We start from the raw sequence: 56,819 nt of genomic DNA, 5'->3' as shown, positions 1-56,819 counted from the left end.
GCGCCCTTTAGGGCTTTCCGCTGAGCAATCATAAAAAATATATTCGCCCGTCGCATTATCATAATCAACAACATCGGGCTCACCGCCAGTACTTTCCATTTCATGGAGAGACCACAGTTTTTCATGGCTAGCTTCCAGCTTTTCTTGTACTTTCGCCCATTCCATCCCTTCATGACGGATCATGTTTTTCTCAAAACGGGCCTTCAATGCTTTGAGCAATACTTCACGCTGTTCTGGTGATATCTCCTTGTTAGTTGTCATCAAGGACACCCCTCTTAAATTATTCGAGCAGCTGACTGTCAGGATTAGTTGAATATCAATCTTCAATCAACCCTCGAGTCACTCTACTCTTTGACATAATGATATTTTAACTTTATTCCGTTATCTTTTCAAAGACTGGTGTTACAAGATAAAACCCATCCTCACTCAATTGCATGATGAAGTCAGTATCTCCTGCAAAAATCAAAATATTATTCCCGTTATCCCTTATTTCTTTAAAATAGACGTGTCCATTTTCGTAATATAAAATTTCACTTTTATCATCATAAACAAATTTTTCAGCAAGTACTTCTTTGTTGAATAAAGAATGCCGATTCAATGTACGACCATCTAGCTCAATACTAAAAATCTGGATGCCTGTAATATTGGAAACTCTGTAATCAGTTGCATACACGTAGTAAAGATGCTCGTCTCTTTTTATTATTTCTTCAATTCGCATGCTTCCCTTACTGCCGAGCATTTTAGTTTGATTGTTATGTACCACAAGATGATAGCTCTCACGTCCACTGGAACCGTAAAATTCCGGATTTTCGATATATTGAATGACTCTTAGATTATCTGCTTCAAAAACAGAAATATAATTCGATAATGCTTCTATCTCTTTAATAGTAATCTGCGGATTTTTACTTACACTTTCGGCCAATGCGTTCATGATATCCGCTTTCTCCGAATCCTTTACTTCCCCTTTATCCCACTTGCTGAATAGTGTTTGAATATTTATAGCTTGCTCTTTTTCTTGATTAGAATTGAAATAAAAATATACCCCTATTGCGCTTATGCAAATGAAAAGAATGACCGCTAAAGTTTTTTTCATTTTTTGAAAAACAAATCCTCTCATTATATTTTCCAAAATAAACAGGCAGGAATCTATTATCTAGCATACCAAAAATGGAATAAATAAACAAAAGCACCCTATCAAGAGACTTTTTTAAATTGTCTACTTGATAGGGTACACTTTATAGATCCACGAAGGACTTTTCATTTGAGACTACTCAGTATGTTCTAGCAAGCTCGTTTGGCGCAGATGCCATACCACGCTGCTGTAGGACGGAGGCAGCTCTCCTTCACCTTCCAACCGGCCGCGCAGCTTTCCAGTTTTATCGAGTTCAACAGAGGCGCGCCACCAGTTTCCATCGCCGCCATGCTCATAATCGAATGTCTCGCCATCATCATCATAGAGCATGCACATCCCCGGCACTTCGCCAAAATGGAACAGATGCAGCTCCGTCTTCGCACCATTCGCCGGCACATGCGGCAGCGGCGGCATCATTGGGATAACCGCACCCTCCCTGACAAATACCGGAATACGCTCGATACCGGGAACCACGCGAACAATTCCTCCGCCGATATGGCGTATGCCGGACTCCAGACCGTACCATACGCCCTCCGGCAATAGCACATCCCGCTCCGTCTCACCTTCAACAAGCGGAGCAACAACCATATCGTTGCCATACATATATTGATCGTCCCATTCCAGCGCCTTACGTTTGCCGTACGCTCCTGCAACCGTGTCCAGCGTGTCTACAGAAGCTTCATGCTCCCCTGCTGCGCTGCGGGCCTCTATGTCGGCAAGCTGGGCGGGTGAAAGCTCGAAGCTCATGGCGCGAATTGGCGGGAGCCCTTTCTCCCGATATTCCGCAAATGCGCTGTAAAGATAGGGTAGCAACCGCATCCTTAATTGGATGTAATGACGCACAACCTCTGCTACTTCGGGGAAACTCCAAGGCTTTGTGCCATCCCCCCATGCGTTCAGCATCGCAAGCGGAGAAAAACATACGGTTTGCATTCGCCTCACCCAGTCCTCGGCATTGCGCGCCTTTCGGACCTCTGGTGTCCAGAGCAGGCCGCAATAAGAGGCATTGCTAATAGCCCTGATGAACTGCTTATGGTCGTACAGGTCGGAATAAAGTACATAGGGCATAGACGAAGCCCCTGCGCCGGACGCCCGAACAAGCCCGTAAGTCCTCCGGTTTTCGCCGCGATAAAGATCATAGGTCATTTTCTGGAACATCAGACCATAGAGCTGACGCATACTTTCGCCATCAAGGCCGGAAGGGAAACGGGCATGGGACGGGAACATCCAGGCATTATTCGTAAGCTCGCTGCCATCGCATTCATCCAGCTTGTAGCCGGCTACTCCGAGTGAAACATGTTCCCGCAGATGCTGCTCCTTATACACTTCCCTTGCTTCGGGCAGCGCATAGTCGGGAACAATACCGCCCCATACCGTATGAGAGCCGGACAGCGGAAGAAGCTTCGCATACATGCCGCTGCTCGGCGATACATAGGGATGCTCCCACAAATTGACGCGAAAACCCGCCTCGCCCATCCGACGCACAAATAATTGCGGATCGGGGAAGCGCTCGCCGTCCCATTCGCATGTAACAGGATAGCTGCGGCTATGCCAGCCCGGTTCCAGCCCGATAACGTCGCAAGGTACGCCCCGCTCCCTATATTCCAGCGCCTCCCGCAGCGCCTCCTCAGCGTTGTAGAGCGTAGGCACGCGGTGCCAGAAGCCAAGCCCCCACTTGGGCGGCAGTGCTCCGCCACCGCAATACAGATTGTAGCGCGCCACCGTATCACGCAATGTCGGTCCGCCGAACAGGTAAACAAATGCGCCTTCACGCGGCAGCTTGATCTCCACGCGCGGGGACGGAATCGTCGCCTTCCATTCCGGATCAAGATTGCGGTCCCGTATCCACACCGCATCGGTATCCGCTGCCCGAAGCGTCGAGCCGAGATGCATCGTCACAATGGAGGACGTATCCACCAGTACACTATAGCCCTTATCGCTAACAAAGTAAGGGACGGGAGCATGCGTCTCGCCTGTATCCTGCTTCGGGTCGCTGTTAACGCGAAGATAACGGGTTCTGCCTCGTTGATTGGAGCGCAGCATCTGTAAACCTGTGCCGTACAGCTTTTCTTTCCCGTCAAGCGGCAGCACCAGCAGCTTGTCGTTGTTCCTGCCGCCTTCCTCCAAGGTAATATCGCTCCAACGTAACGGCGGTGATATGGGCTCCAACCGTTCAAGCGCCGCCTTGTCCGGCTCGGCTCCGATCAGCGTCAGCGGTGTAACTCCCTCCGGACTGCCAATGCAGCTCCGCCATACGCCGGGCGCCGCCTCCTCCCAGATCAGCGCAGCGTTAGAGGAATTGCATCCGCCCCTCACATTATATTCCCGCATGGCGCATTCCCTCCTTCGCCGGAAGCTCTATTGTCGTTCTCATGCCGCTCTTGGCAGCCATAATCGTATAATGAACAATCGCTTGTGTCCGCAAATAGTCACTGGCACTTGTCTCCGCTTCTCTCCCCTCGGCGAGTGAAGCTAGAAATTCGGTCAGTGCATCGCTCTGGGGCATATCATTGAATTCAGTGATCGCCTTGTACGCATCGCCCGAATAAATATGAATGGCGCCTCCCTCCAACAGCAAGGCGCCCGTCGTTCCTTCTATGCGCCAATCGCCGCACCATGGGGTCATTGGCCCTCTAGACGTAATTGTCGCGGAATAATGGACCGGTATGCTTCCTTCCAGCTCGATAATCGCCATTGTCTGAAGCACGGCACCCTCCTCCTGCCAGCCGCCGGACGGATTGAACATGCCTGATTGAACAGCTATGCCTTCGCGCCCTGTCAAATAACGCAGCAGGTCAAAATGATGAACGCCGATATCGTCAAGCACCGAAACCGCATAGTCGCGCTTCACCCGATGATATCGCCGGAAAGCAATCTCAACCGCAGAGAGCTCTCCGATTACACCAGAATCCAGCAATGCCTTCAGCTTGCGGATGTAAGGGAAATGCCGATAGTTCTCCGCAATCATAAACGGAATCCCCTCACGTTTCGCCCTTGCTACAATGGCTAACGATTCCGCATAGTCGAACGAAATCGGCTTCTCGCACAGCACCGGCAATCCCCGGTCGAAGGCGGCATTGTTCACTGATGTATGTGCGGCAGGCGAAGTGACATTGACGACAAAATCCGGCCGTATCCCTTCCTCCAGCGCCTCCTCCAACGACGTGTAGAAAGGTATGGTAGTGTCTCTGAGCTTCTCTTTTCGGGCCGGGTTCTTTTCAATGACAGCCAGCAAAAGCTCCCTGCTGCGCAATCGCTCATACCAGCCAAGTCCCGCTTCCCCTAGTCCTGCCAAAATAGCTTTCATGCTTGTTCATCTCCTTTTCGCCAATTGTCTCGGAGTTTTCCTGCCTCTATACGCACGCAGCTCCCGCCTCCCTCTTCCAAGGGAACACAGGAGCTGCAATGGAGGCGAGCTACAAGCCGCGTTCCGCTTCGAGCTTTGCCCGATTAAGCTGACTATCAAATATTATCGTTCACAGTATGCTGATCAGGATGGCGTTCTGGACCGGCATGGCACCACAACGCCACAATCGGCTCCTCCATGCTAGAGCAAAGATGGTGATCCTCGCCAGGTTCAATGATGATGATGTCTCCCGTGCGCACCTCATGCCTTATACCATCCACAACCATTACACCGCTGCCTTGCAAAATAATGAATGCTTCCCTGTCGGCATGCACATGATAATCTCTCCCGCCGGGACCATCGTTTGTATGGCTTCGTTCCCCGGGCGCGGCAAATGCAAGCCCACCCGAATAAAGATATTTCCCCGGCAGCAGACTGCCTAGAAAATGTTCTTTTCCCTCTGTCTGCAAATCGTTTAATGAAAGCTTTAGCATTCGCCACCGCCCCCCTTTTGTCGCTGCCTTGTCGTTACCTTACCATTGTCTTATCGTTGTCTTGTCGTTGTCTTACCGCTGCCGAGTTGGCTGCTACTCGTCGCCTGCACCCAAAATCCGCTCGATCGCTGCCAATTCTTCGTCTGTGAACGAGGCGTGTTCCAAAAACATCGCAATATCGTCGATCTGCTCCGCCTTGCTCGCGCCAATCAGCGCGGAGGCGACTCGCCCTTGCCGCAGCACCCAGGCTACCGCCATTTGCGCCAGGCTTTGTCCTCGCAGCAGGGCAAGCTCATTTAGCTTGCGCGACTTATTCAGCTTCTCTTCGGTAATATCCTCGCGACCTAGAAACACACTCGCTCCAGCCGCCCGCGAGTCCGCCGGCACACCATCCAAATAACGGTCCGTCAGCAACCCGCGAGCCAACGGGCTGTAGGCGATCGTGCCGACGCCCGCCTCCTCAAGCACGCTCTGCAGACCCGCTTCAAGTGTCCGTTCGTACATGGAATATTGACATTGATGGATCAGGCAAGGCGTTCCCAGCTCGCGCAATATAGCGATGGCCTCTTGTGCTTGCGCGGCTCCGTAATTCGAAATGCCCACATACAGCGCCTTGCCTTGACGCACCGCCTGGTCAAGTGCCATCATCGTTTCCTCCAGCGGTGTCTCTGCGTCGTATCTATGTGAATAAAAAATATCGACGTAATCCATATCGAGGCGTTTCAGGCTCTGATCGAGGCTTGCCAGCATGCTTTTGCGGGAGCCCCACTCACCGTAAGGCCCGGGCCACATCCGATAGCCAGCTTTAGTAGCTACGATCATCTCATCGCGGTAAGCAGAAAAATCTTTGCGCCATAATTGCCCAAACATTTCTTCGGCAGAGCCGGGCGGCGGCCCGTAATTGTTCGCCAGGTCAAAATGGGTAATGCCGAGGTCAAAAGCACGGCGCAGCATTAACCTGCCATTCTCCACCGCATCCACGCCGCCAAAATTATGCCAAAGCCCTAGCGAAATCGCCGGAAGTTTCATACCGCTTTTGCCGCAGCGGTTATACGTCATTGTCGAATACCGTTCAGCCGACGCTGTATAGTTTTTCATCGATAAGTCCTCCCGTGTCTTATTGCTTTAAAGGGATCACCATGTTCCATGTATCGGAAGCGTCCATAAAACCGTCCGTACCGTCAGAGACAGCCGCGAACAGATGGGTGGGCTTTCCGTTCTGGAACAACAGAAACGGCCGCTCCAGATTACCCAGCGTCTGCACCGTGCCGTCATCCCAGCGCACCGTCCGGGAATAGGCTAGCGGCCGTTCTTGCAGGCTCCATTTCAGCCCGTCCGGTGACCCGGCGTATATACCTCCGTATTTTTCGCCGCATAGTCGCCCTTCCATATCTTTGGCTATCAGTCTGTAGCCATCGGCAGTTTTCCATATGAACGGGTCTTCGATATGATACATCTCCGGCGGAAACACCGGGTCATCGCTAAGTACCCGGTATGGTCCTTCGTAATGGTCCGCATAGGCAGCGCCAATCATCATATCGCCATGCAGGTTGCCTTCGTACCGGCGCGCTTTATAAATCAGCAGCACAGAACCATCTTCATGGACGCATGGTGCCGGATTGGAGGTTAGAAAGCTGTCGAAGCGTCCCGGACGGGTCGGCAGTATCGGTCCATCTGCCCTGCGCCACGGCCCAAATACGCTGTCCGCGATAGCCAGGCCTACCCGCTTGTTAGCCCGTGCCACAATGCATTGCGGATCGGTTAATCCGAAAGTCTGGGGCGGCTCCGGATCGTCCAGCGGATGGGTCGTACCTGTATAATAGAGCAGATATTTCCCATTATGTTTGACAATATGAGGGTTGTGTGTACAGCGCCCGTCCCAGTATTCCGCCCCTCTTGCCGGAAGCACAACCTCGCGGAACTGGTACGGCCCCTCAGGTGTGTCTGAGTCCGCCCTGACAATTTCTGAGGCCACCATCCAGCCGGGATGCATCGGCAGCGTCTTCGGCCAGCGCGACGCAAACATATGGAATCTGCCATCCTCGCCCTTCACGACCGAACCGCACCATACCCAATAACCTTCCATCCGGAAGCCGCCGCCGCGCGGAGCCGGGAGCATCTCTTTATACATAACCCGTCTCCCTCCTTTTGTAATTGCTAAGAATATGAGTTTTTCTTAGCATTCTGTAAGCTTATACATTCCCATATTTAAAAAATGTGCCGGTTCCAGCCCTTGCTTTTCGCCAAAGCTTCAATGTAATAATAATCGCCGTAGATCAGCGATACGTTGACGTTCGTGTTGACCGGCTTATGCCCGGTTGCGCCGAGCAGAATTCCTTCGTACTCCGGCTGGTCGAGCGTGCTGTAGTTGTTCGACAATGAGCGAAGGATACGCGTTGCCGCCCGCTGATACAAAAAGGCTTCCTCCGGTTCCACCTGTGATGCTATATCGATCAGACCGGACGCAGCGCAGCTAGCTGCCGAAGTGTCGCGCGGCTCGTTCGTCAAGTCGGCAGCCGCACGGAAATCCCAATGCGGCACATCGTCTTCCGCCAGCGCGCTGATGAAATAATGCGCCACCCGCTTCGCTGCATTCAGATAGCGTACGTCGCCCGTATAGCGGTAAGCGCAGCTCATCCCGTAGATCGCCCAGGCTTGGCCCCGCGACCAGGAAGATTGCGGCGCAAAGCCCTGACCGCCGTCATAACGCTCCACTTCGCCCGTCTCCGGATCGAAGATAACGATATGATGCACCGAGCCATCGTCGCGAATAAACGTGCGCAGCACCATATCTGCATGAGCTGTCGCGATATGCTTGAAACGCGGATCGCCGCTTTCCTCGCTCGCCCAGAACAGCAGCGGCAAATTCATCATTGAATCGATGATTGACCAGCCTGTCTGGTTGCGCGGCCAGGCCCGAATGAACTGACCAGCCGGATTAAAGCGCCCTGCCAAAAAGTTGGCAGCGAACAAGCCGCGCCTCCGCGCCTCCTGGTCCTCAGTCAGCTTGTAGCGAATAACTGAGGTAGGAAGGAACTGAAAACCAACGTCATGATGAAAGTGATTTTCTCTCAAATAGCACTGCTCCATCCGTTCGTCCCAAGGCTCCGCCGCCTCCCGATAACGCTGCTCACCGGTCAGATCGTACATAATCCACAGAATGCCCGGCCAGAAGCCCGAAATCCACTGATCCACCTTGATCTGGTCATATTTGCCGGCTGCCGAAGCATGGGGCGCTTCAGTCCAGCCCGCTTCGATCATATGATCTACTTTAACCTTCACTTGATCCCACCAGACCGACAGCTCAGACTCTTGCAGCTTTATATTCTCATAGCTCATCTCTAAAGTCGACTCCTTCTGTTCTAACCTTTGATAGCCCCGATCAGGGCGCCTTTAACAAAATATTTTTGCAGGAACGGATATACCATAAAAATCGGAATTGTCGCTACCATAATTGTGGCGTACTTCAACGTCTCGCCCAATATAATAATTTCATCCTGGGACGCCCCCTCCGCCATCGAGTTCGCCTCGCCGATAATCAAAATTTCACGCAGAATGAGCTGCAGCGGGTACAGCGATCGATCCTGCAGGAAGATCATAGCATTAAACCACGAGTTCCAATGGCTTACCCCGTAATACAGACCTACTACCGCAAGCACCGGCTTGCAAAGGGGCAGGAAAATGCGAAACAAAATGCTAAAGTCGTTGGCGCCGTCGATCTTGGCCGACTCCTCCAGCGCATCCGGTACCGCTTCAAACGATGTCCGCATAATAATAAGATTAAACGCGCTTATTGCCGTAGGAAGAATAAGCGCCCACAGCGTGTTCGTAATGCCCAGGCCTCTGACCAGCAAGTAGAACGGAATCAGTCCGCCGCTGAAAAACATCGTAAAAACGATAAACAGCGTAAGCGGCTTGCGGTACCGCAGCGTTTTTCTGGACAAGGCGTATGCGGCAAAAGAAGTGAGCAGCAAATTAAGAGCCACGCCTGCAATTACAATAAATAACGTGTTGCGGTAACCGAGCAAAATCATCGGATTGCTGAATACCGCTCCATAGGTTTCAAACGAGAAGCCCAGCGGCTTCCATAAAATTCCTTTATGCGCCATCATCAGCGCTGGTTCGCTGAATGAAGCAAAAGCTACGTATAGAATCGGGTACAGTGTTGCAATCATAAGCGCAGTTAGAAACAGCACATTGCACACCCGGAATATTTGTTCACCAATACTTACTTTCATGCGAACCCTCCTCTACCACAAGCTCGTATTGTTCAACTTCCGGCTTATCCAGTTGGAGCCAATAACAAGCGAGAAGTTAATGACAGAGTTGAACAATCCGACAGCGGAGCTGAAACTAAATTGAAAATCCTGAAGCCCGATCCGGTAAACATATGAGGAAATGACATCCGCTGTCACAAAAGTGGTCGGATTGTACAGCAAAATAATTTTCTCAAAGCCGACGCTCATAATTCGACCAATATCAAGAATGAGCAATATAACAAAAACGGGCAGCAATCCAGGCAGAGTAACATGAAGCATCTGCTTCCAGCGTCCGCCCCCGTCGATCTTGCAAGCTTCATATTGCTCAGGATCGATCGCAGACAATGCAGCCAGGTAAATAATCGTGCCCCAGCCTACATGCTGCCATATATTCGAGGAAACAAAGATAGTCCGAAAATAGGATGGTTCCAGCAGCATCGTAATCCGTTCGCCGCCGAAAAATACGATAATGTCGTTGATAACGCCATCGCTGCTTGTAAAATCCTTGATCATGCCGCAAATAATAACGAGCGAGATAAAATGCGGCAAATAAGTGATCGTCTGAACAGCGCGTTTGAACAACGCGTTTTTCACCTCATTGAGCAGCAAGGCAAGAATTAATGGTGCGGGAAAACCGAATAAAAGATCGTATAAGCTAATCAACAGGGTGTTCTTGAGCACTCTCCAAAAATACATGCCGCCAAAAAAGTCTTTGAAATGCTGCAGTCCTACCCATTCGCTGCCCCAGATTCCAATCCGGGGATTAAAATCTTTAAACGCAATGATTGCGCCATACATCGGAAAATACTGAAAAATAATGAAATACGCTAAAACAGGAGTAAGCATGATGTACAAAAACTTGTTTTTAACGACATCCTTCGCAATATTCAGCGGCAGATGTCCGGCATGTGCGACTTTGCTGCGTTCTGGCTTCAACTGAGCCATCTCCTACTCCTCCTATCATATACAGCTTAATCAGCGGAGGAAGGTTGCTGACCTCCCCCGCCCCTTGAAGCCATTGCATCGTATTATCTGTTGTTGTAACGATCCAGTGCGTTTTGGTAAATATTTATTACATCGCGAATGCCCATGTCTTCCAGCTGTTTCACGAAGCTGTCGAACTTGTCTAGCGGCTCGTTGCCCATTACAAATTTAATGAACATTTCTTCCAAATACGTGTTGATTGCCGTCATCGTCTGCGCTACCTTTTTACTCTCATCTACTGTTGGCGTAATAAAGGCAGGTAAAATATGCTTTGCCGCATCGGTCTCCGACCAAATCTTGACTGCATCATCCTGTTGCGGGAACGTGTTAGTCGTTTTTTGCTCATGCATCGGATACGCGCCATTTGGAACCGTATATTGCGCCAGCATCTGCTGCGAGGTGTATTTCTCGTTTTTCACGATCATATCGGTAAATTTCGGCACTCCGTTGTCCAGCGTGTAACTCTCGCCTTCAATGCCAAAATTGTAAATCAAGGTTCCTTGCTCACTGAATGCGAAGTCCAGCCATCTTACGATCGTTTCCAAATTTTTGGCCGATGTCGTCACCGCTGCGCTTGCTTTCGGATTATATTTGAAATCACGCTGTCCAGTGAACGGCTTTTCGCCTGCATTCAATACCGGATAAGGAGCCGCTATAAGATCATAATTCGGATCTTGAGCTTTGCCGGACTCCAGCCATTTGCCCATACCGCCGCCAAGCAGGAAGACCGTTGCGCCGGATTCCCCGTTCAGGAGCCGCTTATCAAGCGTGTTGCGCTCGACGATCGGGAAGTCTTTGTCAATCAGCCCTTCCGAATACCACTGGCGGAATAACGTTATAACATCCTTGTATTGAGGATCAAGCGGACCGTAATTTACTTTGCCTTCATCGTTAATATAGAAACCATGCGAAGTTTTATATGCGCCAAAGAACGCATCCTGCAGGTTCATTTTATCTGCGTATAGCGCCGTTAACGGAGCCTTTGCACCTTTCTTCTCTTTAAACGCCGTCAATAAGGTATGCCAGTCATCCACCGTTACCGGTACTTGCAGCCCAAGCTCATCCAGCCAGTCTTTGCGCAGCATAGGCCCGCGGAAGACCATCCCTTCAGAGTTGCGCACCATCGGGAAAGCGTAGTATTGGCCGCTGTCGGTTTTCACCATTTTATCCAATTCCGGATCTGCTTCCAGCATCTTCTTCAGATTCGGCGCATATTGGTCGATCAGGTCGTTGAGCGGCACAATAACGCCGTCTGCCATCGCTTTCTCCGGTCCGCCCGGATAAATGCTCCAGTCATACTCTAGTACATCCGGCAGCTTGTTAGAAGCGAGCAGCAAGTTAAACTGCTCTCCCGCTTGCCCGTCCGTCGGATGGATGTATTCGACTTTTACGCCAGTAGCTTCTGCAATCGCTTTTCCAATCGGCGCTTCCGCCAAGTTCGTTGTAAATGTAATTAAGTTGCCGTTGATTGGAGCCCAGTACGAGAAGGTATCTTTTGTATTCAGCGGATAAATGGGCTTATCCTCACCCTCGTTGCTCTTTCCTTCATTGTTGCCAGGAGTGCTCGTATTGCTGGAAGAGCTTGGAGTTGGCTCCGTCTTGTCCTTGCCGCTTGTGCCCCCATTACCGGAGCATGCGGATAATACTAATACGAGTGCCATTACGATTCCAAAAGTGAACTTGTTGAGCTGTTTCCACTTGCTTTTCTTGCCGTTGCTATTTTTTTTCATTGTGACCCTCCATTCTTTTCGTCACGAATTTGTTGGTGTGAATCCGCTCTCATCGTAACGCCGATCCGTCGTCTCTAGCTATTGTTAAAACATAAAATATACTGCAATTTCTCAAAAATATTAGTAGCAAAATCGCTACTTTCCCGCTTTTTCTTGAAAGGAAAAGCCCGAAGGCTACTTCACTTCCCTGTAGCCCCCGGGCGTTATCCCTTCAAACTTTTTGAATATGCGATGGAATGTATTTACATCGTTGTAGCCGACCTTCAACGATATCTCGCTGACCGTATATTTCTCGCCGGTAAGCAGCAATTTAGCCTGCGCCAGTCGCGTCTTGTTAATATAATCGAGCAGAACTTCTCCGGTATGCTCCTTAAACAGCTTGGAAATGTACGATGGCGTCATGGAGAAGGCTTCTCCGATCATCGAAATGTTCAAATTCTCGTCATGGTAGTAATCGTTAACATATTTCATAACCTTGTCTATCAGAGGGTTGCTGCTGTATTCGCGATTGTTGTTAATATAGCTGCACAGAAGCTCCAGCATTTCGTACAGCTGACCTTGCATTTCTTTTACCGTCTGGCATTGCATCAAGCGTTCGATAGCACGTATGCCGTCCGGCACATCCTGCGGCTTGCCCACGATACGAATTTCACCGATTACTTTTTGCAGCGTAGCCATCAGATCGAACATGAGACATTTGGCAGTATGAAAAGAAAACGGCTCCATCGTCACATTCTTCTGGATGATTTCCCCGACGAACGCTTTCGCCTTAACCAGTTGGCCTTCGCGCACGACAGCAATCAGCTGCTGCTCCGCCTTAAGCGGGTAGAAATAACCTGGAGCGCTTCCCTGGCTATCGCCGCCGCCCAGATCTTCGTAATGAATAATCCCTCCGCTGCCAGCGACGATACGGTATTCCATCGCCTCGACCGCCTCCTGAAACGCCTGGAAGATGCCATATTCACCTTCCTGCTGCGCGCTGACGGCAGCGGTCAGCTGCACATGAGCGTGATCGGAGATAAACGACATCGTTTCTGCCGCAATGCGGCTCAGCTCCTTGTGCTGCTCAGCCGGTGACATAAGTTGATGATTGACGATGCAGGCAAGCAATTGCTGATCCAATTCGACCGCATAAGCGTTGGCAGACTTGCGCGCAACCTCCTCGACCACGTTGGCGATCAGGAAGTGCAGCAGGCGTTTGTTATTTACCTGCTCCTCATCCTCCCGATGAAACTTGCCAAAATGCTCGATGTGCAGCAAGATGACAGAATAACCGGCCGACGTAAATCTCAGGTCGTAAGCGGAGAAAGATTCGAGCAGCGGAATATGGCTGTCAAGCTGTCCTTTCAGCAGCCTTTGCAAGAAATGCGATCTGAGCGTATTGTTATGCTGATTCAGCTTGTTATGAAGCTCTTCCTTCTCATGAAAGGTGTTATTCAGTGCATGCTCCAGAAAAGAATATTCATTGGAGCCCCTGTTGAAGGCAACGCCCGATTTGAACGACAAGCTTTGAATCAGCATATGGATCGGCAAATAATTCCGTTTGAGCAGCCAATAGGTTACTCCTCCGCCCATAAGCAGACAAAGTAAAACACTTAAAATGGTTAATTGCTCCACTACATTCATCTTCTGATGGTAGACAGCTGCCGGCAGCGTAATCACATATTTCCAGCCAGTAATGGATGAGGTCGTGTAAGAAGCGACAAGCCGGCTTTTGGCCGCCCCTGTTTCGAGTCGCCCCGATTCGCCCGGCAGGTCATCGTATTGAACAGCAGGCTCCGTCAGCGGATCGCCAGTGGAAGCAATGACCCGATTTTTTTCATCTAAAATAATAATGGTTCCTTCCTCCGGCGCCGTTGCTTGCTCCAGCAGCTTGTTCCGGTCGATCATGAACAACAGGACGGCGCCCGGCTCATTCATAATCGTTGACGTCACATTCCGGGCATACATGACGGTAGGCCGCCACTCATTCTCTTCGGATACGACAACCGAATGATAGTCTTTTATATACCATTGGTTAAAATATTGCTGAAAGGACTGGAAGGGCATATTCTCTTCAAAACGAATAATGTCATACAACTCCTCGCCGTTCAAACGGTTGTCGCGGGCAATGACCGTGTCGCTATTACTGTAATAAATGTAGATCCCATTGAGAAAATCGTTGGCAATTTCGTATATTCGCAAATCGTTGGCGATTTGATAGATTTCGTAGTGATCCGAATCGGACAGGGCGGCATCAGCCGTAATGAATGCCGAGATTCGTCTGTTGAGGCTCATCTCGAGGCTAAGACGCTCGATTCCTTTGAACTGGCTGTCGATGGCTTGCTCCATTTGCAGAAGAATAGATTGATTGGCGCGGTTAATTTCGGCCTTTACAACATTCAGCGTTGCTCCATAAATAACACCGCTGATCAGAATCGGCACGAGCAGCACTGAAACATAGGAAAGCATCCAGGTCAGAAATACGCTGCGATTTTTGCGTTGGAGCTGCTTCAGATAGGTTGTCCACCGGTTTCGAGTTTGGGCCATAGTCTCTGCCTCCCATTAATTTTAGTCGGAGTCGGGACCGACGGCTGAGCTTGTCAGAATAGCCGGCCGGCGAATATCCGAAATATTCGCTTTCTCATTGCTGATGTAAACCGCCTGCGATGGGCGGTATTCATGGATAACCGGTTGCTCCTCATCGCCGCACACCCGATTGTAAGCGATTACACATTGTTCGGGTGCATAAGAAGCTCGCTTGCCCAAAGTAATGCCATGCCGGCAATTGACAATCGTATTATTCGACACGTAGGCGCGATAAGTGCGCCAATGCTTCCTTAATTCCTCCTGAGTCGGCGCTTCGGGATAGCCGTCCAGTCCTCCATCATAGTTGCCTCCGTCAATGAGCAGGGCATCCAGCGTCAGGTTTTCCATATAATTATCGAAAATATGATGACCGTTGCCATAAATACGGAACCCGCCCATCTCTTCTTTGACACCGTCACCGATAAACACATTGTTGTGGAATTGGTTCCCATGTCCGTGCCGAGCCGTCACTTGACCGGCAGAATTTAGGAAAGTGTTGTAACGAACTGTATTATAGCAGCTTTTGACCGAAATAATCTCAGGCTCTCCGTCGCAATTTTCAAACAGGTTGTACTCGATCGTAATATAGCCGTTCGAAAGAGAGATGCCGGACAAGCCAAGCCGGATTGCCTCAAGTCCATTGACGACGCGCGGACCTATATGATGAAAATAATTGTATGCAATGACATCATACTGCGAAATTTGCTTCCCGTCGCCATCAAAAACGACTAGCGGTCCAGGATCGGCTTTCGGTCCGAACTCATTGCGCTCGATTCGATTCCAGCCGCTGCCGCTTCCTTCAACAGACAGCAGGCTGTATTCTCCTCCGACCTGCCGCGGCTCAAATATATTCCGTGCAATGGTTACATGTCTCGATCCGTCCAGGATGATCGAGTTTCGCCCTTCGACCTGGAATCGCAAGCCCCATACCTCTACATAATCACAGTTCAAGATGTGTATACTCGATTCACCAGCTATGGTCGCTTTTCCTTTATTTTCGGCGCGAATGCTCAATATCGCGGTATCCGATCCCCTTTTTTCTTTAACCATATAATCTTCATTTCGAATGTAAACACCGTCCGCCAATAAAATGGTAGAGCCAGGCTCTGCCCGGTGAAGCGCTGCCGCCAGCTCTTCGCTATTTGATACCCGATAAATAGAAGTCATATTTCCACCTGCTCCCTATAGAATAGGCAGATATCATCTCGTAGGAAGCTGTCGATTAATCGTGAATAGAGCAACAAGTAATTGAAAGGGATGCCACTAGGATCAAGATTGGGATTCCGACCGCTTCCGCTTCTCCATTCCCAATCTTGTTCTCCGTTCCCCTTTCTTATTGCTTATTAATCGTTGCCCACAATTAATCGACATCCTCCGTATTCTTCATAAGATCATATCCGCAGCTTTACAACTTCTATTATGAAAGATACGTTCCCCGTTCCATAGTATCAAAAAATGAAGCAAGCATAAATATATAAACTGAGATGCAAAATGTGTAAAAATTTATTAAAAATAAGGGATGTATCCCGCAGGCACGCTGCAGATACATCCCTATTATAGTTGCTTGCTCTTATAGCCGCTTACCCGAAAAAGAAGTACGCAGTTTTCAGATCATCTTCCGTAAGCTGCAATTTTTGCGCCGCTTCGAGCAGGGGCGCGCGGTCATAGACTAGGCTTTTCATCGCTATTTTGCCATCGGTAATCGTGAAATAATGCGCTTCCTTCGACGGATCGTCGCGACGGCGATAGGATACGCTTCCCGGATTGAGCCACAGGCTCGTATCACTCAAAAAATGAATGCAGCTGCGATGCGTATGTCCAAAAATAATGCGGCGCTCCCCTGCAGCCTTTATTGTCCCATCGTTGCGTTCCGCCCAGAATGCATCGTACTTTGGCAAACTGTCGATCGTCAAATAATTGTCGTATAGATGCTGCATCGTGTAGCTGCAGCCGTCCATCTCAAATATGCGATAGTCCGGGATGCTTTCGAGAAAGGAAATTTCCGCTTCGCCGAGCAGTCGGGCATTGTGATGCGCCCATTTGAGCTGGCCTTCCTCAATATCATGACCGCCATTGTTGTTGCGGTATATATCGATCATAATGTCATCGTGATTGCCGCGCACACAAATCACTTCGTTCTTGTGAACCCATTCGATAACCTCCCGCGGGAAAGGCCCGTAATCTACAAGGTCTCCCGCGCAATAAATGACGTCACAATCCGGTTCGGCCTTGCGGATCGCCTCCAGCGCATAGATGTTGCTATGAATATCTGAAATAATTAATGCTTTCACGACCTGTTCAACTCCTGATTATAGATCTGAAACCGTAGAGGGTGTCGATTCATTGCGGATAGAAAGTGGCGCTACTGCGATCAAGTTTGGGATTCCGACCGCTGTTGTAGTCCAATTTTTTGAATGAATAACCCCTGTAAAGGATAAAATTGGCCTACAAAGGCGGACGCTGCCGCTTCTCCATTCCCAATCTTGCTCTCCGTTCCCTTTCTTATTGCTTATCAATCGTTGCCCACAATGAATCTACATCCTAATACTGTATAAGTCTGTTGAAAAATAATTCTAACGAAGCTGACAAGTGTTATTTCAACGAAAACAGTTCATTTTAGATTGTAACGAAGCTTTGCAGCTCTATGTGTGAACAAAACACGTTTTTAGGCACTTCCTGCCCCAAATAAGGCCGCATATCTTCGTTAGATTTGTACAACAAGCGTTTTCGGTATAATAGCGCTACTAGTGAGGGTGTCGATTCATTGTGGATAGGGCAACAAACAATCGAAAGGTATGCAGCTGCAATCAAGTTTGGGATTCCGACCGCTGTTGTAGTCCCATTTTTTTGATGAAATAATCCCTTTAAGGGATAAAATTGGCCTGCAAAGGCGAACGCTGCCGCTTCTCCATTCCCAATCTTACTCTTCGCTCCCCCTTTCTTTTTGCTTGCTAATAGTTGCCCACAATGAATCGACACCCTTCTAGTTTTCGTTAAAATTTCCAAACGAGTTTTTCAATAGCCTGGTATTATCCTTTTTGCTTTTCCAGCATCCTTAGCAATACCGTCACCGCTTCCGCGCGCGTAGCGGTACCGCCCGGCATAAAGCGGTTCAGCCCCCGCCCTTCAATAATTCCCGCAGCTGACGCCTGAGACACAGCCTCGCTTGCCCAACCAGGTATATCTGCGTTATCGGAAAACTGCTGCGGCATGGCAATATCGTTCTCCAACGGATAAGCCCTTAGCAGCATGACGACCATCTCGGCGCGATTAATGGCGCGATTCGGCTGCAGCCTCCCATCATTGTAGCCTTGCAAAATACCTGCCTGCAGCGCTGCCCCAAGCTCTCCCTCAGCCCAATCTGGAATTTCCGCTCCATCGTCAAACTGCCTATCCATCCGTGCAGCATCTAACTTCAACGCCCGTACCAGCATTACCGCAAACTGCAAACGGGTTACGGACATGTCGGGACGGAAGCTGCCATCCGGATAACCGCTCAATATGCCCCGTTCGACCGCTTGGGCAATATGATCGCGCCCCCAGTGACTCCCGGTATCCGTGAAGTCCGGTTGTGAAGGTGGCTCCGGCGTCTGGCCCGGATTCGGCTCAGTCGGCTCGCCCGGTGCCGGCGTTGCTGGCGGTGGATACCAGGACCCGCCGCCGCTTGCAGCGGGGCGCTTCACAGCGATGGCGTATGTTTTGCTTTTGCCCGAAGGCATCGTCACTTCGATTAGGATGTAGCTGCCATCCTGGGCAATCGCCAGCGCTCCGCTCGGCTGTCCGCTAGCAACTGCTTGCCGCTGGCCGCCATCTACAGTGACCACGATCTGCGAGCCTTCGCTGAGCGCTGTCGGCACAAGTGTCAAGCTGCTTATCGAAGACGATACGGTTACCGAATAATGACTCGCTTCCTTATCAAAGCCGTTCAGCAACTGGTTTTCACCCGACATCAGCGCCATTCCGCTCAGTCCTGGAGCGCCTTCGGTATCAGGCGGACGCGTTCCGGCGTTCGGCCCGACATCGACTGTCGTCAGCGGCCGTCTGCTAACAGGAGCGGCCGGATTGTATTCGTCCGCTCCAACATCTGCACCGCCGATACGCGGCTGTCCGTCCATATCCTCAGAAGCAAAATATGGTGCTTTGGACGCATCGATAGCCGGACTGAAAGCCGACAGACGGATCAGACGGTCTTTGCTGCGCACCAGCTTCAATGCCTTTTTCTCAAATCCGCCCGCTATCGCATTATTATTGGTTGGATTTGCCGTTCCTTCGACCAGATTTCCGGAATAAACCGGACGCTCATTTGCGGGAGAGCTCTGCACGGGGCCCGTTTCATTGAAGATGGTGCCCGCATTACTGAATATGAGGTTGTTGTACACCTTCGTTCCGACAGGCTGGTACGTTCTGCCGCCCAGACTGATCGCTTGCGTATTGTTGCCAACATTTAATATCGTATTGTTGAATATTTGCACATTGTACTGCCGCCAATGACCGCGCAGCAGTTCCGTCCGCAGCTCCGTCGACAGGCTGTTCAGCTCTGCTGTCTGCTCCGGTGATCCCCAGCGCACAGTCGGGTTCATGCTCCCGTCCGATCCCGCATCATGCGTGCCGCCATCGAGACGAATAACGCGGTCAGTCAGCCCTTCCATGTAATTGTTATAAATTTTGTGATCATTTCCATAAATGCGGAATCCGCTTAATCCCGGAGTCTCGCCATCGCCAATAATATAATTCCCATAGAAGCTATTGCGATGTCCGTGCCGGGCGACAATTCCGCCGTATGAATTACGGATCGTATTGTACCGGATAATATTATCGCTGCTTTTGACTGAAATAATCTCGTCCTCGCCGTTCAATCCATCAAACAGATTATACTGAATCGTGACGTAACCGGACGACAGCGACAGACTGGACAGGCCCAGACGAATGGCTTCCAGACCATTGGTTACACGCGGCCCAATGCCATAGAAATGATTGTATTCAATAACGTCATATTGCGAAATATTTTGTCCTGTATGGCCGGCGCCATCGTAAATGACGACCGCTCCGAAGCCTTTCTTAGGCCCAATCTCATTGTAGGCAAGACGGTTATGGCTGCTCTCGCCCTCAACCCGGATGTAATGGCGGTGAGTACCGTTGGCGGTTATGAACGATTGATCATCATATGGAGTTGGCCCGTCGTAGCTTTCTCCGCCGGTGCTGTCCAGAGCGCCAATCCGGCAGCTTCCCGGCACATCGATCAGGCATGTCACGGTTCCAAGCTGCGGTGCGGTGAAGCTGTACGGCTGTCCCGTCTCGTTCAAGGCGAAGCTGTTGCGCAAAATCGAGATATGGCTCGAGCTTTGCAATTGCACGCCCGGATGTACGCCTGTCAGCGTACGATTCTCAAGCCCCCGCTCGATAAGCGTCGTATTGCCTCCCTCTTCCCCGATTCCGTTACGGAATGCAAAGCCTGATACCTCCACATAAGCGGAATTTTCAATATGAAAATAGCTGTTTCCAGCAATAACGGCCTGTCCTTGCTCCGCAGCCACAATCCGAATCGGATAAGTCGCCGAGCCCTTCTTGTTCAGCACTACAAAAGGTCCATTCTGCTCATAGACGCCATTGCGAACCTCGATAATCGTACCTGGCTCGACGGTATCCAGCGCCTGCTGCAGCTGCTCCGCCGAGCTTACCTGTAACTTGACCAGCACTGGCGGCGGCAAATCATCCTCATCTACATCGCCAGCAGCCGGCGGCCCTCCCGGTCCCCCCGGCTCCACAACAACCGGAGCTTCGCTAATAAACAGCTGCGCTTCCATTAGGCTGTTCCAGTTGCCGGAGCTTCCGCTTGCGCTATTGCCGTAACCGACTAACCGCCAATATCGAGCTTCGATCGGACTTGTGATGACGTAGGGCTGCAGCACAGAATCTTCCGCTTGCAGCGTCCGGCCGCTTCGCCTAGGCAATACGATCGTACTATTCTCAAAAGAAGGCTCGTTAGATGCCAGAATCTCGAAGCTCGACAAGCGTTCTCTTGCATTTAGGAACGCAAGGTTCATATACGTCACTCGCTGCGGCTCGCCCAGATCAAACTGCAGCCACTGGCCATGTCCTGAAGCCGACCAGCGGCTCTCCATGCTTGCCGCATCCTCGCCCCAAACGCCGTCTACGACATTGGCCGGAACGTAGCTGGTATTCGGCTGCGACGAACTCGCCGTAACAGAGCCCGCATGCAGGACGATTCGTCCATCTGTGTCAAGCGGCAGCCGCCGAACAATGTCCAGGCTGTACGCATTGCGCACCGGACCGTCCCCTTCATCCTTTAACTCAATACTCAATCGGTTCACCCCCGGCAAGAGCGGAATATCGTCTCCACCCGACCATAACATGCGCTCCGTCTCATAATTACTCAAATAGATCTCAACAAGGGCATCCGGCGCTTGCGCTTCCAGAGCGATGTTCTCCGTCGCCGCCGGCACAATCGCCTCATATCCGTCCGTCTTGTTCGGATCGAAAGCCGTATTCAGCGAAACGGCCTGCCCTCCGTCCGTTATGGTCAAATCAGTCAATTGCAGCTGCGGCTTCTGCTCGGCAAACGTAAAATAACTGCCGTCCGCCAGCGCTGCTTCCGCCGCATAATACAGCTCGCCGCGGAGCGACACTTCCGTCAGCGGCGTTACTGTCGCTTGAGTCCAATCGCGCGAGCTGCCAGTCAGCAGCACGCCGCCTAGCGGGATTGCGCTGCGAGGAATCGCGATCAACACATTGCCGACGCCTCCCGTGTTTTGCGCTTTCCATGTGCGGCTAAGGCGCATATGGCCCGACCCGTAGGGAGCCGCAGGGTCCGTATTGCCGTCATCGCCCCATAGCAGATACTGTTTGTCCGCCAGTTCTGCTCCATCTGGCGTGCCGATCAGCACCTGCACGGAGCTCGCCCCGCCCGAACTGCTGCGGCCCATCCGCTGATCCAGCCCGCCAATTACATCGCGGCCGATACCGGCAATATTATGGTTAAAATCTGTCTGAGAAGCGGCATTCCAGACGACTTGCGGCGCCGATCCAGCGCTTAAATAATTGCCTGCAGGCAGCGTCAAGCCGTACTTGATTGCCAGATAAGTCTCCACTTGACGCTTCTGCTCATTCGTTAGTGCTTCCGTAAAGATGATGAATTCGCCCATATAGCCATCAAAGCCCGAGCCGCCCGTCACGGCCGAACCGAGCGACATGGCGCCGCCCGCTTGACCAACGAACGGAAGCAGAGGGGTATTCGATTGGCCTATGGTGGAGCCGTCGCGGGAAACAGACTGATAAACGGATTCGCTGGCCACTGGAGCGGCATTATGATGTAGTCCCCATATATTATATTGCGACAGATGCACCTGATCGCCTGCCGTCAACCGCTGATACCCGCTGCCTGTCGTCCGGGTACCGGAATCCCACAGGACCGAGCCCATTGTGGAGCTTGTCGAGCCGTTCTTATGAGGAATATGTGCGCCGAAGCCGCCTTGCGATACGATATGGTTGAAGATCAACGAGTTATCGACCGCGTTCAATCCTCCGGTTACCGTAAAGACGCTGGCCGCAGCAATCTCTTCCCCCTCCGCGAACAAACCATCCGTATCCTGGAGGATGCTGCCTGAGCCTGAACGGACAAACTTTAATACCGGCTGATTGTTTAAATCCAGATGTTCTTGCACATACTTTGGTTTGTTGCGGCTACTGATCGCCGCGATGCTTCCGTCGTTCACAAAGTTATTTTCATTACCGCTGCTATCCTGCCATACCATTACATCATTGCCAGCCAGTGTCACACTGCCCGGGTCGGCCTTCAGCCACAAGCGGAGCGCTGCAGCGTCTATACCGCCCGGCGTTCCCTCCTGCGCCGCCTGCTCCGCCTGCGCCGTATCCATCGGCAGCGCAACAATCGATCCGATCACCAGCATCACTGCCAGCATAGTATGTACAACTCTTCGTGTTGTTCGGCCTGCCTTCTGCGCCCTAAACAAACTAGTTAAAGTCAACTTGATTCCCCCTCATCACCCGGTGCGAATCCGCCCCGTTATGTAAGCGTCATCATTATGAATTGAGTGCGCTCTCCTTTCTTTATATAGGAAAAATAGCCCTTAACCTATCATCAAAAACTAAAACTGCCTTCAAATAAGTAGACGTTTAATCTGCAATTTCTAAAGTGAACATCAAAATCCCAATTTATGAGGAACTTCCTATAGGAATAACGTCAAAATTTGGATCACCGAATTCTTAAGCTTTTTTCCCGCTAACGGATATTTCTGTCCGCTAGAAAGTAGAAGTTGGCGAAAAATGAGCGCTAACGGACGCCAGTGTCCGCATCAATAGGATCCAACCGAGCTCAATAGCCGCATCGTACGCCAAACGTACAGAACTACGCCATTATCATCCCTTTTGCACCGCTATGCTTACTTCTTGTTAAGGTATGACGGCAGATAGCAGATCTTTCGAGAGGCGATTTGCATTTCGACATACTTATCCACAATTTTAATAGATGCATAATTTCCTAAACAAAGAAAAATCCCCTCCCTAACATTCCGGCGACTCCAGAAGCAATTGCCGAGGCTGTTATTTTCGCAGCAACAACAGGAGCCGACATGCTTAATGGCACAGCTATAAACTGTGCAGGCGGAGTGATTTTTCAGTAATACGTTTTAATAACAACGACAGCCGCTTTCTGATGTTAGATCAGGAAGCGGCTTTTTCGGAATATATCAAACAGTTGAATCCAAGTATCTGATTACCTCGTTGTTAATCAGCCTCAACTCGAGACCCGCAAACGGTTCTATAGATACCCCTTGTATCAGACCCGCTGTAACCAACACGGTCCGCCAAACGATCCTCTTGCACAGCAACCAGTTGCCAATTCACATATCTCGCTTTCGGTATACAGTCGCAGCAATGATGACCGCAACAAGTGTCCAGGCCCCCAAAAGGATACCGCCTTGCACAGGAGTGAGTGCACGATCTGATGGCGGAAACCACATCACAACTCCCGCCGTATCCGACAGATACTTTGCGAAATCTGCGTGGTCCCGTATAAGCGGGCCCGCGATGAAGTAATAGCCGAGCATGACAGCGACTGCGGGGAGCATCCGGCGCAGAACAATTCCGGTTGCCGCGCTGATCAGTGCAGTTAGCGTGAGGTATCCGCTTACTCCGAGCATGGCGGACACAAGATCTCCCCATACAATAGGAGCCGCAGCGCTGCCGTAAAGACTCTGCGTTAGCAAGATGCCAGAAGCGGAGATAACGAATGATGCAGGAATAAACACGACTGTCAGCGCTAATAGCGCAGCGAAAATCTGGATGCCTCGCCGCGGCATTGCTGTCAGTGTCGTGCGAATCTGACCGCCAGTATATTCAGAGCAAACGGCCAGTATACCAAAGATCATAAGTCCCGCTTGCGAATAGCTGACAGAAGCGAGTCCGATTTCCAGCGTACTCTGCAAGGAGGTTAAGCCCTGCAATCCGGCCTTTGCGAAAGCGTAAGCCAAAACAAGATTGACGATAAAGGTGCCGCCGAGGGTAAACCATGTAATCGGCAGCGAACCTAACTTTGACAGCTCGGCCTTTAGCGCCCGACACATTTCTTGACCATACGACTGTGTTTTCAATGTACTCATACATCCCTCCGACAAAAGGCAATCGCTCCAAGGATCCATAATGCTGTCACCCAAGCCGCCATGACTGCACCGCCCCCAAGCGGTGTGAGCGTACTGCCGGCATCTTTGATTTCATGAAACATGCGAATTCCAGCCATATCCGGCAAATAGTTCGCCAATGGAGTAACGCGTGTAAGCAAATAAGTCACGGTCATGACGGAGTTGTTCAGAATCAAAATCGCCAGAGGCAGAGCGGCGTGCCGTGTCAGTAATGTAATTCCCAAGGCCATGAGCGCTGTAAGCACCCAATAGCATACAACGCCGAGAAGCCGAGGAAAAGCAGTTATCCCTAACGCAGGAGCATGCTCCACGAGGATGATCCGAATCACAACCATGGTGAGAGTGATCGCAATGATGGCGAGAATGGCGCTAACCGCTGCAACGGCAGTCGCTTTTGATATTAGAAAACGAATTCGTGATGGGTTGGCGGTCAAACTGGCAGTTATCTGGCGTCCGCCGCCGGATTCCTCACTCTCGGTGAAGTACTCGCTGCTGATTGCTACAACGCCAACAATAATGACACCCGCAACACCAAACCCCAGCTCTTCAAAACCAATAGGGAATTCGACTGCTGATTGAATGCCTTTTGTAATTTCAGAAAGCTCCTGAAAGGATCGGATTGCGGCAATCACAGGCGCAACCAGTATGCCAGCCGCAAATGCGATCCATATGGCAGGTAAGGAAAGAAGCTTTGAAAATTCTGCGGCAAGCGCTTTTTTCACGAAATGTCCCTCCTTGTATATGCAAAGAAGGCATCTTCTAACGTCTTATAGGAACCAACGATCTCGGCAAGCATACCGCTCGCTACAATTTGCCCCTTATTAATAATGACAATGTCGTCTACAGTTTCGGCGGTTTCCCCCATCAGATGACTCGATAATAATACAGTGCGCCCCGATGCTGCACGATCACGGAGGAAGGTCCTGATCCAACGGATTCCCTCAGGATCAAGCCCATTCGTAGGCTCGTCCAATATCAGGATTTGCGGATCACCAAGCAGCGCGGCAGCCAAACCCAGTCGCCGCGCCATACCAAGCGAGTAGCTGCCAACTCTCTTCGAAGCAGCATGCGCAAGCCCTACAATTTCGAGGACTTCATCGACCCGGGAACGAGGAAGCCCAGCGGACCTAACAATCCAGTTCAAATGCGCTCGCCCTGTGCGCAACCGATGTGCTCCCGATCCGTCAAAAACGGCGCCAACAGTCGTAAGCGGATCGGGAAGCTGGGCGTATGGCACGCCATTGATCAACGCAGTGCCTGATGTGGCTTGATCAAGTCCCAATAGGATTCTCAGCGTAGAACTTTTTCCTGCGCCATTGGGACCGAGGAACCCGGTCACGCGGCCAGGCTTGACTTTAAAGCTAATACCGTCCAGGATATTGTGCGATCCGCGGCACTTAGTTAACTGTTCAATAGTGAGCAAGCATAACACCTTCCTATTCCTTGTTATGCTTCACATCATACCGAGCCAAGTCTAAAATCAGGGAAGGTTTATTCTAAGTTTAGTCTAATTTTTTTCCGATCCACACAGTCGTCCCATCCGCATCAGAACTAAAATGGGCTTGCAGTCTCATTTCATTGAGCATGTACTTTGCAATCGTGAGCCCCATGCCAGCGCCTCGATTGGCAGACAGGGTATCCATCCCCGGTCCGTGATCTTGAATCATTAACCGCTCATGCCCGATATCCACAGTAATACCGATAAACCGTCCATCGACGGCATGGCGAAGGACATTTTGAAACAGGTTGCCAAGCACACGCGTCATCCATTGCGAATCGATTTCCCATGAGAAGGTCGCACCGAGCGGCAAGTCCGCTTCTATTTGCAAGCCTGCATTCTCAAATGCCGGATACCACGACGCAACAGATATTCTCAGAAATCGAACCATATCGGTGGGTTCGGGATCGTACGGGTATTTGCCCGATGTGAGCAAGGTATAGGATAAAAGATCATCCATTAGCTCGCTAATATGTGTAATCGTGTGATCAACAGCCGTGAGCGAGGCCTCCCCTTCCTGGCTGAGAGGTTCCCTTTGCAATCTGGAGGCGTGCCCGCGAAGTGCGGTCAGCGGCGTTCGCAAATCATGGGACAAATTTGCTATCAGCTGCTTCCTGAGCGCTTCTTCTTCTTGCTCCCGCAGGCGGCTATCGCGAAGCTGCCGAATCATTTGGTTAAACGAATCCGCCAACTGATCCACTTCATTCATTCCAGATGCTCGTTCTGGAATCGGTTCTGGAATCCAAGAACCGTCTCCGGGGACAGTCATCGCCTTTTTCAGGCGGATGAGCTGCTGCCGAAGGCGATAAAAAAACACCCCTGAAACGGAAATAAAAACGATAATGATGAGACCGATCAAACCGGATATGCTGCTAGCCGTATCTATGCCCGACTGGTCAGAAGACGGATTCACTCCAGCTACCATTAAGAGGATCATTAGGGGGAGTAAAACAAGGCTCAGGAAATGAACCACTAAGTACCTTCGGAAAAAAGAGCGTTGTTTCATATTTTCACCCGATATCCGATGCCGCGTATGGTCTGAATGATTTCTGGCGCATTAGGATCTTGCTCCAATTTCTCGCGAAGATGGCGAATATGGACCGACAGAGCTTTGTCGCCATTGATGTATGATTCCCCCAGACAGCCGCCCATATCTGCTCATGCGTAAGGACCTGATTCGGATGGCGCAGGAAACACTCAAGAATTCGGAATTCCTTTCTGGTTAGATTCACTTCTTCTCCAGTGCTCTCGTTTATCACCGTGTGTCCGGAAAGATTTGCAAGGATGTGCTGTCCTAGTTTTATTTGATCCGAATGCCCCGTTCCGCTGCGGCGAAGCAGGACTTCAATTCTGGCAGCTAACTCGTCGATGTGAAAAGGCTTGGTGACATAATCGTCCGCAAACTGCAGCCCCTGCAGTTTATCATCGACAGCCGCTCGGGCGGACAGCAGCAAAATCGGCACCGAAGGCGCTGCTTTCTTCATACGCTGGCCGATTGTGAATCCGTCCAGTCCAGGCAGCATTATATCGAGAATAACGACATGACTTCCCTGTACTTCACTTTCCGCATTTTCACCGGATAACAGCCAGCGAACCGCATATCCCCGCTTTTCAAGCTCATCCTGAACCCAGCGTCCGATGTCTTGATTGTCTTCAATATACAGTATACATTTCGCTTCCATGATACACTTCCCTTGCTTTTCATACTAATTTCAAATTGATCTGCAATTTCACCGCGGTCAAATCAATGATAGAGTTATATAATATACTTATATCATATACCACAGCGTGTTGAAAAAGCTCCACAGCAGCTTAATGGCCTTCTGATAATTCCAATATTGATGTAAAAAAATTATACTTTTTTTATTTTTTTCATTTTCAAATAATCCTGCGATAATGCAGGATTTTTGATCGCTATCCCCCTTTTTAGCCAAAAAACAAATAAATCCTGCATTTTTGCAGGATTTACCTTTAAACTAACCTCAAATATAGAGTAACTCAATAAAACTAGATGCATAAAATCCATTTAGAATCGTTTTTTCGATAAAAAAGTGGAGGTCGAAGTCATGCTGTTAAACCAGTTAAACTACATTTTATGAGCCAACACAATGGCATTAACCGCTGAAACGGCATCCTTGCCTACCAATTATTCATCCAGCTTCTCAAAATTATTTGGCTCGAATAGGAAAATACAAGTCAATCTCAGAGTGCGGATCGTCTGGATGCGTATAGCGCTGATCGTAAAACTCGAACTCATACTTGCCTGTGCTTGTACCGCCATCGTAAACATAAGAACTGTTAGGCAACCACTCTCCCCAGAAATGACGGAACGTGCTTCCAATGTCATCCAGTCGGCCTCGATGAGTCAACACGATATAACGCGCAGCCGGAACCTCAATACGGCACATCCCCTCAGGAATGTCACCGTCCCGATAGATTTGCGCGGCGGCCGTATAATCAAATGGCTTGTTAGGAGAGTTGTCCGGATGCTGCAAAATGAGTCCAATGCTGCGCGAGCCAAGAATACCTGGAATTTCGTCAATACGCTCGCTGAATCGACTCCATAGCTTTGCAATGGAGTTCTGTGAGGGCGGCAAAGAAGGATCAAAATGAATCGTTTCTGTAATGCCAATGACGCTAAAGGCTGGTTTCTCGATGATCTTGGTTTCAATAATCATAAGTAAACATCTCTCCGTTCATTTACTTTTTAATGGAAAAATGATCCAATCTAATTTTACCGAATGTACGTTCGATTGTAAAGAGCGAGTTCCGGTCTGCCTGCCCGTTACTTCAACGACAGAAGGCAGCCGATCATTGGCTGGCTGCCTTCATGTTTCATTCAACTATCGTATCCGTAGCTTAACGGAAAAATTATATAATTTCTGGGGCGAAATGTTTCAAGCTTATTGTGAAAGAAGAGAGCCTGAGGGCGAAGAAAGCCGTGCTGGCCCCTTAAGTCATTTGCTGACGAGCACCCTGCGTAGTTCAGCTGTCCGGAATGACGAACGATACGGTCGTTCCTTCATTGGGCTGGCTTGCGATCGACAAGCCGCGGCCGTACAGCTGGAACAAGCGCCGGTTCGTGTTGGACAGACCGATTCCTCCCTTTCCTTTCCTCATTGGGCTTAACAGTTGCCGAACCATTTCTTGTTCCATGCCTTTGCCGTTATCTTTCACTTCAATAAGCGTGGAATTGTGTTGCCGTGCTATCTGAATATGAATCGTGCCACCGCTGTTACGACTCAGAAGGCCGTGTTTGACGGCATTCTCTATGAGCGGTTGTATGGACAGCGGAGGGAGCATCAAGCGGATGTCAGGTTCTACTTCCCATATGACAGAAATCCTGTCACCGAACCGTTCCTTCTCAATGTACAAATAGGCTTCAACAAGCTTCAATTCATGGGCAAGCTCGACCAATTCCCCCGTATTGAGAAAGTGAAAGCTGATCCGCAAATACGACGCAAATGCATCCCCCATCTTGCGCATCTTCTCCGTGTCAATATAGCTTAACGCCATAATCGAATTCAGCGTGTTTAACAAAAAGTGAGGATGGATTTGCGCCTGCAAATAGGCCGCTTCCAGACGCAATCGTTCGTTGATCGATTGCTTTAACGTCACTAACGCCTTGATTCGGTAACGTAGCTCCAGCGCGTCTACGGGCTTGGTCACATAATCGTTCGCACCTGCCAAAAATCCGGCGTAAATGTCGGCTGGCTGGCTGCGCGCGGTCAACAGCACAACCGGAAGCTCGAATGCGGAGTAGCGCTCCCGCACTTTTTTTGTCAACTCATAACCAGACATATGCGGCATCATGACGTCGGCAACGAGCAGATCCCATTGCCCGCCGGTATTTAACATTTCCAACGCTTCGTAGGCGGATTGAGCGGTTGTGATATTGTACGGTTCCGCCGACAGAATGCCGGTGAGCACTTTCAGATTGACGGGGTCGTCGTCAACGGCCATAATATTCACCTTGCCCTCGTACAGAAACGGCGAGTCTAGTTCAGCGGCGACCGCCGCCTCCAGTTCGCCGACCGCAGTGCCTGGCATGATCGATCCGGCCGGCCAGTCTTCCTCTCCGTCCGCTGCCTGGCTGAGAGGTTGCGACGAAGGAACAACCGTCTCGTCGGCTAAGGGCAGATCGAAACGGAATACGGAACCTTTGCCAAGTTCGGAGCGGACGGTAAATATGCCGCCGTGCAATTCGACCAACTGCTTGCAGATGCTAAGACCAAGTCCGAGCCCTCTGCCGTCGCTTATGCCGTATGCCCCTTGTTCATAAGGGAGAAACACGCGCGCCTGTGTTTCCTCATCCATGCCTACCCCGGTGTCGGAGACAACAATAAGGACGCGTCCGTCCAACGTCTCGGCGGCAATGGAGATCGTGCCTTCTTCCGTATATTTGATGGCGTTGTGCAACAAGTTATACAGAATCTGCACAAGTCTTTTCTCATCGGCCAATACAGGCGGCAGCGACTCTCCAATGTCCATGCGCAGTTGAATTGGCTTGCCATCCACCATAAATCTCAGCATGCCGATGACGCCAGGAACGATCGATTGAATGCGCAAGGGTTCTTGCTGCAGCACGATACGATGCTCCTTCAGCCGCGCGACGTCGAGCAAATCGCCGAGCATATGCGACATGCGCCTGCTGATCATAATGAGCAGCTGCATATTTTTCATGCTTCCTGCGGTCAGCTTCTCCTGCTCTTTGTTTACGACGGTTTGAGCGATATTCATAATGCTATGCAGCGGCGTTCGCAGTTCGTGCGACGTATTGGCGAGAAACTGGTCTTTCAGCTTGTCAGCTCTCCGCAGTTGCTCATTTAACTGGGCGTTTTCCCGCGAGTGACGAAAATATTTTTTGAACCAATAGGTGGAAAAACCAACGAACCCCACCATAAGATCGATCGGATAATAAACAGTCGACACGTTTTTAGCGGACTCCTCAATGCTCCATGACAAGTGAGATATAATGCCAGCCGCGGTGATAAGTAAGTAGACGATATCTGGATCGGCCAGCTTCTTGAATATCATCGTTCCGACGATGTATATAAACCAGACGTATGGAATGAAATGAAAAGCGCTGAATATTTTTAAATCGATGATTCCATTGACCCATGAAGCGGGTGCAGCGACCAACAGCCCGGTCAGCGCAACGATCGCCGCGACGTATGCACGTAGCCATACGTTGCGTGAAGGGGCCGAAGCGAATTTTCTGTAAACATAGAGTAGAAAAAAGTTTTGCCACAGGAGGGAAATCAGTCTGATCTTGATTGCCCATGTATAATTGATCGGCAGCCATAACAATAATACGTTATCGTAGTCGCTTAAAATGGCTATTGCGGCAGCCAACATCAACAGACACGTGACGAACAAAGCCCGTTCCTTGGGGTTGAATAAATAAATAATGCAAGCAAACAAACCGTGAAGCAGCAAAATAACAGACATCACCAGCTGAAACCCGATCGAGTACCAACGCACATTGTCGATCGCGGCCTGCGTGCCGAAGCGGATGGAGTGCGTGATCCCGCCATTGAACGGTTCGTCGAAGTTGGCTACACGAATAAGCAATTCGATCTCCGTCGTTCCTTCAAGACCGTAGGATGCAGTGTATGGGACATTGAAGGGCTTGTATTCGCCTGCGTTTGCAGCAGGTTGGCCGATCATGCCCGCTTCGATGCCGTTTATGATCACTTCCGACGATGCTTGAATACTTTTAAACCAAAATGTAACGGGCTGCCGCAGCGGATCGATAAGAATGTGCAGCCGATACGTTCCGTATCCGTACGAGGAACCGGAATCCGGGTTCAGTACGCTTCCCCAATCTCCCGGCACCTGTACGAGGCGGGAATCGGTTTCCTTTACCTGTATATCCTCGTGGGAAACGAATGTCCCTGGGTACAATTTCCATTGGCCGTCCATAAAAAAAGAGGAGGATTTCTCCAAATCGACTCCTCGCAAGTCAAGTACGCCATCCACGGCTCGAGGGGACGGCGAGGTATAAAATTGTTCAGTCCACGCCCACCGCAGGCATAGAAGCAAGATCATGGATCCGATAAAAATAGCTATATATTTAAAGGTGGTTGTATGGATTAATCGCATAATACGAACCATTTCGACAAGAACTGCGGTTACTCCTGCAAAATATTTAAAAATATATATTTGAAAACTAGTTGCTATTTTATAACGACAACACTTTATGACAAACAACTAGAAAGGCCGACAGCCCTCTTTCGAGTAGCTCTCGGCCATTTTTTCAAAACGCATCATTTATTCAACCTCTACCCACGCTATCTCTTCTTAATAGCCACAGAGCGACGGCTATAAATACCGCTCCTACAACATAAAATAAAGATTTGCTCGCCTCACCCGTTTTAGGAAGGACGTTTATTTCTTCATTTTCGATTGGCATTGGTGTCGGCTCTTCTGCCAGTTCTGGTTCTTCTGTTGGCGTTGGTGTTGGTTCTTCTGCCAGTTCTGTTTCTTCTGTTGGCGTTGGTGTTGGCTCTTCTGCTAGTTCTGTTTCTTCTGTTGGTGTTGATGTTGGTGTCGGTGTTGGTTCTTCTGCCAGTTCTGTTTCTTCTGTTGGCGTTGATGTTGGCGTCGGTGTTGGCTCTTCTGCCAGTTCTGTTTCTTCTGTTGGTGTTGATGTTGGCGTCGGTGTTGGCGTCGGCGTTGGCGTCGGCGTTGGCGTTGGTGTTGGAGCCATGGGATTATTAAAGCTCAATAGCACATTTCTTTGCACATCCAATACATTAGCTGCGACCGCACCTAAATCTTGAATGTCATCAGCATATCTCACTGACGAAGTGATAAACACATCGTTGACAGATTGCCCCATCATAAATTGGAGACCAATTTCTACATCCGAAGCCGTATCATCATAATCGCCGTTAGCGATTGTAATTGTGATCGTCCTACTGTCAGGACTGACATTGGTGTATGTTGATTCAACCACAGTCGCATTTGGGTATCTAGCATCCGTAGCACTATCAAGCTGGACTGTTGGTATAATGACAGTTCCATCATAGTTCTTTTCTGTTGCTTTATAGGATACCGATACAACAAGGTTATCATTCGCATCAAATGATAATTGCTGATCAAATACATCCACATCCGTTTTTGTATACGTTGGCTCTATAGGATCTAAACTGATGTAGTAATTAAACAAATCCTCTCCCGCTGTTGTTGGCGGATAATGCTGCCCACGCCAGTCATCCAAATTCGCTCCATTAGTGTAATGCCAAATGGCAAATTGCGTAGCCCTAAGTGCCATACTTTCGTCCAAACCTGTAATACCAGCGGCCGCTTGTAAGTCTGCAACACTTTTCGTTGGAAAACCATTGAGCAGAATCGCTCTTAACATCTTCCCATCTATCGCCTTTCCATTAAGGGAGTAGTTGTTAATTTCTTCAAGTGGTGAAAAGAACTCTTCACCGGCACGATAACCTGGAAGATTATTCATAAGTGGATAATCTCTGGACCTATCAAAGCAATAAGCTAAAATGCCATCAGGAAGACCTGCTCCGTTCGGCCTTCGTTCATAAACTCCGTTATTATATTCTGCTAAAACAATGACAGGGTACATTAGCACATCAGGATACCAATACTCTACGACCTCAAACTTCTCAATAACTGTAGGAGCTGCTTGGATAAATTGAAATGGAGTTGAACCTAGCAGAATGATCAGAAATACGGTTAGCTTCACTTTTATGTTGTTTATTTGACATCTCCCTCTCACTTTTGACTTTTTTCATCAACAACATAGTTATTCTAGAAACACCACTCGGAAATGTTCTGTACCTACCTATATCGGTCTTTACTTTCATTTTTTTAATATTTTTACTTATTCAAAGCTCAGAGTCCACTTTCCATCCCAAAAAACTTATACCTTTCTAACATGTCATAAAAACACCTCTTCGTTTAATAGAATGAGAGCCTTCAGCAATCACTTATCAAACAGAAGAGGTGTATGATCAGATGTTCTATCTACTTCTCATATTAATTTGCTGTAACGACAAAATCATCAATCCAGAACTTAATATTGTCGGCTCTAAAACCAGAGGCTCCAGCTCTAGTTATAGGCTGTCCCCACCAAGTCTCCCAACCTGGCACCGAATTGTAATAGCCTTTGGAAACATGGTAGCCCAGCGTTTCGCCATTTGCAGCAGTACCATCGTTATTGTCTAGCCACGAAGCTATTAATATATCGTCGCGCCATAGCTGGATTTGTACGGTTCCGCCAGGCTTGTTAGTAACTTTAGCTTTAAAATTGTATACGGTGGTTGAATCATGCGCAAGATTCGGCAAGCTATGCCCGCCCCAGGTAATCGCTTGCTTGCCCGCTCCCCAGATCGGCTGATCGTCATCTGTCACGAGAGAGTAATAAACGCCTTTGTTGGAAATCAGACTTGACGGTCCCGTCCAACCTGTTGCAGGCACCTTGCGCTTGGCTACAACGGCATTATTCGTTCTGTCGAACTGCAATACATACAAATTGTACTGCGTCTGATACCTAAGCCACAGGTCTACTGCGTCGCTTGATTCTACAGCATAACCGTCCTGTCCATAAGGAGCCGAGCGGTATTTCCAGGTAATTGTGGCATCGCCAATATCGAAGCTGCGCGTATTCGTACGGAAGAACCAACGGTCTCCCCACTCATTAGGCTTCCCTGAGTAGCCCCAGCCATTGTCGGCAACAAACTTCCCCGTATCGGCTTCCCATAGGCTTGACGGATTGCCAGGGCCAGATGTTCCTCCATTAGGAAAAGGGGTTGATAGATAAGTCGTGTAGTCTGTAATAATCTGCCCGTTCGTATAGCTGTTGAAGTCATCCTGAACGATAATCGGTCCCGACGATGGTGTCGGTGTTGGTGTCGGTGTCGGTGTCGATGTTGGTGTCGTCGATGGCGTTGCTGTTGGCGTGGCAGTCGGTGTCGGTGTCGGTGTCGGCGTTACCGTTGGCGTTACCGTTGGCGTCGGTCCGCCGTCTGATGTCCACGCCTGAACTTCCACATAATAGCCATAAGCATTTACGGTGCTTCCATTCGTATACAATCGTATATACCTCGCATTCACATCCGAAAAAGTGATCTCTTTTCCACTGCTAGTTTCCGCGTATTCCGCATCGGTTCCAATACCCTGACCTGCACTATTATCCGCGTCATTATTGAACACAGTTGTCTTGGAGGTAAAGCTGGAATCGTTGGATAGCTGAACAATCACATCGTGGAACGTTCTTCCGTCGCCGTAATAATGCCATAGATTCACCTTGTTGATGTCATAGCTCGCTCCAAAGTCAATCTGGATCCAGGTCACTCCCGTTGCGACCGAAGTGTAATTTCCAGTGGAGGTGTTTCCGTCTGTAGTATACGCCGGGCTGTTTATCGCTCCGCTGCAAGTCGGCAGCTTGCCTGCTGCTACATTGGTGCTCGCCGCTGTGGAAATATTAACCGGTAATATCGTCAGCAATGATATAATTAATGGAATTGCCAGAAGCTTCATAGATTTATACATGAACCTTTCAACTCCTTTTATATTAATTCACTCTGAATGCCACATGCCATCCCGTTTATCGCCCCTACAGATTATTTCGATTATTTCCGAATTCTCTCATACGCATTTGTGTATATTTCGAGAATTTTATCAACGCCCAGCTTATTTGCCTCATTTACATAATCATCCCATTTGTCAAAGCTCTTATTGCCAAAAATAAATTGGGCAATGTTTTCTTCACGATGCTTCTCTATGGCTTCGCCCGTCAATGAAATCACTTCTGATTCTTTTTGATTCAAAGCAGGATTCGGCTGAAAAGGCGCGTCAAATTTTCTCGCCTGTTTATAAGCCTCTTGCAGTTCTGGCGTGGCCATAGACAAATGTGCGTCATAATCGATCCAGGTGTAGGCACCGTCTGTTGCAAGTCCCGTCTTCGTTCTTAATTCTCCAATCTCTTTGTACTCCGGAACGATTTTCTTAATACCGTTCTCCTTGGTGAAAGTCACGCCTTCTTTCCCCCAGCTCGCCATCTCTCTTGCTTCTTCCGTATAATAGAAGTCCATAAATTTCATAACTTCCGGAATTTTTTTCGATGTAGAAGCTACAGTTAAGCCTGTTTCAAGAAAATGCACGGATGCATTTAATTGCTTGCCATTAGGGCCAGCCGGCGGTTCCATGAAAGCCATATTGAACTCCGGATTTTCCGGACGCAGAGCCGAGTTGAAAAAATCAATCCGGCCGATATAATCAATCGTAATAAAAGCTTTATTCGTAGACACGATATCCTGCCATTGCTTCGTATCGATCGATAGCCACTCTGGCGGAATTAAACCATCTTTATAAAACTTATGCAAATATTGCACGGCTTCCTTGTAGCTGTCTTCCGTCGGTCCGTAACGCCATTCGTTCTTATCGAAGTCATAATATTCTTTATACCAGGTTTGAAACGCCGGTCCCATATTCAACAGCTTATCCAATCCATCACGCCATGCGAGCGGGTAGCTGTCAGGGTAGAGCTCCTTCAGCTGTTTAAGCACATCATACAATTCGTCATAGTTCGTCGGCACATTCAAATTATGCTTCTTAAATACATCTTCGCGATACAGCCAAATCATACGATTTGTCTCACCAAAGCCTTCGTTCGGGAACATATACATTTTCCCGTCAGCTGACATTGCCTGCTCCGCTGCAGCAGGATACTTCTCCATCCATGCTTTAAAATTCGGCATGGAATCAACATAATCAAGAATATTAACCAAAGCTCCTTGCTCACCGAAGCGATTCGCATCCGCATGTGTAGTCATATACATCAGATCAGGCATATTTCCTGAAGCAATAACTAGATTTAGCGTTTCCGGCAACTTACCCGATGGAAGCTGTACATCCAGCGTAACGCCTGTTTTTTCTTTGTACATATCCCAAATGAGCCAATCCTTCTGATACGGCCATGTAGGATGACTTTCAGTCAACATGGTAAACGTTTGCTCTTTCACGGATCCTGGTTCAACAGCCTTCGTCGTTTCCGGCGCTGGCACTGTACCCGTTTCTTTTGCCGGTGATGTATTGCCCTCTTCCTTCTGGCTCGCACATCCAACTGCAAGTGTAAGCATTAATACAATTGTCATGCATAAAACTACCGTTTTTCTCATTCTGCACTTCCCCCGCTTATCATATTTTCCCAACTCTTCAAACGGATCTATTCATTAACCCTTGACTGCCCCGATCATAACTCCCTTGACAAAATACTTCTGGAGAAACGGGTATACCAAGAGGATGGGAACAGTTGCTACCATAATTACGGTATACTTCAATGATTCTTCCATAACAATTTGATCTGCTCTAGTTGTTTCACTCAAATTCGAAATCCCTGCAATGACAATGTTGCGCAAAATCACTTGCAGCGGAAACAAATTCGCATCGCGCAAATATAGTAACGGCAAATAAAAATTATTCCATATCCCTACCGCGTAAAATAACCCGATCGTAACGAGTGCCGGTTTAGAAAGAGGAAGAACAATTCTTAAAAAAATACCGATATCGTTTAAGCCGTCGATTCGCGCGGATTCCTCCACCTCTTGAGGAATATTTGAAAAAAATGTGCGCAGCACAATCAAATTCCATGTACTTATAACGCCCGGCAGCACCATCGCCCATATCGTATCTATAATGCCAAGCTCTTTCACAACAAGAAATGTCGGAATCATACCGCCGTTGAACAAAATCGTGAACACGATCATCAACAAAAATCCTTTGCGGAAAATAAACTGCTTTTTGGACAGCGCATAGGCTCCCATCGATGTAAAGAGCAGAGCTAGAAATGTACCTAGTACCGTATACAAAATCGTATTTTTGTAAGCCATCAAAATTCGCCCATCGTTCAGCACGAGCTCATAGGTTTTAAAGTTGATTCCCTTCGGCCATAAAGTAACTTCTCCCTTCATAACAAAGATATCCTCACTCAGTGATACAGCAGCCATGTATACGAAAGGATACAAAGTCGCCACTATAACCAGCAGCATAATGATCGTATTAACAATCGTAAATGCATTGATTTTCCTAACCCTCAACTTGATTCCTCTCCTTTACCACAAGCTCTCGTCACTAAATTTTCTGCTTAAATAATTCGCGCTAGTAAGGAAGACCAGACTGATCAGCCCCGTGAATAAATCAATGGCGGCCGCATAGCTGAAATTACCTTGTACGATACCCGTTCTATATACGTAAGTGCTTATGATGTCAGCGGTTTCATATGTAGCCGCATTGTATAGCAAAAATACTTTTTCAAAACCGATTTCCAATACTTGCCCTACATTTAAAATGAATAAAATGACAATGACAGGCAGAATCCCTGGGACCGTAACATGGATTGCCTTTTTCCAACGGTTTGCTCCATCCATTTCAGCCGCTTCATAAAGCTGAGGATCAATAGCCGTTATGGCAGCCAAATAAATAATCGCCGACCATCCCAGATGCTGCCAAATTTCCGAACTAACATAAATTGAACGAAACAGCTCCGGCATCACCATAAAATTGATAGGCTTAAAGCCTAGAAATGCAATCACTTTATTGACGATCCCAAAGGAAGGTGAAAGAAATAACGTGACCATGCCAGCAACGACAACATTAGATATGAAATGCGGCAAGTAGCTTACGGTTTGAACGAATCGCTTAAACATTTGATTTCTCAATTCATTAAGCAATAAAGCCATAATAATTGGAGCTGGAAATTCAAATAGTAATTTATAAAGACCAATCAAAAGCGTATTTCGCAATAACTTGTAAAAATCAGGATTATTGAAAAACATCGTATAGTATTTGAAGCCGACCCACTCGCTCGCCCATATTCCTTTAAAGAGGTTATAATCCTTGAATGAAATAACGATACCGAATATAGGTACATATTTGAAAAGGATATAATATAACAAGCAAGGTAAAAACAAGAGTAATAAATATTTATTCGTATGGAACTGTTTCACCCAGCGCGCTTTCTTGCTCCTATTAACAAGCAGCGTTCTGTTGTTGATGACGGTCTCTTTCTGCATGCATCGTAACTCCTCCCGCGATTCAATCTGCAAATCGGTATTTAAGGCTACTGTAAACGAATTCTGCAAAATAAAAAATCGATATATTTGTATAATTTCATTCCTTTTTCAATGTAATGGTAGATCTGTCGATTAAGTCGAACAATTGCATATTCTCTAAAGCCGATATTAAGTTATAATATGGGAAGGTAATTACTGGACAATTTTGAAATAAGGCGGTGGCACTATAGTAAACCTGCTCTCCATTACGGATAAATCAAAATCACTGTTTATTCGTTTAATTGCAAGCTTCTTGCTTATCGTCACCTTACTCGTTTCCTTTAGCTATATGTCGTTTAATATTTTCCAAAAAAACATATACGATGAAATTATTAAATATAATGAATTGAATCTCAAAAATACGGTAGACAGCTACGAAAACCATCTCGTATTAATTAGAAATGTATTATTAAGCCAATCTTTCAATAGTAAAGTAACTATGCTCAGCAACAATAGTGAGCCTGATTATATTATTGCCGATCAGGTTCGGAAAGAATTGGAGCTTCTCGTAACCAATCCTTTGTTTTATTTAGATAACGTCATCCTTTATTTCAAAGACAAATCATATATTGTCCAAAAAAACAATGTTATTCCATACAGTGATTTTATAGAAAAATATTATTTAAACGACAGCTTTGACGCTGACTTTTGGGAACACGAACTGAGTCAACAATTTTTGTTCCGTATTTATCCTGCCGCCGACTTCTCAGATTTGAACTTAGGCTCCAGGAGCTATACCGGCAACTATATCCCGCTCGTGGCGAACAACCGTTATGAGGCTAACTTATCGATTATTGCTTTTTTGGATACGGGCAAGCTGTTTCGGGCTTTCCATCATTCAATCAACAACAATTTTATGATTTTGGATAACGAAAACCGGGTCATTTTCTCATCTGACCGTCAATACTCGCCGGATTCATTTCCGAATTTCGAACAAAGCAGCGGCTATGAAAAAATAGGCAACCGTTACTACTTTTATAAAAAAGGAAACGCTTCCAAACTAACGTATATTAACACGATTCCGCTTCACCATATCTCGTCCAAAATTTTAAATTTAAAAATTATATTTTTCACACTGCTTATCGCTTCTGTCATTATTAGCTTTATCATTTCCGTTTGGCTGTCAGTCAAGTTCAATAATCCGATCAAAAAAATAATAGAATCGATGCAAGACTCCCGCTCAACCGTTCCTCTACAAAGCAAGATTAAGGAATTTGACGCCATTAGCAGCAAAATATCGGATATTCTGCTCGCCAACCATACGATTCAAGAAGATCTCGCTACCAAAAACTCGTTAGTCCAATACTACGCTTATATCAATAAGCTGAAAAGGATCCACACAGGCATGCATAGTATGCAGGAGCTTCATTTCGCTGATAAGCCATTCGTCCTTATTCTAGCCCGGTTATCGTTTAAATCCGTTGCCAACGGCCAAGCAGAGTCGAATGAAGAGAAGGTAACCTACTATTTCAGAGAATTTATTAATTGCATTTTATCCGAAAACTTCACAGATACGCATACCTTTCAAATAGAAAAAGACCAGATTTTATCTATCGTGTTTCTTCAGGATCAAGAGAATATCATGCCTATTCTAGAGCGTATGAAACAAGTTTTTGACATTGATAAAACATACTGCGCTGCTACTATTGCACTTAGTCCAGTAGAAAACCATTCCTCACAGCTTACGATGGCTTACCAGTTAACTTTGCGGCTCCTAGAACAACGTGCGCTGCGTGACGATACTCAAATCATTACGGCATTAGAATCAAAAAAAGCCTCTACCTGGTGGACGACGGTACAGGAACAGGAGTTTTTAACCAAATTAAGCTGCGGCAATGCAGATGCCACAATCGATATGCTATTCCGCTTATTACAACCATTTTTTGACAACGAGGCGCCAGCGGCCCAGATTTACGATTTCTGCCAAACAATAATTACTAAAGTAAAGAAAGAGTTTCCTGTATTACAGCTGCATAATGGAGCAGCCATGAACGATCTCCATGAACAAATTAATCAATGCCACACGGCTAATGAAATAAAGCAGCTGCTTACTTCTTTCGTCGAATCGGTCACGAACAGACTAGCTGAACAAGAGAAAAACCATGATCCTACGATTCGATTTGTTACTAATTATTTGAATGATCACCTGGATGCGGATGTTTCCTTAGATTTTTTAGCTGACAAGCTAAACATATCCAGCGGCTACCTCTCTACCTATTTCAAAGAAAAAACAGGAAATAATTATATGGATTATGTCAACAACCTGCGGATCGACCGTGCCAAACAGCTGCTGCAGAATCAAAGTCTTTATGTACAGACCATTGCGGAGAAAGTAGGATACGGCAACGTGAATTCGTTCATCCGTATGTTTAAGAAGTTTACAGGCATTACACCAGGTGAATACCGAAGAAAGCACTCGACTATGGAGTAAGGATTAATTAAGTTTTACGGCCGTAAAAAGAACAAAATCACCTATCGGTGATCTAACTTGCCGTCATCGTGTAAAGAACAAACATCGGTGATCTAACTTGCTTCATCGTGTAAAGAACAAACGATGCGTCGCTATTTGCGGTGCGGTCATCCATGACCGTTAGAACCAAAAAACAGTCTTTTTGTTGCATATGCGGACACTTATGACCATTAGAGGAACATTCCGTCGAATTCTTTAGCTTTTTTCCCGCTAACGGATATTTCTGTCCGCTAGAATGTGGAAGTTGGCCAAAAATGAGCGCTAACGGTCATTAGTGTCCGCACCATTAGGAGCAATTCGAATCAAAAAAAGAGAGCTTCTAAAGCTCTCTTAAGGCTGGATGTATTAACCCTTGAGTGGGCTGGTCAACCGGGTGCTCATAATATTGCGACTGAACCGGATCTTGCATGGACGCTGGCGGCTGCATTTTTTGATAAGGCTCATCCACATACATGATTCTGCGCTGGACTTGCATAAGTCCATTCACGATGCGAAGTGCGATCCAAAATAGTACAATGCCAACGCCTACGTACAGCATATATTGCTGATTATAGGTCCAATCGATATGAAAATAACTGAACAGGCTGTTCTCCAAAATATCAATCTGAATTTCATTCATCAAAATGATATGCACGACTGGAAGAGCAATAAGTCCAAGTCCAATTGACAACACCGTTACCATTATAACAAAGAAAACAATACCTGTTACAAATCTGAGTAATACGAGCAGCAGATTTCGAATGAACAGCCCACTGTCAAAACCTTTCACCATTCGCATAAACCAGGTTTGCCCAGCCACAGACTGTTGTTGATTGTAAGGAGGTGAAACAGGAGCATTCGGTAAACCCAGTATTTGTCGAATCATAGCTTGTTCAAAACTTACAATTCCATTTAAAATTTTAGCTACTCCAAAAAACAGCGGTATTCCAATAAATAGTGGAGTTAGACCGATCGATAGAGCAAGACCCGTCACCGCTATTGTAAAATAGATGATCCCTAACGGGAGAGACAGCAATAAATAGAGGATCGTTGCATAGGTTTTCGGATTAAAAAGCACCCAATTCACTTTGCCTGTCGGCATTGCGGCAGTCGCTTCAGTTGCCTTCATATTCACACACTTCCTTTGGATTCATAAGCTCACGCTCTACATTATAAATCCAGTATAACCTCCTTATTCGCCAGCCATAACCGTCTTAGGAAGTGCATGACCCTAGCCTTTAGACTAGGGTTATGAGTTACAGTCTTACAGCCCCTCTATTTTCAATCTGGCAAACCTCAAAACAGCTTCGTATGGTAAAACGCATCCTATAATCACACTGCTTTAATTGCCTAACGGTTGCCATAGAGGCTATTTCGATTATTTTAGCTCATTTGAAAATGTAATGGTTGTCATGGGCGCTATTGTACCCTTTCTTGAGCAAAATCAGTGCTTTTTGGGTATTAAGCGCCATTGCAACCGTTAGAAAATTTAAACCCTCATTTTTGCACGAATAGTGTTTGTGGCAACCCTTAGAATTTCATCATTGCTCAGTATACTCACAATTAATCGACAGTCTCATTAATTTCCTTTCACTTTTATATGCCTACTTCCCTCATCTTCACCGAAACCTTCTCCATCCTGCCATCCATATCCGCGCCGTCAAACCTCGGCAGCTTCAAATCACTCACGATTGTTCCGTCCCGCATAAACATAATACGCTCCGCGCGTGCAGCAACCTTGGCGTCATGAGTGACAAGCATAACCGCAGTACCGTCCGAATTGATTTCCGATAATATATCCATAATTTCTTGCGCAGATTTTGAGTTAAGCGCACCTGTAGGCTCGTCGCCGAAAATAATTGCCGGACTGTTCATAAGCGCCCTGCATATTCCCGCACGCTGCAGCTGGCCTCCCGATACCTGTGTAATGTCACGCTTTTCAAGCTCTGCAATACCTGTCCTTTTCATAAGCGCTCTTGCTTTTTCCGTTATTTTTGCAACGTTTTTTCGATTGTCACGCATCGAGGGCAAAATGATATTGTCCAGGATATTCAGATTTTTCAGCATGGTCGGCTGTTGAAAAACAAATCCGATTTTAGTTCTGCGTATATCTGCAAGCTCATTTTCCCCGACCGTTGATAACTCTCTGCCATCAAAAACAACCTTTCCGCCATTAATGCTGTCCGTCCCGCTTAGTGCAAACATCAGCGTCGATTTCCCTGAGCCGGAAGGTCCCATAACCGCAACGAACTCACCTTCATTTATTTCAACGTTCACACCGTCGAGGATATTGCGTTTGTCACTGCCCTCCCCGAAAGACTTTACGATCCGATCACCAATAATAATCTTCTTCATAGGCCTACTCCTTCATATGTTCGGAAATTTTAATTTGTCCCGCGCCCGATGTGCCGATTATTGTTGCGATAAGCACCGTGCCTATCATCATCAGCGGACTAAGCACATACGCCGAAAGCGGATTAACCGCAAACTGAAACGTCGAAGCGCCAAAGGAGGAAATAACTGCACCCGCCAGTATTTCTCCAACCGTATTTGCAAGAAGCGTGCCGAGTGCAATACCAATAATTAGAACGAATGCCGAGCGTGAAATATACTGTGCATTAATATCCGCATTGGTAAAGCCGAACGCCTTCAAAACAGCTATCGAATATCTGTCCTTCGCGACAAGCATTTTCATGAACAATAAACTAACTAATACCGATATAATCAGCGCAATGGCAATGGCCGCGTAAGAAGCCTTTTTGACAGAGTCTATTGTCGAGCCGAACGTCTGCGATATAAATTGCGCAATATCAGAAACCTTTGCAAAAGCAAATCGTTCCGCATACTCCGCAGTTTTTTCATTAACAAGAGCTTTATTCGAAAGCTCCGCACAAATAACGAACCACAGCATGTCTGCCGAATTATCGTTAAAAACAGCCTTCGCGGTTTTGCCGCCATTCGTTATGTCAGAATAAATGCCGCTTATTGTGAGACTCTTTTCCTTCCCGTCAATGAACAGAGTAATACTATCACCAGTCTTTTTGCCCAGCTCGTCTGCGTTCAAAATGGACAGCGCGATTTCATTTTCTGCAGCAGGTGCTTTGCCATGAGAATAGGCAATAGGGAATACGGAATGATCGCCAAGCTCAATTTTAATATTTTTATGCGTGCCGCTCTCCGCCTTTACTTTGAACGTTTTTGTAGTAAGCACGGCATACTTTGAAATGTCGCTGTCGCTTTTCATACTCTGTATGATTTCGGCGGCTTTTTCAGACATACGATCCGTCTGCTGAAGATCAATGCGCATATCATAGCTTCCAACCCCCATATATTCGATAAAGCTTTTTGAGGAAATCGTGTTATGCAGGTTTTGCGGAACAATCATAATAAATGATGAAAGTATGAATACCAGAAGCATAGTAGCATAAAGCTTTTTTCTTGCGAGAACATCTTTAATTCCCAGAAAAACATTCGTATTAAACAGCCTGTTCCCACTAAGACGCAAATACTTTGCTCCCGCCGTCTTTTCCGGTGAAACGCCAAAGCGTATAGCTTCGGCAGCGGATATTTTACGAAACCGTTTCAGCACTCCACTTACGTAGGCAATAATGGCAACAAATATAATTACTACGCCAATCATTCCGAAAAGCGGCGCAAAAGACGAATTTTCGCTTTCCCCCATATAAAGCCGGATATTTTCGAGAAGCATCCCTTTGAAAAGAAATGAAAGGACAAAGCCTGCTATACTGCCTGCCGCCGCGATCACTGCGTATTTTGCAATGTAAATCTTCTTTATGTCGGAAACCCGCAGCCCTATTGCCTTCATTACGCCAATTTCACGATAGTCATCTTCAATTTTTGCAAGCAGCGTAAAACGTATGCACATAAAAGCGATAGCAACGACGAGCATGCTGACCAGCAAAATGATCCCAATCATCATCCCGTCAGAAATAGCATTAAGCATTTTAAACAAGGGAAAGGTTATCGTTGGTCCATTCGCTTCAAGTCCTGCAGAGGCATAGGCTGCTTCGAAAGCCCCTAATGCTGATAAATCATTTAATCTGAATTCGATCAAATACTCTGTGCTTCCTAAGCTCTTCATTTCTGTGTAATCTTTTGCACTAACTAGAAATCGCTTAGAAGAGGAAAGCATAGAATTCATTTGTGAATCGCGCAAAAATCCCGCAATCGTCAATTCCTTGCCGCTTATTATGGCCTTGTCGCCGATCTTAGCATGGTTCATATAGTTAACCGGCACATAAAGCTCGCCGTCGGAAACGCTAATGATGTTTCCATCAAGATCAAGCAAATAGTCGAACTTTTCGCTTTGGACACTAAATCCATTGTCTTGCACATTATTCGCCAGCGAGCTTTCGCCTAATTTAATCCGCGCGCCGTCAATATTAAGAAATTCCAACACTTGAAATTCGTCAACAGTACTGTTTTTTTGGGCAAATTCCGTCAGCCTTGCCGTATCTATTTCCCCTGTATGCATCTGCAAAAAATGCGGCGTTTCCGCCCGCTTCATAAGCGTATCTATTGCGCCTGATAGATTTACAATAAGTATCGCCGCAAGCGATACAAGCATAGCTGCAGCAGCAACAAATATCATGGTAGTCAACGTGATCAGCTTACTTTTTGATATATCATTGCGGATTATTCTGTTATACATAAGTCACCCCTGTTCAAGCCTCTTCATCCTCTACACCAAACATCTTCAAGGTTTCCATCAGACTGCCGCTTTCTGCGCCAAGCAGCCTTTCTACATTACTTATAAAAGCAACCATTCGTGAGAAGCGCTCCTCGTTCGTCATCGCAATCATGTCATCATCAAAAACAGTAGTCGCATAGATCACAACCATTTCCATACACTCATACGGAAACGGCGTATGGAACATTCCTTGCTCAATGCCTTCACGGATTATCCCCGCCAATATCGGCGGAACGCCATTAATAATGACCTTTTGTATTTTTTGATGCATCAAAGCGTTTTGCGGCTTATGAATATGCTCCATAATTTCCTCGCTGCTTCCGCCGCTTATGTTCAATGCCATAACTACACGAATAATCCGCTCGACTATAGGGAGGCTCTTATCAGAAGCTACTTCCTGCGCTGCGCTTAATAGACGGACATTATATCGCTCAATGAGCGCATCCATAATATCCTCCTTCGATTTGAAGTGATAATATAGCGTCCCCCGCGCAATGCCGACCTTCTCGAGAATATCGTTTGTACTTGTGCCGTCAAAGCCTTTCTGTGCAAAAAGCTCATCCGCCGCATCAAGGATCTCGTTCCTGCGTTCTTCTGCCTCTTTTACAACTCTCATGTTCACACCTCCATTCGACCGACTGTCTGTCGATTAATAGTAACACAGGGTGAAGAGATATATCAAGTTAATCTAATGTAAAAAAATGAATCCGTCCGCAAAATTGATTCATTAAGCGAATAGATTCATCATTTTGAAAAGCCTATATTTGTTCTGACATGCTATTATTCATTCTTGATCCGGCGATCCATTACTGTAGTTGGGTTGACTTTCTGAGCAATGATGAACTTCTAAGGGTTGCCACAATCGCTATTCGAGCGAAAATGATGGTTTAAATTTTCTAACGGTTGCTATTGCGGTTAATTACCCAAAAAGCACTGATTTTGCTAGAGAAAGGGTACAATAGCGCTCGTGACAACCGTTACATTCTCAAATGAGCTAAAATAATCGAAATAGCCTCTCTGGCAACCGTTAGCAAATATCGCAATTGATTTTAAATCAGCTGTCCTTTGGTCTAGCGCGTTTACCTAATTTGAAATATACGGACAAGTATAGGATGAAACTTTAGTTCAGTTAAACCAACTTGAATGTCAATTCTTCCTTAATGACATCGACAATAGAATCTACAAAGCTGGAAAGCTCTTGCTCATTCGGGCCCTCTGCCATAACTCGAACAAGCGATTCCGTGCCTGAAGGGCGAACCAGCACTCTTCCGCTCCCGCCCATCTTTTGCTCTACGGACCTGATGGCTGCTTCGATTTTTTGATTCCCTGCCAGCTTCGATTTGTCCTCTACTTGAACATTTACCAAAAGCTGAGGATACTTGGTCATGCACTCAGCAAGCCCGCTTAGAGGCGCGGATTCGGACTTCATCACATCCATCAACTGGATCGCGCACAGCATGCCGTCTCCCGTCGTATTATAGTCCAGCATTACGATATGGCCTGACTGTTCCCCGCCCAGGTTATAGCCGCCTTGTACCATTTCCTCCAATACGTAACGATCTCCGACTTTGGTTTGTTTAGCTTCTACTCCATTTTGCTCCAGCGCCTTATAGAAGCCAAGGTTGCTCATCACAGTGGAAACCACCGTATTGTTATTCAAACGATGATGCTTCTTCATGAATCCGGCTAGGATGAAGAGGATGTGGTCCCCATCAATGATCGTTCCCTTCTCATCGACGGCAATGAGCCGATCCGCATCCCCGTCAAAGGAAAGGCCTAAATGGGCCTGATGCTCCAAAACAGCCTGCTGCATCGCTTCAGGGTGCGTAGAGCCGCAGTCACTGTTAATATTCAACCCATCCGGTTGATGAGCCAGGACAACCGTGTCGGCACCCAAATCGCGGAAGAGCTGGGGCGCGAGCATCGAAGCCGCCCCATTGGCACAATCCACTACTACTTTAAACGCTTCGAACCGATTCTTCACCGTGGACTTTAAATAAGAAATATAAGCTTGTCCGCCTTCGAGGTGATCCTGTACCCTGCCCACATCGCCGCCAATCGGGCGAGGAATCCGATCTTCATCCGCATCGAGGAGCGCTTCAATCTCCGCTTCCATTTCATCCGACAGCTTAAATCCGTCTCCACCAAAAAATTTAATCCCGTTATCCTCCACAGGGTTATGAGAAGCGGAAATCATCACCCCTGCATCTGCTCCTATTTCTTTCGTCAAGTACGCTACGCCTGGCGTAGAGATGATCCCTAAACGTACAACATCTGCACCGATCGACAACAAGCCTGCAACAAGAGCTGCTTCCAGCATTTCTCCCGAAATGCGGGTATCCCGTCCTATTGCAATTTTAGGCCGCTTCCCTTGCTTGTTCCAAGTCAGCACATATCCGCCAGCCCGGCCTAATCGAAATACCAGCTCAGGGCTTAACTCCCCGTTTGCTACGCCTCGTACTCCATCTGTACCAAAATATTTCCCCATACGTATCGTCCCTTCCCTTACGATTTCGCGGCTTCCTTCCAGCTTTTGTATTCATGAATGGAAAAGCCTTGATATCCGGTATACCACCGCATGACAATATGGCTTAATTGCATTTGCTGATGCAAGCTGGAGGCGCCTTTTTCAAAAAAAGAAATATGCTTCCCTTCATCCGAAGGGGCCATTTCCAGACCTATAATAACAGGCTTCCCTGCTCGAGTTCCTTCTTTAATCATCGGCAGAGCATTGGCGATAATGCCGTTCTCTCCGATCGCGAAATTCCGGTAATTCATGAGCACTACGCGGTCGAGCTGCTCGATCATCCAAGAACCCACGCTGCCGCTATGGCCGGCAGGAATCTTATGAATCCAGAATGGGAGATCGGCTGATACCCGCAAGGCTGAGCCTTGCTTCACCTTTTTGACCAAAAACGCCATATTCCCCATCCATTGGCGTACGACATCTTCACGATCCTGTTCCCATTCCTTCAATAGATAAGGTTCAATATCCACGTGGATGCCGTCAAATGCGGCTCGTTCACCCGCAGCAAGCTGATAGTCTTCTATCCAATCGATAAAGGATTCAATTTCCTGTTGATAACCGGTTAATCCCCAGGCCGGATCTCCTCCTAACGCTTCGACTTCAATCCCTAATCCGTGAGCTGCTTCGATAAAGGCCCGATACGGTTCAAAGTCTTTTGCTTTGCGGTCGACATGCAGGAAGATCACATTCACTCCCTGGTCTTCGGCAAAGGCGAGCATTTCGTTTTTGTCCTTCATCAAAGCTGTTGTATCCCATACCCAGGTTGCTTTTACAGGCGGCTTTTCTGATCCCCATTGCAGCATAAGCACCGCCCCGATCACCATGCAGGATAGCAAGGTAATTATGATGATTTTAAGAGATAACATCTTTCTTGGCGTTACGAGCTTAAGCCCCAACAGAAACCTTCACATCTTTTTGATTGATTCCGGTTCCCAGCTTATGAATGTTATCCGACTTTATATCTGCAAAAGCATTGCGCGTATCAATGATCGGAACTCCGATCTCGGCTAACTCATGATAGCTGAAGCTTCGGTGATTGGTGATCAACACCAGGCAATCATATTGGGAAAATGCATCTGGGTCGTATTTTACCGTCTCAACGATGTGACCTTGCTCGTCTTTGAACGTAGTCGCATACGGATCGTAATACTCGACTTTCGCACCGCTTTTTTTGAACAATTCATAGATTTCCAAGCCGGGAGATTCACGCAGATCATCGATATCAGGCTTATAGGACATGCCTAATAACAGCACTCTCGAATTACGGATCGATTTCGCATATACATTTAACACTTGAGCCGTTTTGTTCAGCACATATTCCGGCATATTATCGTTAATAGATTGGGCCAATTCGATAAACTTGCTGTAGAAACGGAATTCCTTTGCTTTCCAGGATAAATACATTGGATCCAGCGGAATGCAGTGACCGCCGATTCCCGGCCCCGGATAAAAGGACATAAAGCCGAACGGCTTCGTAGAAGCAGCTCGAATGACTTCCCACACGTCAATAGACATTCGATCACACATCATGGCCAATTCGTTGACGAAAGCGATATTGACACTGCGAAATGTATTTTCGAGCAGCTTTGACATCTCCGCTACTTTCGGAGAAGAAACTGGAACGACGGTTTTGACCACATTGTTGTAAAGCATGATCCCTAGTTCTTTGCATTTCTCGGTAGTTCCGCCAATGACCTTGGGCGTATTGTACGTATTGTAGTTGGGATTGCCCGGGTCCACGCGTTCCGGCGAGAAGCACAGGAAAAAATCCCGGCCCACCGTCAAGCCCAGAGCCTCGAGCTCATATTCAATTAATTCTTCCGTCGTTCCGGGATACGTCGTACTTTCAAGGACAATCAACGTTCCTTTTTTAATATATTTCTTGATCTCATTCACAACGCTCACGATAAAGGAAGTGTCTGGATCTTGGTGTTCGCTGAGCGGAGTGGGCACGCAAATGCTGATCGTATCCAATTCCCGAATAGCTTCGAACCGGTTCGTGGGCACAAATCTCCCGCTGCGCACGGCATCGGCTGCCATAGCACTTGGCACATCTTGAATATAGGACTCTCCAGCAAGAAGGGACTCTACCTTACGGTTATCCAAATCAATGCCATAGACGGTAAAACCGCCTTTCACCATTTCCATCGTTAATGGCAATCCTACATAGCCGAGGCCAATGACGCCTACCTTCGCCGTTTTATTTTGCAGTTTTTCTTTTAAGCTGTTAAAAATCATGTCGTATCCGCTCCTCGCATTCACAATTTTAATTGTTTTTAGTCAATCTCTTAATCTTCCATTCCAATTCAGAGATCGAAAGCGGTTTTGTCACGTAGTCGGCAGCCCCTGACTCATAAGCACGACTCATGCTTTCCGTGAGCTGCTTGTCCGTCAAAACGATCACCTTGCCTTCATACGAATCGGTGCCTTGAATTTTGCGGATGAGCTGGTATCCATCTAGGACAGGCAAATTCAATTCGGTAATGACGAGGCCCGGCAATACTCGAACGAATACATCGTATGCCTCTTGTCCATCTTTGGCTTCATATATGTGGTACCCCTTTAACTCCAGCCGGGTCTTGATAAATTCGCGCACAATATCGTCAGTATCGACAATAAGAACGGAAGCCGCCGCATTGGAGCCTGTAAAGAAGTGAATGTCTCCTTCCTTCCCTTTGCTCGCGATCGCCTGTTGAATGAATTTCTCGATCGTCGACTTGGTCGGGTTTCCGCTCTCCGGAAAGCTGGATACAAGCAATTGCCCTTGCAGCACTTGCTGATGTTGGAGAAAATCTTTTAATACTAGAGCCGCATAATGGGTACTGCCCAAGGTTCCATTGTCCAAAACCGCACACAGCATCTGATTCGGATCGTCATAGAAAAATTGGACCGAAAGAGAGGCATCATTTTTGCTCATCAATAATTTCGCCTGTTCGAGCGTTTTTGGGTTTATATTCGCGCAAGGAGCCAAAATAACTCCACACGAAGCGTTCTTCTTCGTCGCCAAATGAATGAATTGTAAAAGCTGTAACGTGATTTCCTGAATGCTGCTGCGAATGACAACGGCCACATTCACCACTCCTTTTATCTATATATATTTGATATTATTTATTGAAATCGGTTCTAACCATCGTTCCCCACGAATTATTATTGCGGAAGAAGTCGATGTGCCCCAAAAATCTCCACAAAACGCCAACTTGTTGATAACCGAGAAACATAAGGAAAGAGTAGAGCATCATTTTGTTGAGATCACTCAGTTTAGGATAACGGCTAAACGCTTTTTCCTCGATAAATAAAGCGCCAAGGCTAAGGATGAAGCAGGAGAAAAAGTTCACCATCATAAACACAACGACTGTTTTCCAATCCGCCATATTGAGCAGCCAATAACCGAGCATAGCGATTAACCCGGTCAGACGAAAATATGGATTCAAGGTTTCAAACAGGATGTTATAAGGAATCGTTAACAGCCCGAACACTTTATAACGGGGACGGAAGATCATATGGATGCCTTCTTCGATCATGTTTTTCAAGTTACCACGCCCCCAGCGCATGCGCTGGCTGCTTAGAATCCGGTACGTATCCGGTGCTTGAGTCCAACAAACGGCATCCGGGCAAAAAGCAACTTGATAAGGTATTTTGTTCTTCAGGCAATAACGATGCAGCTTAATAACGATGTTCATGTCTTCCCCAGGGTATCCGCCACGGTATCCCCCAATGGCAATTACTTTATCCTTTTGAAAAACGCCAAAGGCGCCGGATACAATGATCAATCCGTTAATGGAGCTCCAGCCGATCCGGCCGCCCAAGAAAGCTTTGATATACTCCACGTTCTGGAGAGCAGGCCACATTTTTTGGGGGAATCTGATGTTTTTGACCATCCCGTCTTCTACCGTACAGCTGTTAACGATTCGAACATTTCCGCCGACCGCTACCGTATCTTCAGGGTTTTCCATATACACTCTGGCGATTCTTGTCAGAGCATCCTTTTCTAAAAGGGAATCCGCATCAATCGTAGAAATCAAGCCATAGCGGGAAAGGTTAATCCCTGCATTCAAGGAATCGGCTTTCCCTCCGTTTTCCTTATCGATGAAATACAAGTTCGGATATTCAGGATTGTGATAGTACCCTCTGACCTTTTCGGTTTTAATATGTTTTGCAACAAAAGGCTTAACTTCTTTTAGTTGAAACTCTTCGATCATAATTTTGGCTGTATCATCTTTTGAGCCGTCATTCACGACGATGACCTCATATTCCGGATAATTCAAAGCCAATAAATTTCGTACATTTTCTTTAATCATTAATTCTTCGTTATACGCCGGAACTAATATGGACACTGGCGGTACGTGTTCAGAACCGGATAGCTTCCGTACGCGATTGTATTTTATCCCTCGTTGAAGAGGGAAAGTATGACGAATCGACAGACCGAAGATCAGGAAATAAATGAACGTAATAATCAATGTATAATACATGGCAAAGTAGCCGTATCCTAATAAAAAGTCGCGCAAGAAGTCCATTGCTTGTTGTAAATAATATTCCAGCATCCTCATGCTTTGTTTCCTCCTGTCCCTGTAAGCTATACAACACGATAGATTCGTTTGTTCTTGCCAAGCATTTTTTCGTAATAGTAGGTGAGCGAATTATATCGTGTCAGTTTGTCAAGGTCATGGAGCTGTATCGAAAGAGATTTGAGTTCTTCCACAATAAGCATCTGGAGGTATTCTCCTTGCTCCGATCCTTTTACATCTGCAGTAACTCCGCATAATGTGGCTATGCCTTCTTCTCCAAGAAGCAATAACCCTTTCGCGCTGGCAGTGGATACCTGCTTGCTTTCATCCAATAATGCGTTTTTCATGACATCGATATACGTAACCAGCTTCTGATCGGCGATCGCTTGAATCGTAAGAACACGCACTTCATCCATCGGATGCTGAAGCAGCTTTTGAACGACGTTTCTAGGTATAAAGTGAACAGATTTCAGATAGATTTCCACCGCTTTATATTGAATCGTTCTGTCCGGGGAATCGAGGAGACGATAGACAGCCGATGCTACAGTCGGCTCTGTGTAGTCTCTCAATCCGCATAAACCGATTTGTATACATGCATGACTTTCCCGTTGAATGAACTCGGCAAACAGAGCTCCATGGTCGATATCCGCTTCTTTTACTATGTCTACAAGCAAATCATAAAATCCTTTGTTATGGCGCAGAAGAAGCTGTACCATTTCCTTGACATCCTGTTCATTGCGAGCGCATTTCGCAATCGAACGGGCGATGACAAAGAGGGAAGAATTCAATTTATGCGTTTTGAGAAGCTGGAGCAAGGCCGGAACGGCTTCCTGAACTCTCATACAGCCCAAGTGATACGCCGCATCGATTTTCACAGCATAAGAGCCTTTTTTCAAACGATCCAGATGGTACTGTACCAATCCCAAATGTTTGCAGAGCTCTATACATTTTTCACGAGGCGTTCCGGTAAAGTTTTCAATCATATCATTCAAGCGTTCTTGCAACACTTCTTGTTCTACTTTATTCAATGAAAACGGCGGTGCCTGCAGCGGTTCTTTTCCTTCGATATTGACCAGAATATAGGTAAGGTAATCTTTCATTTTGACCTCAAACCTGCGTTCAATTCTGGCTCTTCTCAATCCTTTGATTTTCAAGGCATAAACCGCGGCGGCGAATACAATATTCAAAATAATGAGAGCATACAAAATTTTGAGCACTACTTCGATGTTCATATACACAAATAAAATCCTTCCTTCATTCATTTATGCTCGGATACCGGTTGATCCACTTCGCGCATCGCTTTTTGCATAATCGAATAGCTTTGTTTTGGGCGTTCCACATAGTTGACGTCGATATCTTCCCACCTTTTCCAGCTGTAAAGCGGAAGTTTCGATACTGGATAAGGGCTGTTGCCTTCGAGTCCGATGACTTCCTTCGAATCGTTGCGGACGATCCATGGAACAATACGAACGCCCTCGACTTTCACGGATTCAAATTGCTTCGTTCCCGTATCTTTATAACTAATGGCGCTGAGTGAGCTTGGATCACTGAAGCCCAGCAGCATCCATGGAATGCGAATTTCCAATACATCACCTTTTGCCTGCCACATCGCCTTTGAATTATAGTTCGGATCCTGCGGATCGCTAGTTCCTCTCAGCAAGTCTCCTACTTCAATATCGCCGAAGGGATGATCAACACGGGAATCCGGATATTCGAGTAAATAATTTACGACCAATTTCCATGGGTTAAAGATTCCGCTATCGTCCTGCAATTCTTTTGGATCATAAGCTAATATTTTCGATAGCTTGCCATATAATCGGGTATGAAAGTCATAATCGGAGGCAATCATCATCTGCCCTATATCCTTGTTTCCGAGCTCGATTAAGGTTTCCAGGCCTTCATCGAGCGTCTTTCCCTGGAGCTGCGGTGCATGACGATTACCGCCCTTTAAAGTATCAAATCCAAAATAGATGGAATTTTTGGAAAAATCGAAAGGTTCAGATAACTTGGCCAAGAGGTACAAATAGCCTTCATCATGCGTGGCCCATATTTCATTAAAACCTTCCATTTGCATATCCAGCTTAGTCTTATCCCCATCGTCGAGCTTGTCCCAGTCTGAAGCATCCCCGTTAATGTGAATCACATCATCTTTACTTGGATACATGCCGAGTACCCCAAAATGGGATTCGTTCGTGAGCGTGTTATACCAATAAGCCCGCCGGTCAGGAATGTCGTAGTTCAACGTGTTCCACGTTTTCTTAAACCACTCGTCCTGCCATGTAAACAAGATCGCGCCGGAGTATCCCTCCTGATGGATTTGCCGGAACATATCCGCATCCATTTCCCCTTGTGTCTTGTCGTCGTGCCCTCCCTGATTGCGCCCCAGCATGCCTGTATGGGCAATGCCTTGTGAGGCGGGAACGCCAAACTCCGTAATCATAATCGGCATATTGTTATGATATTTCTTCAGCTCGTGAAGATAAGTTTTATAGCTATCGACTTCACCTTTATCATTTTTCATCGTTTGAAACGTTTTGTCGAAGGTAAAGAAATCGGGGTAATAGGGATAAACGTGATAGGAGGCAAAATAACCCGCATCCCAATCTACAGCTTCGATATGCATCGGATCAACACTGACCATATCTTCAGCAACCAATGGCTCGCCTGGATGTTCAAGCGGGTCGGTAGTCACCCAATTCGAGAATGCTATCGGATGCTGCCATCCGTGCTTGGCTTCTGTTGCGGCCGCTATGTCAACCATTTCGGCCAGCCATTTTTCAAAGGGATTAGCCTCAGGCTTGCTTTGGAAATGTTCCCCTTTATAATCTGCTGCACCCGGATTGTTCTTATTCGTTTTATCCACCATAACAGGATCCCATTCTGTGCCGATGATCCATCCCATGAGATAAGGCCCTGCATTAAATACGTAATTACCGCTCGCTTTTCCGGAATGCGGCTCGGCTTCAAGCTCAATATTTCCGTATACCGCTTCTACAGCCTCTTGAACCTCTTTTTCAAACTTCTGTTTTACTTTCGGATCAAATGCGTTTTGACCTGCAATCAGTTGTTCTTCCGGGCTCCATACCCCTTGAATAAAAAAGAGCGGATTATCCTGATGCTTCGCATTATATCGCACCAAAGCTTCGTAAAACTCCGGTTTTAAAATGGTGTATACGCGAATGACATTCGCACCCATTTCTTGAATCATTTCAAACCATCTCGTATAGTCCTCTTTCGAAATCTCAAGCTCGCCGGGGAAATGTCCGGGAAGAGCTGCTCCCATATTAACCCCTTTGGCAAAATAAGGCTTCCAGGATTGATTTTGAAATTGCTCCATTTGCGTTCCGTTCGTTTTAAATTTCACCTTATAGCCTTTACTGATTTCAGTGCTTTCTACCTTTGCCACAGGCGGCATCAACCAATAAGCGACAGCTCCGCCCGCGATTATGATAACAAGTCCTAATTTGACAAAACCGCTTTTGAATAGCTTTTTCATTGACCTCTTCCTCATGTCTGTACTCTAGTTGTGTATGTTTAGCATGGATTTATTCGATCGTCTTGAGGCCGCTTGCTGTGCCCCCAATACTTTAGCATAAGGCGACAAGCCCGTTCAATAAAACCTGAGCCTTAACGACATTAATAAATTTTAAGAACTTTAATAATTGTGAGTTGTGCGAAAAAAAGAACAGCCTGCAAATGCAGGCTGCTCTTAACATTTTTCTTATTAAGTTTTTATTCCGCACTTTTTAATAATTCGGTCATATTTACCCCGATTATCGATATGACACAACTTTCTGGTTTATCCATTATTTGTTGTATATTGCCTCGGGCTAATGCCTTGGCACCCTTCACTTCGAAAC

General features: G+C 47.2%; 39 protein-coding genes and 1 pseudogene (1 of these 40 only partly in view). 1 reads left to right on the top strand and 39 read right to left on the bottom strand.

The window, feature by feature from the left end; all coding sequences use genetic code 11:
* The 27 genes and pseudogenes from ACRRU2_RS15895 to ACRRU2_RS15765 all read right to left on the bottom strand — a co-directional run.
* The coding region (locus tag ACRRU2_RS15895) for a DUF4256 domain-containing protein (protein ID WP_432503167.1) at nt 1–261 on the bottom strand (261 nt) is incomplete at its 3' end.
* Nucleotides 262–373: 112 nt separating this feature from the next.
* A complete protein-coding gene (locus ACRRU2_RS15890; protein WP_432503165.1) occupies nt 374–1,117 on the bottom strand; it encodes a hypothetical protein in 744 nt (247 codons plus the stop codon).
* Nucleotides 1,118–1,267: 150 nt separating this feature from the next.
* Complete coding sequence (locus ACRRU2_RS15885) at nt 1,268–3,463, bottom strand: TIM-barrel domain-containing protein (RefSeq protein WP_432503163.1); 2,196 nt, start codon at nt 3,461–3,463, stop codon at nt 1,268–1,270.
* The gene (locus tag ACRRU2_RS15880) at nt 3,450–4,439 is read right to left on the bottom strand and encodes a Gfo/Idh/MocA family protein (protein WP_432503161.1); all 990 of its coding nucleotides are present in this window, start codon (nt 4,437–4,439) and stop codon (nt 3,450–3,452) included. The genes ACRRU2_RS15885 and ACRRU2_RS15880 overlap by 14 nt, the downstream gene beginning before the upstream one ends.
* Before the next feature lie 155 nt (nt 4,440–4,594).
* Nucleotides 4,595–4,972 carry a cupin domain-containing protein gene (locus ACRRU2_RS15875; protein WP_331699868.1) on the bottom strand — a complete coding sequence of 126 codons (378 nt, stop codon included), beginning with the start codon at nt 4,970–4,972 and terminating at the stop codon, nt 4,595–4,597.
* Between the two features lie 93 nt (nt 4,973–5,065).
* The gene (locus ACRRU2_RS15870; protein ID WP_432503159.1) at nt 5,066–6,070 is read right to left on the bottom strand and encodes an aldo/keto reductase; all 1,005 of its coding nucleotides are present in this window, start codon (nt 6,068–6,070) and stop codon (nt 5,066–5,068) included.
* 19 nt (nt 6,071–6,089) lie between these two features.
* The gene (locus tag ACRRU2_RS15865) at nt 6,090–6,716 is read right to left on the bottom strand and encodes a glycoside hydrolase family protein (RefSeq protein WP_432503157.1); all 627 of its coding nucleotides are present in this window, start codon (nt 6,714–6,716) and stop codon (nt 6,090–6,092) included.
* 464 nt (nt 6,717–7,180) lie between these two features.
* Entirely contained in the window at nt 7,181–8,311 is a 1,131-nt protein-coding gene (locus ACRRU2_RS15860; RefSeq protein ID WP_432503155.1) for a glycoside hydrolase family 88 protein, read from the bottom strand.
* Nucleotides 8,312–8,334: 23 nt separating this feature from the next.
* The gene (locus ACRRU2_RS15855; RefSeq protein ID WP_432503153.1) at nt 8,335–9,210 is read right to left on the bottom strand and encodes a carbohydrate ABC transporter permease; all 876 of its coding nucleotides are present in this window, start codon (nt 9,208–9,210) and stop codon (nt 8,335–8,337) included.
* Nucleotides 9,211–9,222: 12 nt separating this feature from the next.
* The gene (locus tag ACRRU2_RS15850; RefSeq protein WP_432503151.1) at nt 9,223–10,176 is read right to left on the bottom strand and encodes an ABC transporter permease; all 954 of its coding nucleotides are present in this window, start codon (nt 10,174–10,176) and stop codon (nt 9,223–9,225) included.
* Between the two features lie 83 nt (nt 10,177–10,259).
* Complete coding sequence (locus ACRRU2_RS15845; protein WP_432503149.1) at nt 10,260–11,945, bottom strand: extracellular solute-binding protein; 1,686 nt, start codon at nt 11,943–11,945, stop codon at nt 10,260–10,262.
* Between the two features lie 174 nt (nt 11,946–12,119).
* Nucleotides 12,120–14,474, bottom strand: coding sequence for a helix-turn-helix domain-containing protein (locus ACRRU2_RS15840; protein WP_432503146.1), 2,355 nt, complete (start codon nt 14,472–14,474; stop codon nt 12,120–12,122).
* Nucleotides 14,475–14,495: 21 nt separating this feature from the next.
* Nucleotides 14,496–15,680: a polysaccharide lyase 6 family protein gene (locus ACRRU2_RS15835; RefSeq protein WP_331699876.1), complete on the bottom strand. Its 1,185-nt coding sequence runs from the start codon at nt 15,678–15,680 to the stop codon at nt 14,496–14,498.
* Nucleotides 15,681–16,093: 413 nt separating this feature from the next.
* On the bottom strand, nt 16,094–16,804 hold the full coding sequence (locus tag ACRRU2_RS15830) for a metallophosphoesterase family protein (RefSeq protein ID WP_432503144.1): 711 nt from the start codon (nt 16,802–16,804) through the stop codon (nt 16,094–16,096).
* 738 nt (nt 16,805–17,542) lie between these two features.
* A complete protein-coding gene (locus ACRRU2_RS15825) occupies nt 17,543–22,519 on the bottom strand; it encodes a chondroitinase-B domain-containing protein (RefSeq protein ID WP_432503142.1) in 4,977 nt (1,658 codons plus the stop codon).
* A gap of 873 nt (nt 22,520–23,392) precedes the next feature.
* Nucleotides 23,393–24,151: an ABC transporter permease gene (locus ACRRU2_RS15820; RefSeq protein ID WP_432503140.1), complete on the bottom strand. Its 759-nt coding sequence runs from the start codon at nt 24,149–24,151 to the stop codon at nt 23,393–23,395.
* Nucleotides 24,148–24,912, bottom strand: a complete 765-nt coding sequence (locus ACRRU2_RS15815) for an ABC transporter permease (RefSeq protein WP_432503138.1) — start codon at nt 24,910–24,912, stop codon at nt 24,148–24,150. Before ACRRU2_RS15815 ends, ACRRU2_RS15820 begins: the two co-directional genes overlap by 4 nt.
* On the bottom strand, nt 24,909–25,613 hold the full coding sequence (locus ACRRU2_RS15810; RefSeq protein ID WP_432503136.1) for an ABC transporter ATP-binding protein: 705 nt from the start codon (nt 25,611–25,613) through the stop codon (nt 24,909–24,911). The genes ACRRU2_RS15815 and ACRRU2_RS15810 overlap by 4 nt, the downstream gene beginning before the upstream one ends.
* A gap of 79 nt (nt 25,614–25,692) precedes the next feature.
* Nucleotides 25,693–26,613 carry a sensor histidine kinase gene (locus ACRRU2_RS15805; RefSeq protein WP_432503134.1) on the bottom strand — a complete coding sequence of 307 codons (921 nt, stop codon included), beginning with the start codon at nt 26,611–26,613 and terminating at the stop codon, nt 25,693–25,695.
* Between the two features lie 77 nt (nt 26,614–26,690).
* A pseudogene (locus ACRRU2_RS15800) lies at nt 26,691–27,370 on the bottom strand (response regulator transcription factor).
* A gap of 486 nt (nt 27,371–27,856) precedes the next feature.
* On the bottom strand, nt 27,857–28,366 hold the full coding sequence (locus ACRRU2_RS15795) for a GyrI-like domain-containing protein (RefSeq protein ID WP_432503132.1): 510 nt from the start codon (nt 28,364–28,366) through the stop codon (nt 27,857–27,859).
* Between the two features lie 307 nt (nt 28,367–28,673).
* Entirely contained in the window at nt 28,674–31,793 is a 3,120-nt protein-coding gene (locus ACRRU2_RS15790) for an ATP-binding protein (RefSeq protein WP_432503177.1), read from the bottom strand.
* Between the two features lie 172 nt (nt 31,794–31,965).
* Nucleotides 31,966–33,399, bottom strand: coding sequence for a TQXA domain-containing protein (locus ACRRU2_RS15785; protein ID WP_432503130.1), 1,434 nt, complete (start codon nt 33,397–33,399; stop codon nt 31,966–31,968).
* 293 nt (nt 33,400–33,692) lie between these two features.
* On the bottom strand, nt 33,693–35,207 hold the full coding sequence (locus tag ACRRU2_RS15780; RefSeq protein WP_432503128.1) for a discoidin domain-containing protein: 1,515 nt from the start codon (nt 35,205–35,207) through the stop codon (nt 33,693–33,695).
* Nucleotides 35,208–35,287: 80 nt separating this feature from the next.
* Entirely contained in the window at nt 35,288–36,835 is a 1,548-nt protein-coding gene (locus ACRRU2_RS15775; protein ID WP_432503126.1) for an extracellular solute-binding protein, read from the bottom strand.
* Nucleotides 36,836–36,889: 54 nt separating this feature from the next.
* Nucleotides 36,890–37,705, bottom strand: coding sequence for a carbohydrate ABC transporter permease (locus ACRRU2_RS15770; protein WP_432503174.1), 816 nt, complete (start codon nt 37,703–37,705; stop codon nt 36,890–36,892).
* Between the two features lie 63 nt (nt 37,706–37,768).
* Nucleotides 37,769–38,728 (bottom strand): ABC transporter permease, encoded by a 960-nt coding sequence (locus ACRRU2_RS15765; protein WP_432503124.1) that lies wholly within the window; start codon nt 38,726–38,728, stop codon nt 37,769–37,771.
* Between the two features lie 328 nt (nt 38,729–39,056).
* Here ACRRU2_RS15765 and ACRRU2_RS15760 point away from each other — a divergent pair, with 328 nt between their 5' ends.
* Complete coding sequence (locus ACRRU2_RS15760; RefSeq protein ID WP_432503122.1) at nt 39,057–41,198, top strand: helix-turn-helix domain-containing protein; 2,142 nt, start codon at nt 39,057–39,059, stop codon at nt 41,196–41,198.
* 358 nt (nt 41,199–41,556) lie between these two features.
* Here the strand turns inward: ACRRU2_RS15760 and ACRRU2_RS15755 are convergent, their stop codons facing one another.
* The 12 genes from ACRRU2_RS15755 to ACRRU2_RS15700 all read right to left on the bottom strand — a co-directional run.
* The gene (locus ACRRU2_RS15755) at nt 41,557–42,345 is read right to left on the bottom strand and encodes a sensor domain-containing protein (protein ID WP_432503120.1); all 789 of its coding nucleotides are present in this window, start codon (nt 42,343–42,345) and stop codon (nt 41,557–41,559) included.
* A gap of 467 nt (nt 42,346–42,812) precedes the next feature.
* A complete protein-coding gene (locus ACRRU2_RS15750; RefSeq protein ID WP_432503118.1) occupies nt 42,813–43,571 on the bottom strand; it encodes an ABC transporter ATP-binding protein in 759 nt (252 codons plus the stop codon).
* Between the two features lie 4 nt (nt 43,572–43,575).
* Nucleotides 43,576–45,888, bottom strand: coding sequence for an ABC transporter permease (locus ACRRU2_RS15745; RefSeq protein WP_432503116.1), 2,313 nt, complete (start codon nt 45,886–45,888; stop codon nt 43,576–43,578).
* 13 nt (nt 45,889–45,901) lie between these two features.
* Entirely contained in the window at nt 45,902–46,543 is a 642-nt protein-coding gene (locus ACRRU2_RS15740) for a TetR/AcrR family transcriptional regulator (protein ID WP_432503113.1), read from the bottom strand.
* A 513-nt stretch (nt 46,544–47,056) separates the two neighbouring features.
* Nucleotides 47,057–48,415: a phosphoglucosamine mutase gene (gene glmM / locus ACRRU2_RS15735; RefSeq protein ID WP_432503111.1), complete on the bottom strand. Its 1,359-nt coding sequence runs from the start codon at nt 48,413–48,415 to the stop codon at nt 47,057–47,059.
* Between the two features lie 17 nt (nt 48,416–48,432).
* Nucleotides 48,433–49,350 (bottom strand): hypothetical protein, encoded by a 918-nt coding sequence (locus tag ACRRU2_RS15730; RefSeq protein WP_432503109.1) that lies wholly within the window; start codon nt 49,348–49,350, stop codon nt 48,433–48,435.
* On the bottom strand, nt 49,340–50,692 hold the full coding sequence (locus ACRRU2_RS15725) for a nucleotide sugar dehydrogenase (RefSeq protein WP_432503107.1): 1,353 nt from the start codon (nt 50,690–50,692) through the stop codon (nt 49,340–49,342). The genes ACRRU2_RS15730 and ACRRU2_RS15725 overlap by 11 nt, the downstream gene beginning before the upstream one ends.
* 28 nt (nt 50,693–50,720) lie before the next feature.
* Nucleotides 50,721–51,524 carry a response regulator gene (locus tag ACRRU2_RS15720; protein ID WP_432503105.1) on the bottom strand — a complete coding sequence of 268 codons (804 nt, stop codon included), beginning with the start codon at nt 51,522–51,524 and terminating at the stop codon, nt 50,721–50,723.
* Nucleotides 51,525–51,558: 34 nt separating this feature from the next.
* Nucleotides 51,559–52,959, bottom strand: a complete 1,401-nt coding sequence (locus ACRRU2_RS15715; RefSeq protein WP_432503172.1) for a glycosyltransferase family 2 protein — start codon at nt 52,957–52,959, stop codon at nt 51,559–51,561.
* 68 nt (nt 52,960–53,027) lie between these two features.
* Nucleotides 53,028–54,197: a hypothetical protein gene (locus ACRRU2_RS15710; RefSeq protein WP_432503103.1), complete on the bottom strand. Its 1,170-nt coding sequence runs from the start codon at nt 54,195–54,197 to the stop codon at nt 53,028–53,030.
* 20 nt (nt 54,198–54,217) lie between these two features.
* The gene (locus tag ACRRU2_RS15705; RefSeq protein ID WP_432503101.1) at nt 54,218–56,455 is read right to left on the bottom strand and encodes a hypothetical protein; all 2,238 of its coding nucleotides are present in this window, start codon (nt 56,453–56,455) and stop codon (nt 54,218–54,220) included.
* A gap of 352 nt (nt 56,456–56,807) precedes the next feature.
* A protein-coding gene (locus ACRRU2_RS15700) for a PLP-dependent aminotransferase family protein (protein ID WP_432503099.1) crosses the window boundary here: on the bottom strand, nt 56,808–56,819 show its 3' portion. It continues 1,407 nt past the right edge of the window; the window shows 12 of its 1,419 coding nt (coding positions 1,408–1,419); its start codon lies off the right edge, out of view — the gene reads right to left on this strand; its stop codon occupies nt 56,808–56,810.

Origin of the sequence: Paenibacillus sp. GXUN7292 (genome assembly GCF_050864975.1) — a bacterium.
Classification (GTDB): Bacteria; Bacillota; Bacilli; order Paenibacillales; family Paenibacillaceae; genus Pristimantibacillus.
The sequence above is the reverse complement of the archived record's forward strand: the minus strand, read 5'-3'. Positions and strand labels throughout refer to the sequence as shown.

Excerpts from the sequence above, each read along its gene's own strand:
- ACRRU2_RS15890 (WP_432503165.1), bottom strand. The coding sequence starts at position 1,117 with ATGAGAGGATTTGTTTTTCAAAAAATGAAAAAAACTTTAGCGGTCATT.
- ACRRU2_RS15885 (WP_432503163.1), bottom strand. The coding sequence starts at position 3,463 with ATGCGGGAATATAATGTGAGGGGCGGATGCAATTCCTCTAACGCTGCG.
- ACRRU2_RS15880 (WP_432503161.1), bottom strand. The coding sequence starts at position 4,439 with ATGAAAGCTATTTTGGCAGGACTAGGGGAAGCGGGACTTGGCTGGTAT.
- ACRRU2_RS15875 (WP_331699868.1), bottom strand. The coding sequence starts at position 4,972 with ATGCTAAAGCTTTCATTAAACGATTTGCAGACAGAGGGAAAAGAACAT.
- ACRRU2_RS15870 (WP_432503159.1), bottom strand. The coding sequence starts at position 6,070 with ATGAAAAACTATACAGCGTCGGCTGAACGGTATTCGACAATGACGTAT.
- ACRRU2_RS15860 (WP_432503155.1), bottom strand. The coding sequence starts at position 8,311 with ATGAGCTATGAGAATATAAAGCTGCAAGAGTCTGAGCTGTCGGTCTGG.
- ACRRU2_RS15855 (WP_432503153.1), bottom strand. The coding sequence starts at position 9,210 with ATGAAAGTAAGTATTGGTGAACAAATATTCCGGGTGTGCAATGTGCTG.
- ACRRU2_RS15850 (WP_432503151.1), bottom strand. The coding sequence starts at position 10,176 with ATGGCTCAGTTGAAGCCAGAACGCAGCAAAGTCGCACATGCCGGACAT.
- ACRRU2_RS15845 (WP_432503149.1), bottom strand. The coding sequence starts at position 11,945 with ATGAAAAAAAATAGCAACGGCAAGAAAAGCAAGTGGAAACAGCTCAAC.
- ACRRU2_RS15840 (WP_432503146.1), bottom strand. The coding sequence starts at position 14,474 with ATGGCCCAAACTCGAAACCGGTGGACAACCTATCTGAAGCAGCTCCAA.
- ACRRU2_RS15835 (WP_331699876.1), bottom strand. The coding sequence starts at position 15,680 with ATGACTTCTATTTATCGGGTATCAAATAGCGAAGAGCTGGCGGCAGCG.
- ACRRU2_RS15820 (WP_432503140.1), bottom strand. The coding sequence starts at position 24,151 with ATGAGTACATTGAAAACACAGTCGTATGGTCAAGAAATGTGTCGGGCG.
- ACRRU2_RS15805 (WP_432503134.1), bottom strand. The coding sequence starts at position 26,613 with ATGGTAGCTGGAGTGAATCCGTCTTCTGACCAGTCGGGCATAGATACG.
- ACRRU2_RS15795 (WP_432503132.1), bottom strand. The coding sequence starts at position 28,366 with ATGATTATTGAAACCAAGATCATCGAGAAACCAGCCTTTAGCGTCATT.
- ACRRU2_RS15790 (WP_432503177.1), bottom strand. The coding sequence starts at position 31,793 with ATGCGATTAATCCATACAACCACCTTTAAATATATAGCTATTTTTATC.
- ACRRU2_RS15780 (WP_432503128.1), bottom strand. The coding sequence starts at position 35,207 with ATGTATAAATCTATGAAGCTTCTGGCAATTCCATTAATTATATCATTG.
- ACRRU2_RS15775 (WP_432503126.1), bottom strand. The coding sequence starts at position 36,835 with ATGAGAAAAACGGTAGTTTTATGCATGACAATTGTATTAATGCTTACA.
- ACRRU2_RS15770 (WP_432503174.1), bottom strand. The coding sequence starts at position 37,705 with ATGCTGCTGGTTATAGTGGCGACTTTGTATCCTTTCGTATACATGGCT.
- ACRRU2_RS15765 (WP_432503124.1), bottom strand. The coding sequence starts at position 38,728 with ATGCAGAAAGAGACCGTCATCAACAACAGAACGCTGCTTGTTAATAGG.
- ACRRU2_RS15760 (WP_432503122.1), top strand. The coding sequence starts at position 39,057 with ATGTCGTTTAATATTTTCCAAAAAAACATATACGATGAAATTATTAAA.
- ACRRU2_RS15755 (WP_432503120.1), bottom strand. The coding sequence starts at position 42,345 with ATGAAGGCAACTGAAGCGACTGCCGCAATGCCGACAGGCAAAGTGAAT.
- ACRRU2_RS15750 (WP_432503118.1), bottom strand. The coding sequence starts at position 43,571 with ATGAAGAAGATTATTATTGGTGATCGGATCGTAAAGTCTTTCGGGGAG.
- ACRRU2_RS15745 (WP_432503116.1), bottom strand. The coding sequence starts at position 45,888 with ATGTATAACAGAATAATCCGCAATGATATATCAAAAAGTAAGCTGATC.
- ACRRU2_RS15740 (WP_432503113.1), bottom strand. The coding sequence starts at position 46,543 with ATGAGAGTTGTAAAAGAGGCAGAAGAACGCAGGAACGAGATCCTTGAT.
- glmM (WP_432503111.1), bottom strand. The coding sequence starts at position 48,415 with ATGGGGAAATATTTTGGTACAGATGGAGTACGAGGCGTAGCAAACGGG.
- ACRRU2_RS15725 (WP_432503107.1), bottom strand. The coding sequence starts at position 50,692 with ATGATTTTTAACAGCTTAAAAGAAAAACTGCAAAATAAAACGGCGAAG.
- ACRRU2_RS15705 (WP_432503101.1), bottom strand. The coding sequence starts at position 56,455 with ATGAAAAAGCTATTCAAAAGCGGTTTTGTCAAATTAGGACTTGTTATC.